This window comes from Bradyrhizobium sp., from assembly GCF_027307225.1.
GTDB lineage: Bacteria > Pseudomonadota > Alphaproteobacteria > Rhizobiales > Xanthobacteraceae > Bradyrhizobium.
Genome location: NZ_DAHUXJ010000053.1, coordinates 1 through 55,603 on the forward strand (window position 1 = coordinate 1; position 55,603 = coordinate 55,603).

Annotated in this window: 55 protein-coding genes (1 of these 55 cut by a window edge); 22 read left to right on the forward strand and 33 right to left on the reverse strand. The window is 62.3% G+C overall.

All coding sequences use genetic code 11. From position 1 onward, the window contains the following. Positions 1-99: 99 nt before the first annotated feature. Complete coding sequence (gene rsmD / locus M6D32_RS08990) at positions 100-687, reverse strand: 16S rRNA (guanine(966)-N(2))-methyltransferase RsmD (protein WP_298255452.1); 588 nt, start codon at positions 685-687, stop codon at positions 100-102. Positions 688-885: 198 nt separating this feature from the next. Further along, entirely contained in the window at positions 886-2,973 is a 2,088-nt protein-coding gene (locus tag M6D32_RS08995) for a pseudouridine synthase (protein ID WP_298255454.1), read from the reverse strand. A 129-nt stretch (positions 2,974-3,102) separates the two neighbouring features. On the opposite strand from M6D32_RS08995, the gene M6D32_RS09000 reads away from it, so the two are divergent. After that, positions 3,103-3,564, forward strand: a complete 462-nt coding sequence (locus M6D32_RS09000; RefSeq protein ID WP_298255456.1) for a nucleoside deaminase — start codon at positions 3,103-3,105, stop codon at positions 3,562-3,564. Positions 3,565-3,731: 167 nt separating this feature from the next. On the opposite strand, the gene M6D32_RS09005 is transcribed toward M6D32_RS09000, so the two are convergent. From M6D32_RS09005 to M6D32_RS09025, 5 genes are all read right to left on the reverse strand, one after another. Further along, complete coding sequence (locus tag M6D32_RS09005) at positions 3,732-4,637, reverse strand: alpha/beta hydrolase (RefSeq protein WP_298255458.1); 906 nt, start codon at positions 4,635-4,637, stop codon at positions 3,732-3,734. Positions 4,638-4,670: 33 nt separating this feature from the next. Then, positions 4,671-5,954: a phosphoribosylamine--glycine ligase gene (gene purD / locus M6D32_RS09010; RefSeq protein WP_298255460.1), complete on the reverse strand. Its 1,284-nt coding sequence runs from the start codon at positions 5,952-5,954 to the stop codon at positions 4,671-4,673. Between the two features lie 70 nt (positions 5,955-6,024). After that, entirely contained in the window at positions 6,025-6,330 is a 306-nt protein-coding gene (locus tag M6D32_RS09015; protein ID WP_298255462.1) for a transcriptional regulator, read from the reverse strand. A gap of 3 nt (positions 6,331-6,333) precedes the next feature. Next, complete coding sequence (locus tag M6D32_RS09020) at positions 6,334-6,894, reverse strand: hypothetical protein (RefSeq protein ID WP_298255464.1); 561 nt, start codon at positions 6,892-6,894, stop codon at positions 6,334-6,336. Further along, entirely contained in the window at positions 6,891-7,889 is a 999-nt protein-coding gene (locus M6D32_RS09025; RefSeq protein WP_298255466.1) for an alpha/beta fold hydrolase, read from the reverse strand. Before M6D32_RS09025 ends, M6D32_RS09020 begins: the two co-directional genes overlap by 4 nt. A 134-nt stretch (positions 7,890-8,023) precedes the next feature. Here M6D32_RS09025 and xseA point away from each other — a divergent pair, with 134 nt between their 5' ends. Continuing rightward, a complete protein-coding gene (gene xseA / locus M6D32_RS09030) occupies positions 8,024-9,637 on the forward strand; it encodes an exodeoxyribonuclease VII large subunit (protein ID WP_298255468.1) in 1,614 nt (537 codons plus the stop codon). A gap of 182 nt (positions 9,638-9,819) precedes the next feature. Here xseA and M6D32_RS09035 read toward each other — a convergent pair whose 3' ends face one another. Then, complete coding sequence (locus M6D32_RS09035) at positions 9,820-10,659, reverse strand: dienelactone hydrolase family protein (protein WP_298255470.1); 840 nt, start codon at positions 10,657-10,659, stop codon at positions 9,820-9,822. Between the two features lie 205 nt (positions 10,660-10,864). On the opposite strand from M6D32_RS09035, the gene M6D32_RS09040 reads away from it, so the two are divergent. Beyond that, entirely contained in the window at positions 10,865-11,086 is a 222-nt protein-coding gene (locus tag M6D32_RS09040) for a DUF2093 domain-containing protein (RefSeq protein WP_298255472.1), read from the forward strand. Positions 11,087-11,090: 4 nt separating this feature from the next. Here M6D32_RS09040 and lpxK read toward each other — a convergent pair whose 3' ends face one another. The 6 genes from lpxK to M6D32_RS09070 are packed head-to-tail and all read right to left on the reverse strand — an operon-like array spanning position 11,091 to position 16,632. Next, complete coding sequence (gene lpxK / locus M6D32_RS09045; protein WP_298255474.1) at positions 11,091-12,116, reverse strand: tetraacyldisaccharide 4'-kinase; 1,026 nt, start codon at positions 12,114-12,116, stop codon at positions 11,091-11,093. Further along, entirely contained in the window at positions 12,109-13,413 is a 1,305-nt protein-coding gene (locus tag M6D32_RS09050; RefSeq protein WP_298255476.1) for a 3-deoxy-D-manno-octulosonic acid transferase, read from the reverse strand. Before M6D32_RS09050 ends, lpxK begins: the two co-directional genes overlap by 8 nt. After that, entirely contained in the window at positions 13,406-14,122 is a 717-nt protein-coding gene (locus tag M6D32_RS09055; RefSeq protein ID WP_298255478.1) for a lysophospholipid acyltransferase family protein, read from the reverse strand. Before M6D32_RS09055 ends, M6D32_RS09050 begins: the two co-directional genes overlap by 8 nt. After that, entirely contained in the window at positions 14,119-14,367 is a 249-nt protein-coding gene (locus M6D32_RS09060; RefSeq protein ID WP_298255480.1) for a DUF4170 domain-containing protein, read from the reverse strand. Before M6D32_RS09060 ends, M6D32_RS09055 begins: the two co-directional genes overlap by 4 nt. A gap of 59 nt (positions 14,368-14,426) precedes the next feature. Continuing rightward, positions 14,427-15,248: a 3'(2'),5'-bisphosphate nucleotidase CysQ gene (locus M6D32_RS09065; protein ID WP_298255482.1), complete on the reverse strand. Its 822-nt coding sequence runs from the start codon at positions 15,246-15,248 to the stop codon at positions 14,427-14,429. Next, on the reverse strand, positions 15,235-16,632 hold the full coding sequence (locus tag M6D32_RS09070) for a TldD/PmbA family protein (protein WP_298255628.1): 1,398 nt from the start codon (positions 16,630-16,632) through the stop codon (positions 15,235-15,237). Before M6D32_RS09070 ends, M6D32_RS09065 begins: the two co-directional genes overlap by 14 nt. A 300-nt stretch (positions 16,633-16,932) precedes the next feature. On the opposite strand from M6D32_RS09070, the gene M6D32_RS09075 reads away from it, so the two are divergent. Next, positions 16,933-17,457: a DUF6101 family protein gene (locus tag M6D32_RS09075; RefSeq protein WP_298255484.1), complete on the forward strand. Its 525-nt coding sequence runs from the start codon at positions 16,933-16,935 to the stop codon at positions 17,455-17,457. Between the two features lie 16 nt (positions 17,458-17,473). Here the strand turns inward: M6D32_RS09075 and ubiA are convergent, their stop codons facing one another. Both ubiA and M6D32_RS09085 read right to left on the reverse strand, forming a co-directional pair. Beyond that, entirely contained in the window at positions 17,474-18,406 is a 933-nt protein-coding gene (ubiA, locus tag M6D32_RS09080) for a 4-hydroxybenzoate octaprenyltransferase (RefSeq protein WP_298255486.1), read from the reverse strand. Positions 18,407-18,458: 52 nt separating this feature from the next. Continuing rightward, entirely contained in the window at positions 18,459-19,361 is a 903-nt protein-coding gene (locus M6D32_RS09085) for a hypothetical protein (RefSeq protein ID WP_298255488.1), read from the reverse strand. A 199-nt stretch (positions 19,362-19,560) separates the two neighbouring features. On the opposite strand from M6D32_RS09085, the gene M6D32_RS09090 reads away from it, so the two are divergent. The 6 genes from M6D32_RS09090 to M6D32_RS09115 all read left to right on the forward strand — a co-directional run bounded on the left by M6D32_RS09090 (position 19,561) and on the right by M6D32_RS09115 (position 25,687). Next, positions 19,561-20,316, forward strand: a complete 756-nt coding sequence (locus M6D32_RS09090; RefSeq protein ID WP_298255490.1) for a 16S rRNA (uracil(1498)-N(3))-methyltransferase — start codon at positions 19,561-19,563, stop codon at positions 20,314-20,316. A 205-nt stretch (positions 20,317-20,521) separates the two neighbouring features. Further along, positions 20,522-21,685 carry an ATP phosphoribosyltransferase regulatory subunit gene (locus M6D32_RS09095; RefSeq protein WP_298255492.1) on the forward strand — a complete coding sequence of 388 codons (1,164 nt, stop codon included), beginning with the start codon at positions 20,522-20,524 and terminating at the stop codon, positions 21,683-21,685. Next, positions 21,682-22,659: an ATP phosphoribosyltransferase gene (gene hisG / locus M6D32_RS09100; RefSeq protein WP_298255494.1), complete on the forward strand. Its 978-nt coding sequence runs from the start codon at positions 21,682-21,684 to the stop codon at positions 22,657-22,659. Before M6D32_RS09095 ends, hisG begins: the two co-directional genes overlap by 4 nt. 111 nt (positions 22,660-22,770) lie before the next feature. Continuing rightward, positions 22,771-23,817, forward strand: coding sequence for a glycosyltransferase family 2 protein (locus tag M6D32_RS09105; RefSeq protein ID WP_298255496.1), 1,047 nt, complete (start codon positions 22,771-22,773; stop codon positions 23,815-23,817). Continuing rightward, positions 23,814-24,644 carry a ChbG/HpnK family deacetylase gene (locus M6D32_RS09110; RefSeq protein WP_298255498.1) on the forward strand — a complete coding sequence of 277 codons (831 nt, stop codon included), beginning with the start codon at positions 23,814-23,816 and terminating at the stop codon, positions 24,642-24,644. Before M6D32_RS09105 ends, M6D32_RS09110 begins: the two co-directional genes overlap by 4 nt. Positions 24,645-24,835: 191 nt before the next feature. Next, positions 24,836-25,687, forward strand: a complete 852-nt coding sequence (locus M6D32_RS09115; RefSeq protein ID WP_298255500.1) for a DUF2076 domain-containing protein — start codon at positions 24,836-24,838, stop codon at positions 25,685-25,687. Positions 25,688-25,758: 71 nt separating this feature from the next. Here the strand turns inward: M6D32_RS09115 and M6D32_RS09120 are convergent, their stop codons facing one another. Then, positions 25,759-26,589 (reverse strand): L,D-transpeptidase family protein, encoded by an 831-nt coding sequence (locus M6D32_RS09120; protein WP_366145827.1) that lies wholly within the window; start codon positions 26,587-26,589, stop codon positions 25,759-25,761. Between the two features lie 366 nt (positions 26,590-26,955). On the opposite strand from M6D32_RS09120, the gene M6D32_RS09125 reads away from it, so the two are divergent. Next, complete coding sequence (locus tag M6D32_RS09125) at positions 26,956-27,729, forward strand: protein phosphatase CheZ (protein WP_298255504.1); 774 nt, start codon at positions 26,956-26,958, stop codon at positions 27,727-27,729. Positions 27,730-28,459: 730 nt separating this feature from the next. Here M6D32_RS09125 and M6D32_RS09130 read toward each other — a convergent pair. Next, positions 28,460-28,975 (reverse strand): hypothetical protein, encoded by a 516-nt coding sequence (locus M6D32_RS09130; protein ID WP_298255506.1) that lies wholly within the window; start codon positions 28,973-28,975, stop codon positions 28,460-28,462. A 322-nt stretch (positions 28,976-29,297) separates the two neighbouring features. Between M6D32_RS09130 and M6D32_RS09135 the strand changes: the two genes are divergently transcribed. The 3 genes from M6D32_RS09135 to M6D32_RS09145 all read left to right on the forward strand — a co-directional run bounded on the left by M6D32_RS09135 (position 29,298) and on the right by M6D32_RS09145 (position 32,917). Next, entirely contained in the window at positions 29,298-29,594 is a 297-nt protein-coding gene (locus M6D32_RS09135) for a co-chaperone GroES (protein WP_298255508.1), read from the forward strand. Positions 29,595-29,769: 175 nt separating this feature from the next. Next, positions 29,770-31,401 carry a chaperonin GroEL gene (groL, locus tag M6D32_RS09140; RefSeq protein ID WP_298255510.1) on the forward strand — a complete coding sequence of 544 codons (1,632 nt, stop codon included), beginning with the start codon at positions 29,770-29,772 and terminating at the stop codon, positions 31,399-31,401. Between the two features lie 319 nt (positions 31,402-31,720). After that, positions 31,721-32,917, forward strand: a complete 1,197-nt coding sequence (locus M6D32_RS09145) for a hypothetical protein (RefSeq protein WP_298255512.1) — start codon at positions 31,721-31,723, stop codon at positions 32,915-32,917. 30 nt (positions 32,918-32,947) lie between these two features. Here M6D32_RS09145 and M6D32_RS09150 read toward each other — a convergent pair whose 3' ends face one another. The 3 genes from M6D32_RS09150 to M6D32_RS09160 form a co-directional block, all read right to left on the reverse strand. After that, on the reverse strand, positions 32,948-33,337 hold the full coding sequence (locus tag M6D32_RS09150; RefSeq protein ID WP_298255630.1) for an META domain-containing protein: 390 nt from the start codon (positions 33,335-33,337) through the stop codon (positions 32,948-32,950). 164 nt (positions 33,338-33,501) lie between these two features. Next, positions 33,502-35,166 (reverse strand): L-lactate permease, encoded by a 1,665-nt coding sequence (locus M6D32_RS09155; RefSeq protein WP_298255513.1) that lies wholly within the window; start codon positions 35,164-35,166, stop codon positions 33,502-33,504. 249 nt (positions 35,167-35,415) lie between these two features. After that, positions 35,416-37,020: an L-lactate permease gene (locus tag M6D32_RS09160; protein WP_298255514.1), complete on the reverse strand. Its 1,605-nt coding sequence runs from the start codon at positions 37,018-37,020 to the stop codon at positions 35,416-35,418. A gap of 376 nt (positions 37,021-37,396) precedes the next feature. On the opposite strand from M6D32_RS09160, the gene M6D32_RS09165 reads away from it, so the two are divergent. Further along, positions 37,397-39,145, forward strand: a complete 1,749-nt coding sequence (locus M6D32_RS09165; protein WP_298255515.1) for an ABC transporter ATP-binding protein/permease — start codon at positions 37,397-37,399, stop codon at positions 39,143-39,145. Positions 39,146-39,192: 47 nt separating this feature from the next. Here the strand turns inward: M6D32_RS09165 and M6D32_RS09170 are convergent, their stop codons facing one another. The 5 genes from M6D32_RS09170 to M6D32_RS09190 form a co-directional block, all read right to left on the reverse strand. Further along, on the reverse strand, positions 39,193-40,182 hold the full coding sequence (locus tag M6D32_RS09170) for a TorF family putative porin (protein WP_298255517.1): 990 nt from the start codon (positions 40,180-40,182) through the stop codon (positions 39,193-39,195). 305 nt (positions 40,183-40,487) lie between these two features. Then, complete coding sequence (locus M6D32_RS09175) at positions 40,488-40,886, reverse strand: histone (protein ID WP_298255519.1); 399 nt, start codon at positions 40,884-40,886, stop codon at positions 40,488-40,490. A gap of 29 nt (positions 40,887-40,915) precedes the next feature. Continuing rightward, positions 40,916-42,271, reverse strand: coding sequence for a glycolate oxidase subunit GlcF (gene glcF, locus M6D32_RS09180; protein ID WP_298255521.1), 1,356 nt, complete (start codon positions 42,269-42,271; stop codon positions 40,916-40,918). 47 nt (positions 42,272-42,318) lie between these two features. Then, a complete protein-coding gene (glcE, locus tag M6D32_RS09185) occupies positions 42,319-43,548 on the reverse strand; it encodes a glycolate oxidase subunit GlcE (protein ID WP_298255523.1) in 1,230 nt (409 codons plus the stop codon). A 9-nt stretch (positions 43,549-43,557) separates the two neighbouring features. Next, positions 43,558-45,051 (reverse strand): FAD-linked oxidase C-terminal domain-containing protein, encoded by a 1,494-nt coding sequence (locus tag M6D32_RS09190; protein WP_298255525.1) that lies wholly within the window; start codon positions 45,049-45,051, stop codon positions 43,558-43,560. A 219-nt stretch (positions 45,052-45,270) separates the two neighbouring features. Here M6D32_RS09190 and cycA point away from each other — a divergent pair, with 219 nt between their 5' ends. Beyond that, positions 45,271-45,669, forward strand: a complete 399-nt coding sequence (gene cycA / locus M6D32_RS09195; RefSeq protein WP_298255527.1) for a cytochrome c-550 CycA — start codon at positions 45,271-45,273, stop codon at positions 45,667-45,669. Positions 45,670-45,757: 88 nt separating this feature from the next. Here the strand turns inward: cycA and M6D32_RS09200 are convergent, their stop codons facing one another. Next, positions 45,758-46,720, reverse strand: coding sequence for an alpha/beta hydrolase (locus M6D32_RS09200; protein ID WP_298255529.1), 963 nt, complete (start codon positions 46,718-46,720; stop codon positions 45,758-45,760). Between the two features lie 428 nt (positions 46,721-47,148). Between M6D32_RS09200 and M6D32_RS09205 the strand changes: the two genes are divergently transcribed. After that, positions 47,149-47,331, forward strand: coding sequence for a hypothetical protein (locus tag M6D32_RS09205; RefSeq protein WP_298255531.1), 183 nt, complete (start codon positions 47,149-47,151; stop codon positions 47,329-47,331). A 46-nt stretch (positions 47,332-47,377) separates the two neighbouring features. On the opposite strand, the gene M6D32_RS09210 is transcribed toward M6D32_RS09205, so the two are convergent. After that, on the reverse strand, positions 47,378-48,019 hold the full coding sequence (locus M6D32_RS09210; RefSeq protein ID WP_298255533.1) for a tetratricopeptide repeat protein: 642 nt from the start codon (positions 48,017-48,019) through the stop codon (positions 47,378-47,380). Between the two features lie 137 nt (positions 48,020-48,156). Beyond that, positions 48,157-48,282, reverse strand: coding sequence for a type B 50S ribosomal protein L36 (gene ykgO / locus M6D32_RS09215; RefSeq protein ID WP_002718645.1), 126 nt, complete (start codon positions 48,280-48,282; stop codon positions 48,157-48,159). A gap of 301 nt (positions 48,283-48,583) precedes the next feature. Between ykgO and M6D32_RS09220 the strand changes: the two genes are divergently transcribed. The 3 genes from M6D32_RS09220 to M6D32_RS09230 are packed head-to-tail and all read left to right on the forward strand — an operon-like array spanning position 48,584 to position 50,717. Next, on the forward strand, positions 48,584-49,468 hold the full coding sequence (locus M6D32_RS09220; RefSeq protein WP_298255535.1) for an amidohydrolase family protein: 885 nt from the start codon (positions 48,584-48,586) through the stop codon (positions 49,466-49,468). A 56-nt stretch (positions 49,469-49,524) separates the two neighbouring features. Next, a complete protein-coding gene (locus M6D32_RS09225; protein WP_298255537.1) occupies positions 49,525-50,265 on the forward strand; it encodes a haloacid dehalogenase type II in 741 nt (246 codons plus the stop codon). Continuing rightward, positions 50,262-50,717, forward strand: a complete 456-nt coding sequence (locus tag M6D32_RS09230; protein WP_298255539.1) for a YbaK/EbsC family protein — start codon at positions 50,262-50,264, stop codon at positions 50,715-50,717. The genes M6D32_RS09225 and M6D32_RS09230 overlap by 4 nt, the downstream gene beginning before the upstream one ends. Before the next feature lie 47 nt (positions 50,718-50,764). Here the strand turns inward: M6D32_RS09230 and M6D32_RS09235 are convergent, their stop codons facing one another. The 3 genes from M6D32_RS09235 to M6D32_RS09245 all read right to left on the reverse strand — a co-directional run bounded on the left by M6D32_RS09235 (position 50,765) and on the right by M6D32_RS09245 (position 53,248). Then, positions 50,765-51,097 (reverse strand): hypothetical protein, encoded by a 333-nt coding sequence (locus M6D32_RS09235; protein WP_298255541.1) that lies wholly within the window; start codon positions 51,095-51,097, stop codon positions 50,765-50,767. Positions 51,098-51,225: 128 nt separating this feature from the next. After that, entirely contained in the window at positions 51,226-52,215 is a 990-nt protein-coding gene (locus M6D32_RS09240; RefSeq protein WP_298255543.1) for a tripartite tricarboxylate transporter substrate binding protein, read from the reverse strand. Between the two features lie 100 nt (positions 52,216-52,315). Continuing rightward, positions 52,316-53,248, reverse strand: a complete 933-nt coding sequence (locus M6D32_RS09245) for a LysR family transcriptional regulator (RefSeq protein WP_298255545.1) — start codon at positions 53,246-53,248, stop codon at positions 52,316-52,318. Positions 53,249-53,357: 109 nt separating this feature from the next. Here M6D32_RS09245 and M6D32_RS09250 point away from each other — a divergent pair, with 109 nt between their 5' ends. Together M6D32_RS09250 and wrbA are read left to right on the forward strand one after the other, a co-directional pair. Further along, a complete protein-coding gene (locus M6D32_RS09250) occupies positions 53,358-54,056 on the forward strand; it encodes a pirin family protein (protein ID WP_298255547.1) in 699 nt (232 codons plus the stop codon). A gap of 199 nt (positions 54,057-54,255) precedes the next feature. Continuing rightward, complete coding sequence (wrbA, locus tag M6D32_RS09255; protein WP_298255549.1) at positions 54,256-54,855, forward strand: NAD(P)H:quinone oxidoreductase; 600 nt, start codon at positions 54,256-54,258, stop codon at positions 54,853-54,855. A 63-nt stretch (positions 54,856-54,918) separates the two neighbouring features. Here wrbA and M6D32_RS09260 read toward each other — a convergent pair whose 3' ends face one another. Beyond that, positions 54,919-55,603: the 3' portion of an acyltransferase gene (locus M6D32_RS09260; RefSeq protein WP_298255551.1), read on the reverse strand. Its footprint extends 542 nt past the window's final position; the window shows 685 of its 1,227 coding nt (coding positions 543-1,227); its start codon lies off the right edge, out of view; its stop codon occupies positions 54,919-54,921.

The window sequence follows — 55,603 nt, forward strand, 5'->3', positions numbered from 1 at the left end:
CATATTGCGGCTCCACGTTTACGAACTTCGGAATCAAAGGAGCACTAGCCAATTATATGATTCTAGTGCGGTTTAGAATTTGAAGTTCCTATGACGAGGTTACCGCGAAACTGATAGGAACTTCAAATTCACCGCACTAGCCCGCAGAAACACGAACTCGGTGTCGTCGTAGACGCGCCGCTCCAGTTCCGAAAAACCATCCGGCCCGTTGAAGCCGGCCGCTGTCGCTTCCTCGACCACGAGCAGCGCCGCGGGCGTCAGCCAGCCACCGTCGTGCAAGGAGACGAGCGCCTTTTCGGCAAGACCCTTGCCGTAGGGCGGATCCAGAAACACCAGCGAGAACGGCTCGACGGGATGTGCGGGTCCAAGATTCGTCGCGTCGCGGCGATAGACCTTGGTCACGCCGCCGAGGCCGAGCGCCTCGACATTGTCACGCAGCAAGGCGCGCGCTTCGGCGCCGTTGTCGACGAAGAGCGTAAATTTCGCCCCGCGCGAGACCGCCTCGATGCCGAGCGCGCCGGTGCCGGCAAACAGGTCGAGCACGCGGGCATCCGAAACCGGATCATCATAAGCGTGGGCCAGGATGTTGAAGAGCGACTCCCGCAAGCGATCCGCGGTAGGACGAATCTCGCGGGAAGAAGGCGAAGCGAGATTGCGACCCTTTAGTCTGCCTCCGACGACGCGCACCTCACTCGCTCCATCCTCGTACGGACACTGTCGACGCGTCGGCAGCTCGCCCCCTCTCCCATGGGAAGAGGGTTGGGGTGAGGGGGGTACGGTCCCTCGATAGCCCGTAACCCCTCACCCGGATCGCGCAAGCGCGATCCGACCTCTCCCAAAGGGAGAGGTAAACTGCGGTCTGCGGCAGATTCCAGGTTCACAGCCCTACTCGTTCCGCGGCTTCAGATCGCGCTTGCCGTGATAGCCGCGCTTCGGGCGACGTGGCGGACCGTAGCCGTTGGCTTCGTCCTCGTTGCGCGCCCGCGCCTCGGCGCTGCCGGTACGGCGCACCAACACGCGGTGTCCCTTGCTATCGGCGATCAACGCGCTCTTGCCGGCCGGCTTGAACGGCTTCTTGCCGCGTGGCGGGTCAACCGCTTCGTCCTCTGATTTTACCGCTGCCTCACCGGGCATGGGCCGATTGAAATCGGCGCCGGCAAGGATCGCGATCTTTTCGCCAAGCTGCTCGCGCAGCACCCGCGTCTTGACCTCCTCGACCGCGCCCTCCGCCAATTCCGCGAGTTGGAACGGGCCATAGGAGACACGGATCAGCCGGTTCACCTCGAGACCGAGATGCGCCATCACGTTGCGCACCTCGCGGTTCTTGCCTTCACGGATTGCAAACACCAGCCAGACATTGGCGCCCTGGTCGCGCTCCAGCGTCGCTTCGATCGGTCCGTATTTGACGCCATCGACTTCGACGCCGCTTTTAAGCGCGTCGAGCTGGGCCTGCGTCACTTCGCCGTGGGCGCGGACGCGGTAGCGCCGCAGCCAGCCTGTATCGGGCAGTTCGAGCGCGCGCGCCAGGCCGCCGTCATTGGTCAGCAGCAACAGACCTTCGGTATTGAAGTCAAGCCGGCCGACGCTGATCAACCGCGGCAGACCTTCCGGCAGATTGTCGAACACCGTCGGCCTGCCTTCGGGATCGGCATGAGTTGTCATCAGTCCGCGTGGCTTGTGATAGAGGAACAACCGCGTGCGCTCGCGCGGCGGCAATGGCGCGCCGTCGACGGTGACGACATCGTTTTCAGTGACGTCGAGCGCGGGGGAATTGATCACACGGCCATTGACCGTGACGCGCCCCTGAACGATCCATTCCTCGGCGTCGCGGCGCGAGGCGAGCCCCGCACGCGACACGACCTTGGCGATGCGCTCGCCGGATTTCTTGACCTTCGGCGGACGTGCGGGCCGGCGATCGTCGCTGTCGCGCTCGCGATAGGCGCCGCGACCGCCGAATGCCGGACGCTTGGCAAAGACCTTGCTGTCGTCCTCATTGTCACGGCGAGGGCGGTCGTCGTCCCGGCGAAACGAGCGGCCCTCGCTGCGCGGATGCTCCTGCCAATCGGTACGCCCTTCGGGACGTCCGGGCTCGCTGTTGCGATCCCGACGCGGGCGATCGAATTTCGGACGCTCACGAAACGGACGGCCGCCTTCGGGGCGATCATCGCGTGGACGCGAAAACCGTGGGCGATCATCTTGGTCGCGTGGCGTGTCGTAACGTGGCTTGTCGAATTTCGGACGGTCGAAATTTCGCGCACCTTCACGGGTGGGGCCCGAGTTGCGCCCGCCACGATCCGGCGAGGCGTCATCCCGCTTCCGCCACGGTTTGACGTCGCCGCGGTCGCGGCCAAATTCCCTGTCGCGATCCGGACGACTACCAAAATCCTTGCGCGGACCGCGCGAAAACTTCGTGCCTTCGTCGAACTTTCTTTCGGGACGCCCGGCGAACGGCCGATCGCCGCGCGGCCGGTCGCCGTCCTTGCGGAAGCCCTCACCGCGCGGCGTGTAGGATCGCTTCGCGCCGTCACGGTCGTCACGCGGCCGGAACGAACGCTTTTCGCCTTCCTTGCCTCGCGATGGCCGATCCGCAAACGGGCGGTCGCTGCGTGCGCGTGGCGCATCGCGGTCCTCGCGGCGCGGCGGGCGATCTCCGCGCGGCGAGTAGGGCCGCTTCTCGCCGCCGCGGTCGTCACGCGGCCGGAACGAGCGCTTTTCGCCTTCCTTGCCTCGCGATGGCCGATCCGCAAACGGGCGGTCGCTGCGTGCGCGTGGCGCATCGCGGTCCTCGCGGCGCGGCGGGCGATCTTCACGGTTGCCGGCATAGGGCCGCCGTTCGCCTTCCGTCTTCGCCCCGAAGCTGCGCTTGGCAAACTTCTTCTCCGGTCCCCGAGGAACGCCCGAGCGGCCCTTGCCGGGCGGCTTGCGGTCGCGCCGGCCGCGGGAATCGTTGTCTTTATCGTTGTCGCGGGGCATGAAGGGGGCTCGTTTTCGGGGCTAAAGGGCAAATCGAATTCATGCGCTCTCTGAAGGACTGAGGCGCATTCTCACGCAAAACCGGTATCGGCATGTGCTGAAGGCGCTTCTCTTAGCAGGTTTATTCTGATGATACGAGGCAAGAAGGCGCCCTCCTTGATGGATTTGGCCCTGAAAGCTGCCGAAAATGCCGGAAAGTCGGGTGAAGTCCCGATCGGATGCGTGATCGTACGCGGCGACGAGGTGATCGCGACCGCCGGAAACCGCACCCTGACCGACCGCGATCCGACCGCGCATGCCGAACTCCTGGCGATCCGGCAGGCCGCCACCGTCACCGGCAGCGAACGCCTGACCGATTGCGACCTCTACGTTACCCTCGAACCGTGCACGATGTGCGCGGGAGCGATTTCATTCGCACGAATCCGGCGGCTTTATTTCGGTGCGGCTGATCCGAAAGGCGGCGCGGTGGAATCCGGCGTACGTTTTTTCGCACAGCCGACCTGCCATCACGCGCCGGAAATCTATTCGGCGGTCGGCGAGCAGGAAGCAGCTAACCTGTTGCGCGATTTTTTCAAGGCGAAGCGAAAATAACTCCCTCTCGCCGTCATCATCCGCGCAAGCGGATGATCCAGTATTCTCCGTGTCGTCATTCCGGGGCGCGAGTGAAACGAGCGAGCTACGATGTGCACTTGCACATCGGAGAATCTCGAGATTCCGGGTCTGGTCCTTTGGACCATCCCGGAATGACGGCGAAGCTGTCACCCCGCCAGGAAAAACTCCCGCAACAGCTTCGCCGTCACGTCCGGATTTTCTTCGGTGAGGAAGTGCCCGGAGTCGACCGGTGAGCCCGTGATGTCAGTCGCCCAGTTCTTCCAGGTATCGAGCGGGGTCGCCGCGGCCCGGGCAATGCCGACATCGCCCCACAGTGCCAGCATCGGGATCGTGATCTTCTTAGCCACGTCGCGATCGGCCTTGTCGATCTCATAGTCGGCATAGGCGCCGGCGCGATAATCCTCGCACATCGCATGCACGCGCGAGGGATCGCGGAAGGCCGCGAGATAATGTTCCAGCGCGCGCGGATCGATGGCGTCGAGATTTTTCGATTTGGTCTGGCTGGCCATCTTGTAGCGCAGGAAGAAATCCGGATTGCCGCCGATCAGGGTTTCCGGCAGCGGATAGGCCTGCGCCAGAAACGTCCAGTGGTAGATCTTCAAGGCGTAGGGCCGGTTGATCCGTTCCCAATAATCATAAGTCGGCAGGATATCGAGCACCGCGAGCCGCGACAGCCGGCCGGGATGATCGAGCGCGAGGCGATAGGCGACGCGGCCGCCGCGGTCATGACCGGCGAGCGCAAAGTGTACATGGCCGAGTTGCTCCATCGCCTCGATCATGGTCTGCGCCATCGCACGCTTGGTATAGGGCTCATGATCCTTGTCGCTCTCCGGCATATCCGACCAACCGTAGCCCGGCAGGTCGGCGATGATGAGCGAGAAACGGTCGGCCAGTTGCGGCGCGATGCGGTGCCACATCACGTGCGTTTCGGAAAAGCCGTGAAGCAGCAGGAGCGGCGGCCCCTTGCCGCCGACGCGGGCAAAGATGCGGCCGGATTTGGTGTTGATCCATTCGGAGCCAAAGCCGGGAAACAAATCGGCAAGATCTGGCATCGTCGATCACTCCATGCCTGGACAGTCCGCGGGCTATTTATCCGCCTGTTCCTGCTCGACCGCCTGCCAGCCGATGTCGCGCCGACAGAACCCATCCGGCCACTTGATCCGGTCGATCGCGGCATAGGCGCGCTGCCGCGCTTCCACCACGGTCCGGCCCGAGGCGCAGACGTTGAGCACGCGGCCGCCATTGGCGAGAATGGCGCCGTCCCTGGCCATCGTACCAGCCTGGAAAATCTCGACGCCTTCGATTTGCGCCGCCTCCTCCAATCCGTCGATGCGACCTCCCTTGGCGTAGTTGCTCGGATATCCCCTCGCAGCCATCACCACCGTCAGCGCGGGTTCAGGGTACCAGCGTAAGTCGAAATGCCTGAGTTCGCCGTCGCAGGATGCGAGCATCGCGGGCACGAGGTCCGACATCATTCGCAGCATCAGCACCTGGCATTCGGGATCGCCGAAGCGAACGTTATACTCAAACAGTTTGGGTCCAGCCGATGTCAGCATCACGCCGGCATAGAGCACCCCGCGAAACGGCGTGCCGCGCGCCTTCATGCCAGCGACCGTCGGCCCGATGATCCTTGCCATGATCTGATCGTGAATCGCGGGCGTGACAAAGGGGGTCGGCGAATAGGCACCCATGCCGCCGGTGTTCGGCCCCTGGTCGTGGTCGAACACGCGCTTGTGGTCCTGCGCGGAAGCAAGCGGGATCGCGGTCTCGCCGTCGCACAGCGCAAAGAAGCTGATCTCGCGCCCCTCGAGATATTCCTCGATCACGACCTCGGCGCCCGCCGCACCGAAGGCGCCATCGAACATCATGGCGATCGCGGCTTCCGCATCAGTGAGCGTCATCGCCACCACGACGCCCTTGCCTGCAGCGAGCCCGTCCGCTTTCACCACGATCGGCGCGCCTTGTTTGCGCACATAAGCGAGCGCGTCGGCGGCGGCGTTGAAACGACTATAGGCACCGGTCGGAATGTTGAATTCGGTGCAGAAATCCTTGGTGAACCCTTTGGATCCCTCGAGCTGCGCCGCCTGCTTGCTGGGTCCGAACGCCTTGATGCTGGCGCGCGAAAGATCGTCGACGATGCCGGCGGCAAGCGGCGTTTCCGGTCCGACCACGACCAGTTCGACCTCATTGCGCTGGCAGAACGCGATCACCGCCGCGTGGTCGGCGACGTCAAGCGCGACACATTCGGCTTCACGCGCAATGCCGGCATTGCCAGGCGCGCACCAAAGTTTTGTCACCAGCGGTGAGGCCGCGATCTTCCACGCGAGAGCGTGTTCACGGCCGCCGGAACCGAGCAGAAGGATTTTCATGAGAGCCCATCAGAACCCGCTTGATCCCGTTGTCGGTCGCACAAAACTCCTTATCCCCGCAAGAGGTGAACTAGCCGTTTCCCCCGGATGCCGCGATGATCTGCTGCAGCGATGCGACATGGCGGGCAAAGGCGCCGCGCCCGGTCCCGGTCGCTGTCACCGTCGTCTGCGGCTTCTTGCCGACAAAGGCCTTTTCGACCCCGACATAGCCCGCCTTGGCCAGCGTTTCGATGTGGGCGCCGAGATTGCCGTCGGTCGCACCGGTGAGTTTCTTCAGGCGGGAGAATTCAAGGCCCGTCCCTGAAGGCAACGCATTCAGCGCCGCCATGATTCGTAATCGAAGCGGCTGATGAATGATGTCGTCGAGCTCGGCCATCGATCAGATCCTGCGCATCCACAGGCCGGAGAGAATCAGCCCACCGCCATTGACGGCGGCCATCCACAACAGAAACGCGGCCCCCTCGACGAAGAAATAGCCGATCAGCGTCAGCGCAATGATCGCAAACCCCATCGCGATGAAAGCGCGGCCAAACCACAGCCCGGCGATGCAATAAAACAGCATGAAATAGATCGGCCAGAACACGCCGAGTTCACGCGGGCCGAAATGCCCAAGCACGTCGCAGCACAGCAGGCCGAACGCGTAGAACATCAGGAACGCGGCGAGCATGCGGAGGTCGAACGTCTGCGCGCCGGTCTTGTCGTTACCCATGGTCGAGAGCGCGGCAGCGGCCGCCACGTTCAGCACATTGACGGCGATCCAGATGAAAGCGCTGTAGCGCGGGACGAGGAAGTTCGCGACATTGCCCGCGAGCACCAGCGCGCCAGCCGCGATCATGATCTGGCTTGCAATGTCGTAAATGCGGGACTGACGAACGCGCTGAACGATATCCTTGATGTCGCTCAGCGCCTGCGCCGCTTCCCTGGGACCGAGGTCGGTCATGATCCTATCCGTGTGTTCGCGACGTAATCAGCGACAGCCGCAACTCCCTTGGCGCTACAGACAATGCCCATGTGATCGACGCCGTCAATCAGCTTGACCTCGACCGCGGGCGCAACCGCATGCACGGCATCGGCATATTTGTCGGCCAGCATCAGTTCATCGCTCGCACCCGCAATCAGCGCGAGCGGATGGCGCGCAGCGGCAAGATCGCGCCGATAGCCGCCGGTCGCGAAATTGCGCATCAGGCGATAGGAATAGGTCGGGTTGAGGATGCGCTCGGAGTTAGCCGGCACCGCGAAGGCGAGCGTCGGCAATTCTTCGCAGCAATCGATGCCGAGCTTGCCGAGCGCCACCAGCGCCAGGAAGCGCGGAATGTCCGCTCTCGCCCAACCGCCGGAATCCGGGCGATTGGTCGGCGCGTCATAGTCGAGATAAGGCGCGAGCAGCACAGTGCGCGCAAACAAGTCCTGGATCGGTGACGCCGCGATCCGCAGGACAAAGCCGCCGCCAGCGGAGTGGCCGAGCAGCGTCAGGGGCTCTGATGGCGACGTCTTGCGGACCCTGGCGACGAGATCCACCATGTCGTTTTCGAGCTGACCAATGAAGGCCACATCGCCCCGGCTGCCGGAACCGCCATGCCCTCGAATATCCGGCGCATAGGTTTCAATTCCACGTGCAGCCAGCGCATCCGCCAGCGTATGGACCGCAGCGCTCGATCCGGAGGAGCCGTGGACGAGAATGGCGATCTGGCCGTTCGGCACTCCACGCGCCGGGTAATGCCGGTAGGCGAGTTCGGTACCGTCGCGGGCGGAAAAGCGCTGCAGCGGCGGCATCGAGCTGCGGTCGACATGCGCGGATTGCGAGATCGAGGTCAGTTCAGGCAGCCGCCCAAGCGGCGTTGCGACCATCGCTGTCAGCGTCAGCGTGGCGAGACCGACGAGGCTCAAAGTCCAGCCCAGGACTCCGAGGGGAAACCGGACCATCCATTTCGACATGATCTTTGCTCCCTCCATAATACCAGATAACTCTATTTCACAGAGTTATCTGTTATGCAAGCGCTACATTGGCGGTTCGGCGCGAAACTCCTTACCTTCGGATAAACCCCAATTCCCCGAATCGATTGTCCGAGATGGCTGCGACCGAAGCCCTGATCAACGCACCTGAATTCACGGTGACCGAATTGTCGTCCGCACTGCGGCGGACGGTCGAGGACGCCTATGGCCATGTCCGGGTCCGTGGCGAGATCACCGGCTTCCGCGGCGCCCATGCCTCCGGCCACTGCTATTTCGCGCTGAAGGACGACGGCGCCAAGATCGAGGCGGTGATCTGGAAAGGCACGCATTACCGCATGCGCTTCAAGCCGCAGGAGGGGCTCGAGGTCATCGCCACCGGCAAGCTCACCACCTACCCCGGCTCGTCGAAATACCAGATCGTGATCGAAGCGCTCGAGCCTGCGGGCATCGGCGCGCTGATGGCGCTGATGGAAGAGCGCAAGAAGAAGCTCGCCGCCGAAGGCCTGTTCAGCGAAGCGCGCAAGCAACTCTTGCCGTGGCTGCCAGAAGTGATCGGCGTGGTCACCTCGCCGACCGGCGCTGTCATCCGCGATGTCCTGCATCGGCTGGAAGACCGTTTTCCCCGCCGCGTCCTGGTATGGCCGGTGCGCGTCCAGGGCGAAGGTTCGGCCGAGCAGGTCGCAAACGCGATCCGCGGCTTCAATTCCTTGCCCGAAGGCGGCCGGATTCCGCGGCCCGATCTTTTGATCGTGGCGCGCGGCGGCGGCTCGCTGGAAGATCTCTGGTCGTTCAACGAGGAGATCGTTGTCCGTGCTGCCGCAGACAGCATGATTCCGCTGATCTCGGCGGTCGGCCACGAGACCGACGTCACGCTGATTGATTTTGCCGCCGACAAACGTGCACCGACGCCAACCGCGGCCGCCGAGATGGCCGTTCCGGTGCGAAGCGAACTGTTGCTTGAGGTGGCTTCCCTCGCGCGGCGGTCGATGCTGTGCTGGCAGCGCGGCCAGGAAATGCGCCGCAACGAATTGCGCGCCGCGGCGCGCGCCTTGCCGAACTTGAGCGAACTGCTCGCCATTCCGCGGCAACGGCTGGATAGCGCCACCGCCGCGCTGCCCCGCGGCCTGAAGGCCAACACGCATGCGCACTTCCGGCACTTTGCGAGCCTCGGGGCGCGGCTGACCATGCGCGTGCTTCGGGCGCAACTCGCCCACGCCCGGCAGCGGCTCACCGGATCCGGCGAGCGGATCACGCTTTCGGCGAAAAGTCTGCTGCGGAACCGCAACGACCGCTTCACCGGGCTCGCGATCCGGCTGAAGGCTTCAAAGTTGTCCAATGCGCAAGCCCAACGCCAGGCGATCGCCCGCGACCGCGAGCGCGTGCTCCGGTTCACCGAGCGCGCCCGCCGCGCGCTCACGACCTCGACGCAGCGGCTCGCGGCGCGGGTCGCCCACAGCGGACAGTTACTGAATGCGCTCTCCTACCGCGGCGTGCTGGCGCGAGGCTTTGCGCTGGTGCGCGACGAGACCGGCCATCCGATGCATGCCGCCGCCGATGTCGGATCGGGCACGCACATGAGCATCGAGTTCGCCGACGGACACGTCGGCGTAACTGCGGATGGAGAGCGGAGGACGCCAGGGACGTCGCCGCCGAAGCCAGCGGCGCATGAGGCGAGGCCGGCAACGCCCAAACGCACCGCAAAGCCGGTCGACCAAGGAAGCCTGTTCTAGTACCGCCGATCTGAAGTCCCCGCACCACAAGCGGCGAATTCGATCGGGGACTTCAGATCGATAAAGCGGTACTGGAATCAATGATTTTGTGAGTAGCCCACGACTTTCCGAAGTTCGTGAAGGTGGGCGCTGCGATCGAGCACGAACTTCGGAAAGTGGGCACTAGATTTTCAGGAGCATGATTATCGCGCCAGCCATTCGGCGACGCGCCGTTGCGAATCGGCGCGCGCTTCCGCGTCGGTGGCGAGGTGGCCTTTTTCCCGATCGGCGCCGGCAGCGGCATTTTGATCGCTCGCGTGGGGCGGCAGGTTGGGGCGATCGAAATCGTGATAGGCGCTGGGATAGACCACGATTCGCGTCAGCGCGCTGCGGCCATGCGCACCCTCGACCATCTGGCGGCAGGCCGGCGGCGAACTGACGTCATCCTTGGCGCCGATCAGAACCAGCGTGGGAACGCGGGCGCTCCAGCCGAGTCCCGATGACAAACGGCAATCGGGATAGAAGGCGACGGCCGAGCGGAAGTCCGGCTCGGCATGGCGCAGCAATAATTGTGGGCGAACGGCCCACAACAATGCGCTGGCGCCATTGGCCCAGCCCAACAGGCTGATCCGGTTATGCGCGACCCAGTTTTGCTGCATCAGCCATTGCCGCGACGCCAGGATATCGGCTACGCGCTCGCGGCGGGCGGTGATCCTGCGAATCTTGACGTGACATTGCGGACCGAGTTCGCGTGAGCCGTAGCTGTCGGGAAACAAAACCGCCTTGCCTTCCTTGAGCAATTGCTCGGCCCAGTCGCGGTAGCGCACTAGGACGGGTTCCGAGCGGCTGCCCAATCCACCGCATCCATGCAGGGCGATCACAGCCGGAAACGGACCAGCGCCGCCCGGCTTGAAAAGCTCCGCATGCAGCACCGTTGCTCCGGACGGAATCTCGATCGCCTGCGGCACGGGCAACGGCGCCGCGCTCACAGGCGACGCCGCAGCCAGAAGTGCGAAAGCAATGAGGGTCGATGAGAAACGCATGGCTTTGCCGGATCGGGATGGATTAGCGGTCCGTTCTAACTTTTCGCTTCCCGTTTCAGCGACACTCCAAAAGGCTAACATGCGCCAAACATCGAATTCATCACAAATCGGTGGGTTTGACGGGCGGACACGGCAACCTATCTATGCTAGTAGACACAGCGCCGTTGACCGGCGAAACAGACGGAAACTTTCGGAGAACTTTCAGGTGCTCAACAAATCCGGGCCCCCGGGTCATGGCGAGGCGCAACTGCAATATCTGGACGGCGATTTTCGCGTGATCTCGCCGGGAACCTATGTGCGCTGCGCCGTGACCGACGTACGGATTCCGCTGGACGAACTGAAATACTGGAGCGTCGATTTGCAGGAGGCCTACGCACAGCCAACGGCCGTGCTGCAGCGGCACTTTCCGGGCGTACTGAAATCCTGAACGGTCAGTTTTTTCGAAATTGCTGATCCCGCGCGCGAAACAGCCGGTCGGACACGAACTTGCGCAGCGCTGAAGCGCTGTCGAATTCGAGCTTGACCGGAAACGGCAGGACGCCTTCGGCCCATGGCGGCAGCTTGCCGCCGACGCCAAGCCGCGCCAGATCCTTTTCGGTCGTCACCACGGTCCAGCCGTTGCGCTTTGCTTCCAGAACCAGCGGTTCGATTTCGCTCTGAGCGAAGGGATGGTGGTCCGCAAAAGCGCGCTCGCGCACCACCTCGACGCCGTAACCGCGTAGCGTCCGGAAGAAGCGATCAGGGTCGCCGATCCCGGCAAACGCCAGGACGCGCTGGCCGCGCAACGACGACAACGTGGCGTCATTGGCTCTGACATTCGCCTTCAATACCGGCTTGTCTTGTGCGGCCACGATCGCCGCAACGGGGTTGGCCGCACTTCCCTCCCCGACCACGATCAGCGCATCGGTGCGGTCGATCTGCGGCGGCAATGGCGCACGCAATGGACCTGCCGGGAAAACCTTTGCGTTGCCGAGCCCGCGATTGGCATCGATGACGATCAGCGAGACGTCCTTGGCGATCGCCGGATTCTGAAAGCCGTCATCCATCACGATCACGGTGGCGCCTTGCGACTTGGTCAGCGCCAGACCGTCGATGCGCTCGCGCGCGACCGAGACCGGAACGCTTCGCGCAAGCATCAGCGGCTCGTCGCCGACATCACTTGCAAGATGGCGTTCGGGATCGACCATCACCGGCCCGCGCAACCGTCCGCCATAGCCGCGGCTGAGCACTACCGGCGTCTCGCCGAGATCGCGCAGCAGGCTGACCAGGGCCAATACCGCAGGCGTTTTGCCGGCGCCCCCCAGATGATAGTTGCCTACGCAGAATACGGGAATGCCGGCGTCAAAGCCCTTGTTCTGCAAGCGGTGACCGGCGATCCCACCATAGACGGCCGCGAGCGGCGACAACAGCAGCGACATCAAGGATCGTGGCCGGTACCAAAAGGCCGGCTCACGCATCCGCCGCCCCCATTTCGAGGCGTAGCTGCAAGAGATAGGGCTCAAGCGCCGCAAGCGTCCGGTCAAGCGCGCCGCCCAATTGGGAAACAACCCGTTCGGCTGCGGCAACGACGGAATCGCGCGCCTTGGGATCGGCCAACAACTGGCCCAGTTGCTTCACCAGCGCTTCGCGCGTTTCGACGACCCTGGTGCCGCCGGCACCATCGAGCGCCGCGTACACGTCGGCAAAATTGAAAACGTGAGGCCCATGGACGAGTGCCGCGCCGAGCTTGATAGCCTCGATCGGATTCTGCCCGCCATGCTTGACCAGCGAGCCGCCGATGAAAACGACTGGCGAAAGCCGATAGAACAGCCCCAGTTCGCCCATGGTGTCTGCGACATAAATATCGGTGGCCGCGGTCGGCAATTCCTCGTGCGAGCGTATGCTCGCATGCTGGCCGGAAGCCTCGATCATCTCCGCAATCGCCTCGCCGCGACCGGGATGGCGCGGAACGATCACGGTCAACAGCGACGGGAAGAAACCCGCCAGCGTTCGATGCGCCTCAAGCAGAACTTCTTCTTCGCCCGGATGCGTCGATGCCGCGACGATGATGGGGCGGCCGCGCGTCACCGACATCAACCACTCAAGCTTGGTAAAATCGGCGGGAGGCGCCGGAACATCGAGCTTCAGATTGCCGGTGACGACGACGTTACGGCTGCCCAGCGAGCTAAAGCGCTCCGCATCGACGCGCGATTGCGCGAGGCAGACGTCGAAGCGGCCGAGCAGCGCCGAAATCGTGCCACTGACGCGCCGCCAGCGCGGAAACGAACGATGCGACATTCGCCCGTTGATCAGGACCATCGGCAGACGTCTGGCCGCGCTCGAAAGGATGAGATTTGGCCACAGGTCCGATTCGATGAACAGCGCCAGGCTCGGGCGCCAGTGGTCGAGAAAGCGCGCGACATAGCGCGGCGAATCGTAGGGAACGTATTGATGAATGATGTCGGGCGGAAAGCGCTTGGCGACGATTGCCGCCGAAGTGACGGTGCCCGAAGTCAACAGGATGCGGATATTGAGCGCACGCAGCTTCCCGATCAGCGCGGCCGCCGCCAGCACCTCGCCGACGCTCGCCCCGTGAATCCACACCAGCGGCCCGTGCGGTCTTGTGTCCGCACTCACGCCCCGCCGCTCGCCGATGCGCTCCGGGTCCTCCTTGCCCTGCTTGAGGCGCCGCTTGATCAACGCCGGTGCGAGCGGCACCGCGACCGACGACAGCCGCCGGTAAACGCGCAGCGTCATCGGCAAGGTATTAGCCATGCGGCGTCCCCTCGGGACGCCCCACTTGCGCGTAGGCTCGCGTCGTGGCGTCGTTGAGGGTTGCTTCCAGCCGCGCGCGCAGTTCTTCCATCTGCTCGGCGTCGGCATCGGGTGGAACCATAATGATCTCGCCTCCCACCAACGCCCCACGCCCGAACGGCAGATTGATCGTAGTCCGGTCCCAATTATTCAAGCGCCGATAGCGGCTGGTCACCATCGCAAACGGCATGATCGGCCGTCCCGATTGGCGCGCCAGCATGATGATGCCGAGCCCGGCGACGCGCGCGCGTTTCGGCACATCGGCGGTCAACGCAACATTATACCCCTGTTCGAGCGCGCGTGCCATCTCCTTGAAGGCGCCAACGCCACCCTTGCGGTGAAACGCCGAGCCGTGATCGCCGGAACCTCTGATGGTGCCGATCCCGAGCCGTTCGGCGGCGAGCGCGTTGTACTCACCGTCGCGATGCCGCGAGATCAGAACCTTGACCCGGTGGGTATCCTTGGTCTTGACGAAGGGGGTCATGAAATGCTGGCCATGCCAGAACGCAAAGATCGCCGGCATCTGTGGCTCGACGATCTCATAGACATCAATCGGATCGAAGCTGAAGCGGTTGGTGCGCCAGACCAGCAGCAGGAATCCGGCCGCAAGCGAACCCACAGCGCGCTGAAACCAGTTGCTGCGCAAGAGATCGCGAACCAGCTTTTTCAATGGCCGGTCTTCGTATCTTGCTCGGGATCGAGCAGGCGGTGAAGATGAACGATGAAAAATCTCATCTGGGCATTATCGACAGTCTGCTGCGCCCTCGCCTTCCAGGCGGTGTAGGCACTCGCGTAGTTGGGGTACAGACCGACGATCTCCACCTGCGAAAGGTCCTTGAACGTGTTGTGCGAAAGGTCGTTCAACTCACCGCCCAGGACCAGATGCAGCAATTGTTGTGGGGCACCATCCGACATGATTTCCGATCCTAAAGCTGTGCCCGGCACGCAATGTTTCCAAACGTGTCAGGCATCCCTCACGGCAAGGGATGGCTTCGAAACTGCTCGACAATGCTTGCATGACGATCGCGCCCCGCCGCCACCAGGATCCCGTGCGTCACCTCGCGGCGATTATACAGGATGGTGTCCCCCGACAGCGCAGTCATGCTACCATTCGCTTCCTGCACGATCAAATTTGCCGCCGCAAGGTCCCAATCGCGGCTTTGACCGCCTGCAAACGCGGCATCCAGCTTCCCGTCGGCGACCCGGCACAGGCGGAGCGCCAGCGATCCGATCCGCGGATGCAGCGAAATTTCACCGTCGGAACGATTAAGCCGCTCCACCAGCGGCTTCGGACCGGCCATGCGGGAAAAATCAAGTCCAGTGCCGGATGTCGCTTGGATGGCGGCGCCATTGAGCCGTGATCCGCGCCCGGCTTGCGCGAAAAAGAATTCATCGCTCGCGGGTGCGAACACCGCCGCAATCACCGGCTGCGCGTCTTCAACGAGCGCGACGCTGATGCACCAGTCCTCGCGGCCGGCAAGATAGGCACGGGTGCCGTCGATCGGATCGACAATCCAGACCAGGCGCTTGCCGACACGTGACTGGTCGTCGGCGCTTTCCTCGGACAACCAGCCGTAGTCCGGGGTCGCCGGCCTCAGTCTGCGGGCAATCAGCTCGTTGACCGCGATATCGGCTTCCGACACCGGCGACGATGTTCCCTTGATCCAGTTCTTCAGCTCGGTCCGGAACAGCGACAACGCCAGCGCGCCGGCTTCGCGCACCGTGTCGGTCAGAAGCGCAGCGTCGCGCGCAGGATTTGCCGGGCCGGCATTGGTCCCGGCGTCACCGTCCGCCAAGGGTCAATCCCTCGATCCGCAGCGTCGGCGCGTTGACGCCATAGCGAAACACCAGATCGTTCGCCGGCACCAGCGACTTGAAGATGTCGAGCAGGTGGCCAGCGATGGTGACCTCACTGACGGGGTAGGTGATTTTGCCGTTTTCGATCCAGAAGCCGGATGCGCCGCGGCTGTAGTCACCGGTCACGCCGTTGACGCCTGAACCAATCAGGTCGGTGACGTAAAAACCCTGACGAATGTCGGAGATCAGTTCCTCCGGCGTCACCGCGCCGGCTTCAAGGTGCAGATTGTACGATCCCGGCGACGGCGACGACGACACACCGCGATGGGCGTGGCCGGTCGTCGTGAGCTTCAGTTCGCGCGCGGTCGCACAGTCCAGAATCCATGAGGTCAGGACGCCTTGATCGACGAGCGCGAGCTTCTTGACGCGGACGCCCTCGGCATCGAACGGCTGCGAGCGCAAGCCGCGACGGCGCAGCGGATCGTCAATAATGCGGATGTTGCTGGCAAAGAGCTGCTCGCCGAGGCGATCCTTCAGGAAGCTTGTCTTGCGCGCAATCGAGGCGCCGTTAATCGCCCCCACCAGATGGCCGACCAGCGAGCCCGACACGCGCGGATCGAACACCACCGGCACCTTGCAGGTTTCGACCTTGCGCGGATTGGCGCGTGCGACCGTGCGCTCGCCGGCGAGGCGGCCGACGCTTTCGGGTGTGTCGAGATCTTCAGCATGCGGGGCGGAAGTGAAATCGTAGTCGCGCTCCATCGCGGTGCCCTCACCGGAGATGGCGGTCACAGAGATGCCCTGGCTCGAGCGCAAATAAGCGCCGTGAAAGCCGGTGCTGGTCACGAGTACCATGCCGCCGATCCCGGTCGACGCCGACGCGCCGCCTGATTTAGTGACGCCCTTGACCGCAAGCGCAGCCGCCTCCGCCTCACAGGCGCGGCGCTCGAGTTCGGCGGTTGTCGGAACGTGCGGATCGAGCAAATCGAGATCGGGGAACTCGCTTGTAAGCAACGAGGGATCGGCAAGGCCGACATATTCGTCATTCGGTGCCACGCGCGCCATCGCTACCGCCCGCTCGGCGAGGCGTGCTACGCCGTCGCCGCGGATATCGTTGGTCGAGACCACGGCCTGGCGCTTGCCGACCAGCACACGCAGACCGACGTCGTCGCCCTCCGAACGCTCGGACTCCTCGACGCGGCCGTCGCGCACTTCGACCCCGTGCGCGATGCCACGCACGGCAACCGCGTCGGCGGCGTCGGCGCCGGCTTGCCGGGCGGCTTCGACGAGGCGTTGGGCCAACGTCGTCAGCGCGGATTGATCGAAAAGCTTGGCGGTGGCGGCGTCAGCCGAAAGCGCAGATGCGCCCGATGGTGAAGAGATCACGAATAAAAATCCCGCAGATTTACGGAAGGGGCGAACGGCGGTCGAAACAGATCACTGACCGCATGAAATGTGCCTGATTCAGTTGGATTTCAAGCATTTTCACGCTGCCGAAACATAGGAATTTCGGCAGCATGGCAAGGTCCCGTCAATCATGCGGGCCAAGGTGTTGTCAATCATGCGGATCGATGGAGACCCGGTGACGGCGGATTAACCAGCCTTTTTAAGCGAATCCGGACGCCGCTCTGGCATGCTCTCACGTAACGACCGGGGACATAATCCCGGCGGGGAGACAAAGCCGTGAGGCGTCAAACAGCAACAAGCGGGATCAATCCCGCAGGGTCGAGCCGCGCATTGCGGCTCGACCCTCTCTCTTTGCCCGTGAGCTTCGATGCGCAGGACGTTCGCGCCGACAACGGCGTGCGTCGTGTCGAGCTTCACCGCGAGCGTGTCGTGCTGCGGCGTGCCGTCCAGGGCATGCGGATGGCCATCAACCTTCGTGTCAGCGATTTCCGCGGCATTGCGCTGCGTGGCGTCGACGACGTCCAGACGCTGGTGCTGCTGCACCGCGACCCATCTCTGACGATCCCGCTTTGCGTCAGTTCAGATCCCGACGAGCTTGCATCCGCCTGGCAGACATGGAGCGACATCTTCGCGCTGCCGCAACTCTTTGAGGAAGCGCCAGGCGAGCCGGCGCCACGGCGGCGGCGGCGCAACGCGATCCGCGCACGGCGTCCGAAATTCCTGGTGCGACGGCGCGGCGGCGGCGCGATCGACACTGCCAATGTCCATCGCCGCGAACGCGAGATCATCGCCCGCAACTGATCGTGGGCCGGCCGGTTTAGCCGGCCCTCATCAGCGCATCCACCAATAGCCCGGCGAACAGCAACAGCCCTGCGTCGCGGTTGGATTTGAAGACGCGCAGGCAAAGCGCGGGGTCGCTGATATCGAGCCGCGCGATCTGCCAGCCAAGATGGATCGCGAACGCTGCAAGGCCGATCCATCCAGCCGGACCGATGCCGGCGATCCTGATCGCTACACCGATCAGGATCGCGGCCAGACCGTAAAACACGATCAGCGCCCGATGCGTGCGGGCGCCGAACAACCGCGCGGTCGATTTGACGCCGATCAGCGCATCGTCCTCTGTGTCCTGATGCGCGTAGATGGTGTCATAGCCGATCACCCAGGCGATCGATCCGGCGTAAAGTACAAGCGCCGGCAGCCCGATGCTTCCGAGCAGGACCGCAAATCCCATCAAGGCGCCCCACGAGAAGGCAAGCCCCAGCACGACCTGCGGCCACCAGGTGATGCGCTTCATGAACGGATAGACCGCAACGATGGCCAGCGAAGCGATACCGGCTGCGATCGCGAAGCGGTTGAACTGAAGTAGTACAACAAGGCCTACCACGGCTTGCGCGACCAAAAACACGAGGGCCTGTCGCACGCTCACCTGGCCGGCCGGGATCGGGCGCGATCGCGTGCGCTCGACCTTGGCGTCGAGATCGCGATCGGTGATGTCATTCCAGGTGCAGCCGGCGCCACGCATGGCAAACGCGCCAACAAGAAACAAAGCGATCACGATCGGCAATCGCCTGACGTCGTGTGCCAGCGCTGACGCGATCGCGGCCGACCACCAGCACGGCAGCAACAACAGCCAGGAACCGATCGGACGGTCGAGGCGGGCAAGCCTCAGATAGGGCCGAGACCACAACGGCGCACGCGTATCGACCCAATTGCCGGTCGCGTCCGCAACGCGCGCCGCAGCCTCAATCATAACGCCCCGGCGCCTGCTGTGTCGGATATTCCGTTCAGGTCAACGACACGCGTCATCGCGTGAGCGCATTGCCGCTCAGCGTGTCGAACGTCGTGCCGCCGCTTTTCTTGGTGGCGTTCGCCTCCGGAATCGACGCAGCAGAACCCAGCACATCCGACAGGCTTGGACCGGCGGAACCCTGGCTTTTCATATTGGCAGCGGCGTTGCATATCTTCGTCAGCATATCCTCGCTACGCTTGTGGCCGGTCTTGAGCTGCTGGCTGATCTGTGGCGGGATCTCGCATCGTGCGGCGTTGGTCTCGACGAATTTCATCATTTTGACCTCGGCCTGGATGAAGCTGGTCATCAGCTTGCACGCCACATCAGGACCGGCGTGCTTGTCGCTGGCCGCCCTGAGAAGCTTACCGCGCCTTTCCGCTTCTTCGCGCATCGGCATGAATTGCTTCATGCAGTTATCGACTGCTCCCGATTGCGTCGGAGGTGCTGCAAAGGTTGACGCCCCGCCGGGTCCCGGAAAAAAAGCAGGCGCCGGTACGTTGCCGAAAGAGGAGGACGGCATCGGCGAATTGCCGAGAGAGTGTGCCCCGCCGCCGTTCACCGGCGGGAAGGCAGGATCATTGACCGTTCCTGCTTTTTTCCCGGCCCCATTCACGGGCGGGAACGCTGGATCGTTGAGGGTGCCCGCCTGGCCCGGCAGCGGCGCAGGAAACGCGCCCTGTGCCGAAGCCTGCCCTGCTTGAAACGTTACAACGGCCACCACGGCTAGCACCGCCGATCCGAGGTCCCTGCGCCACAGGCGGCGAGTTCTCTTCACGGATTTCAGATCGAGAAGCGGTGCTGGAATCGTCAACTTGTTAGTGCCCATGACTTTCCGAAGTTCGCAAAAAGGTCTTGCAGAGGGGACGTGCGAGCTTCGGAAAGTGGACACTAATGGCGCGATCAACTGGCGGATCATCAATGCTGTTCCCTCAGGCCCGAACACTTTCCCGACAGGAGAGCGACTCCATTGTCGGCATTTTACGATTGCTGCCAGTGGTTAACAACCCGTTGAATAGGGCAAGAGCGCGGCGCAACGCCGCCCCCAAACCGGGAATAATCACGCAATTTCTCATCCTTTTGGGCTAAAAAGCCCGCCGAAAGGACCCCGATCGGTAATGCCCTCGCATGATTTCCGCAAACCTCGGCTGTTCGTGGACGCGCCCCTCGAAAGCGGCGCCACCGTGACGCTCGCGAGGGACCAGAGCAACTATCTCGGCAACGTGCTGAGGCTTTCGGCCGGCGACGGCATTCTCGTCTTCAATGGGCGCGACGGCGAATGGCAAGCTTCGATCACCGGTCGCAAGCGGCCTGACGGCCTGCAAGTCGAAGGCAGAACCCGGCCGCAAGATCGCCTCGGCGAATTCGCTTACGTGTTCGCGCCGCTGAAGCACGCGCGCCTCGATTATATCGTGCAAAAGGCTGTCGAGATGGGCGTCTCGTCCCTGCAGCCGGTGATGACTCGTTTCACCCAGGTCTCCCGGGTCAACAGCGAACGGATGCGGGCCAATGTCATCGAGGCAGCCGAGCAATGCGGTATTCTCGCCATCGCCGAGGTTGCGGAACCGGTCACCTTTGACCGGTTTCTGGCGCGCCGAAAGGCAGAGCGGCTACTTGTCTTTTGCGACGAAGCGGCCGACGTCGCCAATCCATTGAGTGCGTTGGCGCGCGAAAGACCGCCCGGAGGCATCGATATCCTGATCGGACCGGAGGGCGGATTTGCCGAGGAGGAGCGCGCCGCCTTGCTGCGCCAGCCGAACACGTTGCGGCTGTCGCTGGGTCCGCGGATCTTGCGGGCCGATACCGCGGGCGTCGCGGCGCTGGCGCTGGTCCAGGCCGCACTCGGCGATTGGACCGCCGATGCTGCCCGATAGGACATCCGATCGTTAAGACACTTGGTCGTTAAGACACTTGGCCGATCATGGTCGAAACCTTGGTTGCGCCATGCTAAAGGCTGCGCCAGCGCCTTGGGGCCGGACATCGGGCCGAAAAGCGTCAAGTCAGTAAAATTACTTTGATTCAACGACTTAGGTGTATTTCGGTCTTGCGAACCCGCTTTCAAGAGATTTGGACTGCAAGATGATCGCGACCGCCGCCCCTCGTGCGACCGGGTCCGCCGCATGGGCGGAAGCACTGCTACGGTCATTTGCGGAAGCCGGCTACGCCCTGGCCGAACCTGCCGTCCTGCAGCCAGCCGAGCCTTTTCTTGACCTTTCCGGCGAAGATATCCGCAAGAGCCTTTACCTCACGACCGACGCCACCGGCGAAGAACAGTGCCTGCGCCCTGACCTGACAATCCCGGTGGCGCGCGAATACCTCTCCTCAGGCCGCGCCGGACAGCCTGCGGGATTTAGCTATCTCGGCCCGGTGTTTCGCTATCGCAGCGGAGCGCCCAGCGAGTTCCTGCAGGCCGGCATCGAATCGTTCGGACGGGCCGATCGCCCGGCAGCGGATGCCGAAATGCTGGCGCTGGCCTTGCAGGCAGCACAGGCTTTTGGCCTGAACGAGGTCGAGATCCGCGCCGGCGATGTCGCCCTCTTCACGTCCCTCATCGATGCGCTCGGTCTTTATCCGGTATGGCGCCGGCGGCTGATCAAGGATTTCAACCGCAAGATCAGCCTCGAACAGGACATCGAACGGCTCGCGCTCGCAAGCGCCGCACCCCCCAACGAGTATGAGGGCGTGCTCGCCGCGCTTGCCGGCTCCGATCGCAAGGCGGCGCTGGCGCTGGTGACCGACCTGATGTCGATCGCCGGCACCAGCAATGTTGGCGGCCGCACCGTTGCCGAAATCGCCGACCGCTTTCTCGAGCAGTCGACTTTGAAGGCGGGCGCGCTGCCGCGCGATGCGCTTGCCATCATCAAACGCTTTCTTGCCGTCGCCGGTGACCCGCGCGATGCGGTCGCCCAACTGCGCGCGCTGGCAAATGACTGCAAGCTAGATATCGATGCGGCCGTCGATGCACTCGACAGCCGCGTCGGCTTCATGGTCGGGCGTGGCATCGACGTCGCGAAAATGCGCTTCTCGACCGCATTCGGACGCGGGCTTGATTATTACACCGGCTTCGAATTCGAGCTTCACGCCAAGGGCGATGGCGTCGAACCGTTGGTCGCCGGCGGCAGATATGACGGGCTGTTGCAGCGACTCGGTTCGGCCGCCGCCATTCCGGCGGTTGGATTTTCGGTGTGGGTCGAGGCCTTCGCCAAACTCGGCACCCCCGCCGCCTCCGGGAGGCCGTCGTGACCACGCCCTTCGTTCTCGCCGTTCCCTCGAAGGGCCGGTTGCAGGAAAACGCCGAAGCCTTCTTCACCCGCGCCGGGCTGGCCTTGGCGAAGCCGCGCGGCGCCCGCGAATATCGCGGCACCATCATGGGCCTCGACAATGTCGAGATTGCCTATCTGTCGGCCGGCGAGATTGCCTCGCAACTGGCGCGCGGTGCGGTGCATCTCGGCATTACCGGCGAAGATCTCGTGCGCGAGAGCATTGTCGATGCCGACAAGCGCGTGCTTCTGATCGACAGCCTCGGCTTCGGCAGCGCCAACGTCGTAGTAGCGGTCCCGCAGGCATGGATCGACGTGCGGACCATGGCCGATCTAGACGACGTCACGTCGGGCTTTCGCGAACAGCATAACCGGCGGATGCGGGTCGCGACCAAATACATCAACCTGACCCGCGCATTCTTCGCTTCCCATGGCATCGTCGACTACCGCATCGTCGAGAGCGCCGGCGCGACCGAAGGCGCGCCCGCCGCGGGCACAGCGGAAATGATCGTCGATATCACCACGACCGGCGCGACGCTGGCTGCCAACGGTCTGAAGGTGCTCGACGACGGCGTGATCCTGAAGAGCCACGCCAATCTCGTCGCCTCGCGCGAGGCCGACTGGTCGAGCGAAGCACGGGAAACAGCGCGCGTCATACTCGACCACATTGCCGCCCGCGCGCGGGCGAGCCAATACCGCGAGGTCCGCACCCGCTTTACCGCCTGCAACGCGGCGTTGCTGGCCGAAGCCCAGGAGCGCTTCGGCGTGGCGTTGCCGTTCGGCGGACCAACGTCGTCCGGAATGGTGACCCTGCACTGTCCGCCGGCGCAGCTCTACGCACTTGGCAGCTTCCTGCGCAATCACGGGGCCGACACGGTTTCGGTGGCTTCCCTCGATTATGTGCTCGACCGCGAAAATCCCCTGTTCGCCCGGCTCGAGGCGTTCCTCAGACAATAAATCGCAGGTACCTTCCCGTGGCGACATTCCAGCGCGATTGCCATATGGTGCGCCAAGGCGGGTTGTCGGGCGAAATGGGTACTCGCCGGTGCTGAGACTGGAAACCGATCGATGACACTGGGCACAGACGTATCGAGCCTGTCGACGACCGCCGCGACGGCTGCGGCGCGCGGCCTGTCGATCGTCGTACCGGTGTACAACGAGGCGACCGGCCTCGCCTCGCTGCATCAGCGGCTTTGCGGTCTCGCAAAAGGCCTCGACCATCGCTATCGGCTGCGCTGCGAAGTCGTCTATGTCGATGACGGCAGTTCCGACGCGACACTCATCGTCGCACGCGGACTGAAGGCGGATTGCATCGACGTTCAGGTCGTCTCGCTGTCGCGCAATTTCGGCAAGGAAGCAGCGCTGATGGCGGGCCTCGACCATGCACGGCAGGGCGCGGTTCTGTTCATGGACGGCGACGGCCAGCACCCGCCGGACCTGGTCGAAAAGCTGGTCAGCCACTGGATCGATGACGGCTACGACGTCGTCTATACGGCGAAGGCGCACCGCGACAATGAATCCCTGCTGCGGCGATTGTCCGTGCGCGGCTTCTACGCCCTGATCAATTGGGGCGCCCGGCAGAAGATCCCGGAAGACGCCGGCGACTTCCGCCTGCTGTCGCCACGGGCCGCCGCCGCGCTACGGCAATTGCCGGAGCGCAACCGCTTCTTCAAAGGTCTGGCAAGCTGGATCGGCTTTCGCCAGATTCGCGTCGACTATGAACCGGCCGCACGCGCGCACGGCATCACGACATTCAGCGCCGGACGGCTGGTCGGGCTTTCGATCGAAGGGTTGACCTCGTTCTCGGTCGCACCGCTTCGCTTCGCGAGCCTGCTCGGCGTGCTGCTGGCGTCCGTGGCCTTCCTGTTCGGCCTGTCGATCCTCTGGGAAACGTGGGTGGATGGAAAGTCGGTTCCCGGCTATCCCTCGCTGATCGTAGGCCTGATGACGATCGGCGGTGTACAGTTGATCATGATCGGCATCGTCGGAGAATATATCGGCAAGATCCTTTCCGAACTGAAGGCGCGCCCGATCTATTTCGTTGCCGAACATTCCGAGAAGCGCACCGATGCGCGCACGGATAACGAAGCCGATCAAAGGACGGCGGCGGAATGAGCCGACGCATCTGGTTGTGCGCCGACGACTACGGCATCAGCCCCGGCGTCAATCGCGCCATTCGCGATCTGATCGAGAAGGGCCGTCTCAACGCCACGTCCGTCATGGTGGTGGGGTCGGCGATCGGCCGTGACGACGTGAACGCACTCGTCGCTTCCGCCAGATCCAATCGAGGCTGCGCCATCGGCCTGCATGTCACTCTCACCGCGCCGTTTCGCCCGTTGACGATGCATTTCAGGCCGCTCGAGGGCGGCTTGTTTTTGCCGCACCCTACGCTGTTTCGCCGAGGCATCACGGGAAGGCTCGATTTTGAGCTCGTCCATACCGAAGTGACCGTGCAGATCGAGGCCTTTGCCGACTTGTTTGGCCGCGCGCCGGACTATGTCGACAGCCATCAGCACGTCCATCTCTTTCCGGGCGTGCGTCAGGCTTTCCTGGCGGCGGCGAAGGCAGCAGCGCCAGGCGCGTGGGTTCGCCAATGCGGCCGCGACCGGCCATTGACCCGACGCCTCGGCTCGCCGAAGTCGCTGGTGCTCGACGCGCTCAGCGCACAATTCCGCAAGCGCGCGGCGCGCGCCGGACTCTCCTTCAATCCCGCCTTTGCCGGCGCCTACGATTTTTCGAAGCAGACGGAATTCGGCGCCTTGCTGGGACAATTCGTTCAGGGAATGCCGGAGGGAGGCGTTGTCATGTGTCATCCGGGCATCGTGGACGATGTACTGATCAGCCTCGATCCGTTCACCTTCCAGCGCGAGCGCGAATATGAATTCCTGGGCAGCGAACAGTTCATGCCTTTGCTGGCGGCGAACGAACTCACGCTTGGCTGAACGCCCGACCGCATATCGTTGGCGTCAACGCGGCAACCCTGCCGGCAAATTTTTCGGGGTCCGATCAAGGATTTACAGGCGAAATGACGACCGCCCACTGCCCTACGTAAATTTAATTTCCGCCCGCACTACCTGCGACATGAACCCCGCTTACATGCCAAGACAGGCTTTGAAAGCGAGGGAGAGGCCAGATGACGCCGCAAGAACGCCAATTGGTTGACGACCTTTTCGAACGGTTGTCGAAGATGGAGGGTGCGCCGCGCGATTCCGATGCGACCGCTGCGATCGCCCAGGGTTTGCGGAACGCACCGAACGCGATCTACCCGCTGGTGCAGACGGTATTGGTACAGGACGAGGCGCTCAAGCAGGCTCACCACCGCATCGAGGAGTTGGAAAATCAAAGCGCACCTCAGCAAACTCAAGGCGGCGGCTTTCTCGATACCATGCGCGGTGCGCTGTTCGGGCAGGGTCAATCACAGGGCGGTCAATCGCAAGGTTCCGTCCCGAACGTTCGACCGCCCGAAGCCGGCAGCCGTCCAGTCTGGAACAGCGGCCAGGTTTTGCAGCAGACAGGGCGCAACGATGAACGCAACTATGGCCAGCCCTATGGCGGACCACAGGCGCCGATGGGTGGCGGAACGATGGGCGGCGGAATGATGGGCGGTGGCGGTGGCTCATTTCTGGGAACCGCCGCGGCTGCCGCCGCGGGCATGGTCGGCGGATCGCTTCTGCTCAACAGCTTTCGCGGCATGATGGGCGGCAATCGCCAGGCTTTCGGCGAGACCGCGGCCACTAGCGATCGGAGCCCGTGGAGCGACCAATCCCGCAGTGACCTCGCACGCGACGCCGGCATCAACAATATCGGCTCGCAAGATCTCGCCGCACAGGATCGTGCCCAGGATCTCGCTCAGGATCGTGACGACGACAATTCGCGCGACGGGCTATACGATACAGCGTCAGACGACGACCGCGACGACATGGACGCCGACAACTTCGACAACGATAGCGATAACGACAGCGATAACGACAGCGACTTCGCTTGAAAGGTTCTCAGGCAAATGAAAAACGGCCGCTCTGTTAGCAGCGGCCGTTTTATTTCGCGCGACCGGGTTGATCAGATGACGACGACCTTGGTGCCGACGTTGACGCGGCCATAGAGGTCGATCACGTCCTCGTTGCGCATCCGGATGCAGCCCGAGGACACGTTGGTGCCGATCGTCCAGGGCTCGTTCGAGCCGTGGATGCGATAGAGCGTCGATCCGAGATACATGGCGCGCGCCCCGAGCGGATTTTGCGGTCCGCCTTCCATGTGCCGCGGCAAGTCCGGCCGGCGCTGCAACATTTCAGCGGGCGGCGTCCAGTCCGGCCATTCTTTCTTCGCGGAAATCGTCTTGATACCTGACCAGGCGAAACCGGGCCGGCCAACGCCGATGCCATAACGCAGCGCCTTGCCATTGCCCTCGACCAGATAAAGGAACTTGTTCGGCGTATCGATGACGATCGTGCCGGCGTGCTCCTTGCCGTCGTACTCGACGAGCTGCTTCTCGTATTTCGGGTCGAAGGCCGGCCGCGCCGGCTCTCCCATCATCGGCTGGCCCATCGCTTGCGGTGGCATCATCGGCGCCTGGTAAACCATCGGCTGCCGGTATGAAGGCTGCTGATATGAAGGCAGCGGCTGATAGGCCGGCTGCTGGCGATAGGGCTGGCCTTCCTGATAGTCCTGTCCTTGTCTGTCGCCGAACAGGAACTCGATGAAGCCGCCTCCCATATTGGGACGATCGGCGGATGCGAGGCGCACCGGCGCGGGAGCCGGCGGCGCTGCGGATTGATCGGGATGGAGCACCACCGGATCTGTGACGAACTCGGCTTCATTTGCGGCGGCATGCGGAAATCCGAGGCCGAGCCAGCAAGCACTGGCGAGCAGCGCAAGATACATTCTCTTCATCGACGTACTCATACTAGAGCTCTGATTCCGAAGTTCGCAAGCTATTGCGGCCCCTCCGATGCGAACTTCGGAATCAAAGGAGCTCTAGTTTCGTCGTGGGCGCCGGAGCGACGCGCTTTGCACGCGATCAGCTAAAAGCGAAAACCGCATCGGTTTGGTAAACAGAATCACCTTTTCGATTCACCACGTCGTCAGGTCGGCGCGGTTTTGTCGCTAGCGTTTATTTTCAGTGAACGGGCAGCGCGGATGGTTAATCGTCGGTGTGCGGACGTGCGCGCTGATTGCAGCGCCGGTTCCGGCGTGAACCTCGTGTTAAATTCGGTCTGCTTTAAAGCACAGCGGAGTGAAGGGGTCAGGGATATTCTCATGCCGGTTCATCGTAGACGTTTTCGTATCGAAGAAGCTTTCTCCGGAGACATTCAGATGCCGCCGGAGGTTGAAACCGAAGTTGGCCCCATGCACCATGAAATCATGAACGAACTGCGCGCCATCAAGGCTCAGATGGCTATCTCGCGCCCCATTGGCGCGACGACCGAGGCAATCGGCGAAGCTGCGGCGCGCGAAGTTGCGGACGCGCATGCGCTGCTCGAAACCTATCGCGCGCAGATCGAGCAATGCGAGAAGCTCAAGGTCGAGCTCGACCTGATCTATGACGCCATTACCCGCACCAAGCGCGAAATCGCCGTCCTGCACGGCAAGAGCTTCAACGGCGAGGAGATGGCCAAGGTCAATGGCGAACTCGGCGCCGTGGTCGGCGGGACCGAAGAAGCCACCCAGCAGATCCTGGAAGCCGCCGAATCGATCGACAATTCGGCAACCGCCTTGAGCAAGATCACCTCGCCCGACCAGCAGAAGCTGCTCAGCGAGGAAATCCAGGAACGCGTCGTTTCCATCTTCGAGGCGTGCAATTTCCAGGACCTGACCGGCCAGCGCATCAAGAAGGTGATGAACACGATGAAGTTCATCGAAAATCACATCACCGTCATGATGGACATCTGGGGCGGCGTCGACGCCATCAAGGCGCATGCGCCGGCGATCGTCGACACCCGCGAGGGCGACGCCAAGCTTTTGAACGGCCCGAGGCTTGAAGGCGATGTCGGCCACGCCTCACAGGACGATATCGACGCCCTGTTCGACTGACCGATATTTCCTCAGGATCGGGTAGGAGGACGCCTTGCGGCGTCCCCCTCCCACACCACCGAACGTACGGTCCCGTATACGGCGGTTCCTGTCGTGTCCGCTCTGCGGCCCGCAGTGCCTGTCACCCTCAAAGCGCTTTGATCGTATCTCGCGGATTCCGTCCGCTACCTCGGATCTAAGCCCGCTCGCGCGGCATCTGCTCAAGGCGATCAGAAAAGCGGTCCCAGCTTCTCCGACAAGTTCAGCCCTTCATCGGTTGGTCCGACTACTACGGCTTCTGCTGACTTCTGCCGCCCCGTCCCGACGCCTTGCGGCGCCGGTAGCACACCCGTTGCCGGGGGCAGGACGACAGAGCTCCCAGGGTAAGACGCGTGACCTTCGTGCCATACACTCGTCGCATCTACGGCCGCACCCTCCGGGTGATATCGGGCTTCGGGCATTTTGGCTCCCTCGCCCGGATGCGGACGCCTCTTATGCGCTGGCTGTTCGTCGAGCCGGCACTTTGCTTACAGCTTCCTTCAGACCCCGCCTCGCGACGACGCCCTTGCTGTTCGGCTAACGGTTCCCATCACCAGGGTCCGTAGAGGACTCTCACCTCCAAGTCACCGACCGGACACCACGCCGGTCAAATCGCGCCAGTCACGGCGCTCCGCGCCATGCCTGGCGCACCAAAAAGGAAAACGCCGGCTTCAAGCCGGCGTTTTTTTGCTTTCGGGGACGGAGATCGGGCTCAAGCCCGCGGCCCGCAGCGGACATAGACCATGTTGCCGTAACGGGTTGCCGCATCCTTGTCGATGAAGCGGGTGATCAGGACCCTGCCATCGAAGGACACGATCTCCCGGTCCAGATCGCCGCCCGGCGGGCCTGCCGGACCGATGTAGTTCTTGCCGCTCGGACTGCCTTTCAGCCGCAATTCCTGCGGCGTCGCCTGATCGGCCAGATGCATGATCACGCCGCCAGCGGCACCGGCGCCGATCACGTAAGGCTGCTTGCATTGCGCCTTTGCCGCCACTTCGGTGCGTGCGCGATCATTGGGGTTCTGATACGAGGCCAGTCCCCATTTGCCCACGAGTTCGTCGGCACGGATCGAAGCCGGCATTTCCGGTATCGGCGCCGGCTCCGCCGCGGGCGGCGGGGATGACGAGAAAGACGGCAGGCTCATGCTGCTGCACGCCCCGAGAAAGACCGCCAGCATCGCGGCCATACCCAGATTGGCAGACGTCCGCGCGCCACCTGAACCGATCATGTTCTCCCCCAAGCAAATCCGCGGCAGCATTCGTCCGGCAGCCAACCGCAAAAACCGTGACCTAGCAACGACGTCCTGCAAAGTACGCCGACGCGACCATGTGGTTTCCCAAAGCATCCTATATGAGCCTCACCAAGGCATTAACCTCGTTTGCTTGACAGGATGATTGCCAGGCCATATCCCAGCCGCACTATTGGCACTCTAAGTGCCCGATTGCCAAGAAGACGATAGGCTGTCCAGCGCCGTTTTCGAATACGCCCCGTATTCCCGGTAAATTTCGGCAGCAAATCGACCAGCGAACCAGGCTTCCAAAGGAACTGTCATGGCTAAAACCACATTTCGCCCACTGCACGACCGTGTCGTGGTCAAGCGCATCGATGCTGAACAGAAGTCCAAGGGCGGCATCATCATTCCCGACAGCGCCAAGGAAAAGCCCTCGCAGGGCGAAATCACGGCGGTGGGACCGGGCGGCCGGGATGAATCCGGCAAGTTGATCCCGATCGACCTGAAGGCCGGCGACCGCGTCCTGTTCGGCAAATGGTCGGGCACCGAGGTCAAGATCGACGGCGAAGAGCTGCTGATCATGAAGGAAAGCGACATCATGGGCGTGCTGGCCTAAGCACGGTTCCATTCGTAACCCCGCCTCGATGCGCAGTTGAAAGCGTCATGGTTCCGGATCCGGGTCCAGCCATTCACCCCCTGAACAATCAGGGATGGCCGGGGCCCCACCCCGGCGATGACGAAGTGAGCGGCGCTGCAAGCACAGAATCTTCCAGATTTGAGGAGTTAGGATAATGGCTGCCAAGGACGTCAAATTCTCCGGAGACGCGCGTGACCGCATGCTGCGCGGCGTCGATGTTCTCGCCAACGCCGTCAAGGTGACGCTCGGGCCCAAGGGCCGCAACGTGGTCATCGAAAAGAGTTTCGGCGCCCCGCGCATCACCAAGGACGGCGTGACCGTCGCCAAGGAGATCGAGCTCGAGGACAAGTTCGAGAACATGGGTGCGCAGATGCTGCGCGAAGTCGCTTCCAAGACCAACGATACCGCCGGCGACGGCACTACCACCGCAACCGTGCTGGCGCAGGCGATCGTGCGTGAAGGTGCCAAGGCTGTTGCCGCCGGCATGAATCCGATGGACCTCAGGCGAGGCATCGAGATCGCGGTGACAGCCGTGGTGAAGGACATCGAGAAGCGCGCCAAACCGGTCGCCTCCTCCTCCGAAGTCGCCCAGATCGGAACCATCTCCTCCAATGGCGATGCGGCGATCGGCAAGATGATCGCGCAGGCAATGCAGAAAGTCGGCAACGAGGGCGTCATCACGGTCGAGGAAAACAAGTCGCTCGAGACCGAGGTCGACATTGTCGAGGGCATGAAGTTCGACCGCGGCTATCTGTCGCCCTATTTCATCACCAACGCCGAAAAGATGACTGCGGAACTCGAGGACGTCTATGTGCTGCTGCACGAGAAGAAGCTGACCGGGCTGCAGGCGATGCTGCCGGTGCTCGAAGCCGTGGTGCAGTCGGGCAAGCCGCTTCTGATCATCGCCGAGGACGTTGAGGGCGAGGCGCTCGCGACGCTCGTCGTCAACCGCCTGCGCGGCGGCCTGAAGGTAGCCGCCGTCAAGGCGCCGGGCTTCGGCGACCGCCGCAAGGCCATGCTGGAAGATATTGCGATCCTCACCGGCGGTCAGCTGATTTCCGACGAACTCGGCATGAAGCTCGAGAGCGTCACGGTCAACATGCTCGGCCGTGCCGGCAAGGTGGTGATCGACAAGGAAAACACCACGATCGTCAAAGGTATCGGCAAGAAGAAGGACATCGAGGGCCGCGTCAACCAGATCAAGGCCCAGATCGAGGAAACCACCTCCGACTACGACCGCGAGAAGCTCCAGGAGCGCCTGGCCAAACTCGCCGGCGGCGTCGCGGTGATCCACGTCGGCGGCGCAACCGAGGTTGAGGTCAAGGAAAAGAAGGACCGCGTCGAAGACGCGCTGAACGCCACGCGAGCCGCAGTGCAGGAAGGCATCGTGCCGGGCGGCGGCGTCGCCCTGCTGCGCGCCAAGAAGGCGGTCGGACGCATCCACAACGACAATTCGGATGTGCAGGCCGGCATCAACATCGTGCTCAAGGCGCTGGAAGCTCCGATCCGCCAGATCTCGGAGAATGCCGGGGTCGAGGGCTCGATCGTTGTGGGCAGGATTCTCGAGGACAAGTCGGAGACGTTCGGCTTCGACGCCCAGACCGAAGAGTATGTCGATATGGTCGCCAAGGGCATCATCGACCCCGCCAAGGTGGTGCGGACCGCGTTGCAAGATGCTTCGTCCGTCGCCGGCCTATTGGTGACGACCGAAGCCATGGTTGCGGAGCTGCCGAAGGAACTGGCAGCGGCAGCACCGGGCGGTCACGGCGGCGGCATGGGCTTCTAGTACCGCCGATCTGAAGTCCCTGCACCACAAGCGGCGAATCCGATCAGGGACTTCAGATCGATAAAGCGGTACTAGAATCGATAAGTTTGCTAGCTAGTGCCCATGACTTTCCGAAGTTCGTGAAGGTGGGCGCGGCGATGGAGCACGAACTTCGGAAAGTGGGCACTAGGTCAAGCGAATTCGACTGCGACAACAATCGAGAAGGCTGTCATGGGCGGCCTTCTTTTTTGGCGATTTGTCTTCAGCTTTGCTAGGAAGAGCCAAATCCGGCTTGCTAAACATTCGACGATTGCAAGCCCGTCTCTTCAAGGAAGTGCAGATGCGCGCCGTCCTACTTCTCGTGACCGTTCTTGCCGCCGCCTCAATCGGCGCAGCCGATGGGCAAATGAAGCTCTCGACCAAGCCTCTGCCCGGCGCCAACGAGGTCAGGTATTTCACCGCCATCGACGGGCTGATGGACGGCAATGCCGACGTGATCCTGAAGGAAACGCGGCAAGGCAAGACGTTGACCGCCGCAACGCTCGATGTCTGCTATCCCGTCGCCAAGGGCTCTGACCGCAAGGACCGTTTCGTCGTCAAACTTTCGGTCAACGGCCAAACCTTGATCGGAACAACCCGGAGCATCGGCAACAAATTGCCGGTGACAGTCAAGCTGACGCGAAAGCCGACCGGCGAAAATTTCGAGTTCAAGGGCCAGATCGGCATCGGGGAGACCGTCACCGAAGTGAACTCGACCGACAATTCCGATCTCAGCGAACGCGAATTTCAGGAGAACCAGACCAGCGACGATGGCATCACGCCAGCGCCGAAGGACTTTACCGAAGTTTCCCCGGAAGCGATCGGCGTTCGTCTGAAGCTGGATGCGGCCGCTGATTTTCTCAAGAGCCTCAAGGAACAGAACGTCGAGGTTTCGCTGAGCAGCCTTGCCGTCAGCTGCGACGTGCTACGCGCCGGCGAACAGACCGTTACGCTCAGTGCCGATCCGGATCGCGCCGCAGCGCTGATTGCAAAATTCAAGTCCATGCCCGGTGTGGTCGCGGCCGGATGGACAACCGGCATCATTGAGATGGATCGCACCTTGCGCTTTTCGGCCGCGGGGTGGCGCGACGGCGATCACCTCAACAAGGACAAGCTGGCATCGACCATCGCCAATGTTCTGGGCGGCATGCTTTCGGCCAAGCCGACCGCCTCCGACTGGAACTCTTCCAACGGCAAGCTGAAACTGACGTTCAAGCGCGCCAGCGAGCTATATCCCTCGCTCGATCTCACCGACACCATCGAGGTGACGGCACTGGTCGCTTCCGAAAAGCCAATTGGATCGGATCGCCTGATCCTGTGGATCGGCAGTCCCGTCGTCACGACCGCCGATGAAACATCAGGTCCCACCCTCGTCCTCGCCAACGACGCGAGCGGCGACGAAGAAGGCACGCAGAAGGATGATAACGGCCTCGTCGATGCGCTTGCCAAGGAGTTCAAGGCACAGCGCTGGGACGCTGACAAATCAGCCTGGAAGTAACCGACTGACCTGCGTGCTGGAGCCGATAGGTCAGTTCGTGTTGATGTGGAACCGCAAGAGCTTGCTCCCTACGAAGGAAACCTGATCGCCGCGCCGCCGCCAGGTGGTGGCCTCGCTGAGTGCGGCGATCAGATCGTCGTCGGCTTGCGCCCGCGCCGGTGGACAGCCGGGATCTTGCAACTGACCGGGAACGAAAATCACCGTATTGCCCGCGACCGAGAACTGGCCCACGCCGGTCTTGCACCACAGATCGAGTTTCGTCTCGCCATGGTCGCCGATCTCAAGCGTCGGAATCCGCTTCGATCCGGGCTGGGGCGGCGCGTCGAGCGACATTTCGAATCCGAACGGAAACTCCTCATCGGCAGCCACGGGGCTCGTCAGCCACCCTGCCGCCGCGAAAACGGCGAACGCCGCGGTCATTCTTAGAAAGCCCTGTACTGAAAACATTGGTTCCTCTGGGGAAGCAGGACGTGCGGGTTTTAATCGGCCAATACGAGGTTGGCCAGATTGACCGGCGCAAAATAAAGCCCCCGCGTCGAGCCGGACGCGGGGGAACTTGATTGGCTCTCGAAGGCAACCGTCCTCTACTTCAAGACCATGCTCGTGAACGGATGGACATAGGCCTGCAACATCACAAACACGCCGACCAGACAGGCAAGCGCGATCGAGTGTTTGAACACGAAGCGCAAGATCGAGCCTTCATGCCCGTACCAGTTGGTTGCGGTCGAAGCGACCACGATCGACTGCGCATCAATCATCTTGCCCATGACGCCGCCGGACGAGTTTGCCGCTGCCATTAGAACCGAGGGCAGACCCAGTTGCTCCGAAGTGATCCGCTGCAAGTTTCCGAACAGGATGTTCGATGCAGTATCCGATCCGGTCAGCGCAACGCCCAGCCAACCGAGCAGTGTGCCGAAGAATGGATAGAGGACGCCGGTTGCAGCGAAGGCAAGACCTAGCGTCGCATCGATGCCGGACAAACGCGTCAGAGTACCGATGGCGAGCATCGCCGAAATCGTGATCAGCGAAATCGCGCAAAGCCTTATCGTGCGGCCATACTCGGCGATCATCCTGACCGGCGAAAAGCCTGCCAGGAATCCGGCGATGATGGCCGCAAACAACATGCCTGTGCCGGTAAACGACAGGTAAGTGAATCCGAACACCGCGCCTTCCGGCGTTGGTTTGGCAGCTACCGGCGGCACCTTGTTGATCATTCGGTGCAACTCGGGCACCGGATAGTTCCAGGTGAAGATCGAGTTCGCCCAGGACTTGAAAGCTCCATTGCCCCAGATCAGCATCACGATGCAGACGATGATCCACGGCAGCAGCGCACTCCAGAGCTGCGCTCTCGTCAGCGGCCTCATATCGAGCGGCTTTGCCTGCGTCATTGTCGCCATCGACTCATCATTGCCGCGCAGTGCCGGCGACAACCAGAGTTGCTTGGGCTGCCAGACCTTCAGGAACAGAATAAGCGCTCCCATCGAAATCAGCGAGGCGCCGATGTCGACGATCCAGGGATTGACGTAGTTCGAGATCACGAACTGCGGGACCGCAAACGAGATACCGGTGACCAGAATGGCCGGCCAAACGCCCTTCATGCCTTTCCAGCCGGCGAAGGCCCACACGACCCAGAACGGCACGATCAGCGAGAATACCGGCAATTGCCGCCCCACCATGGCGCCGAGAGTATAGGGGTCCAATCCGGTCACCGAAGCGAGGCCCTGGATCGGCGTACCGAGCGCACCGTAGGCGACGGGAGCGGTATTGGCGATCAGCGACAGGCCCGAGGCCGCCAGCGGCGAGAAGCCGAGGCCGATCAGAACGGAACCGGTGACGGCGACCGGCGTGCCGAAGCCCGAAGCGCCTTCGAAGAAAGCCCCAAAGGAAAAGGCGATCAGCAGCAATTGCAGTCGGCGATCCTCGGTGACGCCGCCCACGGCCCGCTTCAGCAGCTCGAATTGGCCGGTTGCGACCGTAATTTGGTAGAGATAGATGACGTTCAGCACGATCCAGCCGATCGGGAAGAACCCTGCCACCACGCCAAGTATCGAGGCGCGGATCGACATGTTGGCCGGCATCGTGAAGACGAAGATCGCAATCAAGTTGGTCAGGATCACCGCGATGATGGCTGCGATATGCGCCTTGACCTTGCCGCTGGCGATCAAAACCAGCAGCGTGACGACCGGCACCGCAGCCGCGATTGTCGACAGCACGGTATTGTTGAATGGATTGTAGACTTGATTCCACATTACGATTTCTCTCCCCATAACTCTTTTTCTGGCGCAGCAATGCGCACGCTCGTTTAGCGCGAAAATCCAAGAAGCCCGTGCCAAGGCGTGAAATCAATGGCGGATTTGGCTTTTGCCAAATTTGCGCACAGCGATGAGCGACGTTCGGAAAGCCCGTCAGGTCGGCGAGACCGCGGCAGCGGTCGGATCAACCGGCGAAAAAATCCCCGCGCTCGAGAGGGCGCGGGGATTTCTATTGCGGCGTTCGCCTCAGAGCTTGGCAATCCCCGGGAAGAACCAGTAGCAGGCAACGCTGATCACGATCAGATAAGCCAGCATGAACAGCGTCCAGAGGAAGTTGTGCCTGATGACCTCCCCTTCGTTGCGCACGAAGCGCGTGGTCGAAACACCGACGCTCGCGGTTTGTGGCGCGATCGGCTTGCCAATCTCGGCACCGACCGAGTTGACGGTCGGCATCAAGAGCGGCGGGAAGCCGAGGATCTGCCCGACCAGCGCCTGGAATTTGCCGAACATCGCGTTGGTCGATGTGTTGCTTCCCGATAGAGCGACGCCGATGAATCCGAGAATCGGCGCAACGACGATGAAGGCGGAGCCAATGGAGGAGAAAGCCTTCGCGAGCGAAGCGGCCATGCCCGAATAATTATAGACATAGGCGAGGCCGAAGATGAAAACGCCAACCAGACAGGCGCCCCACATCTGCGTCCAGGTCTTGTTCCATATCTCGGCGAGCTGCCTGCCGTTCACGCGCAGCAGCAAGGCGATAATGATCCAGGAAGCCAGGATCGCCGAACCACCGACAAACGGAGTCCATTTGAAGGCCGCCGTGATCGTTGCTCCCTCGCTGATCGAGGATGCTGCAGCGACCTGCAAGGTCAACAGCGAGATCTTGGGCAACCCGGACCACGGCCCCGTCCAGGCGACGACGACGATGACGAGAACCGCGATCGGCATCCATGCCTGCAAGATATCTCCGGCGGTTAGCCCGTGAGCCTCGGTTGCGGCCACACCGGTTATCGGCGCACCGCCATAGCCGCGCACCTGTTTCGGTTGCCAGACCTTGAGCAGGAGCAAAAGGGCCACAAAGCACACGATCGAACCGGCGACATCAGGCAGATACGGACCGAGATAGACACCGACCGGGAACTGACCCGCAATGTAGGCGAGAGATCCAACGACGGCGAGCGGCCATGCCTCCCACATCCCCTTCTTGCCCGAGACGAGATAGAGCAGGATCCACGGAGGCAGCAGCGCCAGGATTGCAACGATCTTGCTGATCGAACCCGACAGTGCAAGCAATGGATAACCCGTGACCGCCGCCAGCGCTATGATTGGCGCACCCAGCGCGCCGTAGGAAACCGGCGCGTTGTTGGCAATGGCCGCCACGCGTATCGCATCCAGATCGGGAATGCCGATGGCAATCAGGATGGGCGCAACGAATGCCCATGGGTAACCGAAGCCGACGAGGCCTTCCAACAGCGCACCGAAGGCCCAGGCAAAGAGGATGGTCTGAACGCGGACATCCTGTGTCGCCTGCGCGATCAACCAGCGCCGCAACTTGTCGAAGGTGCCGGTGACGACCAGCGTGTTGAACAGCATCACGCCCCAGAACGTGATCCAGTCAACGTTCCAAACACCCGTCGCAGAACCGTAGAGATAGGCCCGGATGCCATCATCGAACGGCATATGCCAAACCCAGAGACCAAGCACGAGCGTAACCAGCGAGCCGACAAGCGTTGCGACCCAGGCCGACCATCGAAGCACCGCAAGCATGAAAAGCAGTGCAGCGACCGGCACCAGGGCAACAAGCCAGGTGATAAACATATTGTTAGCGGGATCGAGAATTTGCTTGAACATGACGTGTCCTCCCCACGCACTTATTCGGCGAGCCGACCGGCGTGAACGGCCGGCGCGCTGGCGCGAATTCCGCGGGGCTTTGGCAAATTGCGATGTCGAATGCGATTTTGGCGTCTGCCAAATCCGCTCACAAACGCGCGAAAATGTGAGTGCCCCCGCCACCCGCCATTACCTGCATGCTAGGGTTGACTCGGCGGCGGCGACAAGCGAACCCATGCGGTGGAATTTTACGACTTTAGTCTAGTTCCGCATACCGACATTGGCTTATGACTTTGCGGACCTTGAAACGAGACCGCGACCGAACCGTCACGAATCCCGCTCCGCCTTCCGAGCCGACACCGCATTCGTGCAGCTATTCCCCGGGAGATCACAACCAGTGAACAACATGCGCTCGACGCTCGCTGCCGTGTGGCGGATCGCGGCTCCCTATTTCCGTTCGGAGGACAAGTTTGCAGGCGGCGTGCTGCTCGCCGCGGTGATTGCGATCGAACTCACGGTAGTCGGAATCAACGTGCTTCTGAACGAGTGGAATAATCGCTTCTACACCGCGCTTCAGGACAAGGACTGGAACGCGTTCGTTCGCGAGATGGGCATCTTTTGCATCCTTGCCGCCGCCTACATCGCGCTCGCCGTTTATCAACTCTATCTCAATCAGTGGCTCCAGATCCGCTGGCGAAACTGGCTGACCCATCACTATCTCGGCGAATGGCTGGATGACGCCAATCACTATCGCATGCAACTTCAGGGCGATGCTGCCGACAATCCGGACCAGCGCATTTCCGACGACATCAAAATGTTTGTCGAACAGACGCTCAGTCTCGGCGTCGGTTTCCTGAACGCGGTGGTGACGCTCGCCTCCTTTGTCGTCATCCTGTGGGGCCTGTCGGAGGAGTCGCCGCTGACATTGTCGGGCCACGAATTCCACATTCCGGGCTATCTGGTGTGGGGCGCGCTGATTTACGCCATTTTCGGCACCGCGCTGACGCACTGGATCGGCTCGCCTCTGGTCATGCTCGAATTTCAACAACAGCGCTTCGAAGCCGATTTTCGTTTCAACCTGGTGCGGGTGCGTGAGAATTCGGAGCAGATAGCGCTGTTGCGCGGCGACGGCACGGAACGGACGCGGCTCTTGGACCGCTTCAGCCACATCGTCCATAACTGGTACGCGATCATGACCCGCACCAAGCGGCTGACCGCGTTCACTTCGAGCTACGCACAGGCGGCCGTGGTCTTTCCCTATATCCTGGTGGCACCGGCCTATTTCGCCAACAATATCCGGCTTGGCGGCATGACGCAAACGGCGTCCGCCTTTTCCAGCGTGCAGCAATCGCTGTCCTTCTTCGTATCGATCTATCGCTCGCTGGCCGAATGGCGCGCTGTCGTCGCCCGTCTTGATGGATTCGAGCAGAACATCGCAAACGCCAACCGGCTTGCAGAACGCATCCCCTCGATCAATGTCGTGCGCTCCCACGACAACAAGGCGATCGAACTCAAGCAGTTTCTGGTCGAACTGCCCGATGGCACGCCGCTGGTCACGGCCGACCGTCTGCGTATCCAGAGCAACGAGCACGTTCTTGTCACCGGGCCATCGGGAGCCGGCAAGTCGACCCTGTTTCGCGCGATTGCCGACATCTGGCCGTACGGCAACGGCACGATTACGATTCCCGCCAAGGCCACGCTGATGATGTTGCCGCAGCGGCCGTATTTTCCGGTCGGCACGCTGAAGGCGGCGATCGTCTACCCGGCAAACGCCGATGCGTTCAGTTCAGCGCGCGTTGAAGCGGTGCTCACCGCGGTCGGCCTGCCGCAGCTCGCCTCAAAGCTCGGGGAAGAATCCCACTGGAATCGAATGCTGTCGCTCGGCGAACAGCAGCGGCTTGGTCTTGCCCGCGCGCTGCTGCACGAGCCGCAATTTCTTTTCCTCGACGAAGCGACGGCTTCGCTGGACGAGCCTTCCGAAGCTGCGCTCTATCGCCTGCTCGCCGAAAAGCTCACGGCCACGACAATTGTCTCGATCGGACACCGCAACACGCTTGAGGCGTTCCATGAACGGCATATCGTGCTGGACCCGGAGGGCGGTCATTTTGCCGTGCATGAGCGGCAAAAGCTGGCAAGCCCTCCATAGTGGCCGAAGCGGAGAACACCGCGCAGAAATTTATTTCGGATGGCCCGTCACTTCAGATTGCTCATGGCCGTCAAGTCGACCGAGAGCCTGGCGATGCCGGCCGCGCCGCACCAGTTGGAGCCTGCGCCGCCCGGATTGATCGCCGTGACACTGGTGTTTCCGGACGCATTGAAGGCGCTGGTGAAAGCGTTGCAGTTGCCCTTCGACAGATCGGTGTCGGAGTAACGGATATCCAGCGTGAAAACCTTGTACGTGAAGCCGATGCCGATGTTCCAGGTGTCGTAGCTCGCGTAGGGAATCCCGTTGGGGAAGTTCGGCAGAACGCCGTAGAACGAATCCGAGGTGCCGAGCCACTGCCGGCCGACCTCTCCGGACACGTACATCCCGACGCCGCTGTTGCCGAAGGTAGTCGCAGGCGCGGTGTATTTGCCGGTGATCGAGGCATAGTTGCCCCATGCGCCGGAGTTCAGGAAATTCGGCGTATAGTATTCGTTGATACCGAACTGCCAGTTGTCGTTGACGGTGTAATTGCCCTTGCCATACACCTCGAAGAAGCTGACGTCCTTCTTCATGACGTTGCCATTGGCAAGGAAAACGGTGTCAGTCGAGACCGGACAGACGTTGCCGCCGGGAATACCGCCCGTCAATGTGTTGTCGGCGCAACGGCCGCCGGGATACAGGTAACCCCAGATGCCGAAGTCGAGCGCAAAAGCGCCGAAGGTCGGGCGGATGCCGCCGTAGATGTCGACCTCGGCCGCCGCATGGTTGGCAAAGGAAATGCTCTCGCTCGACGTGCCCACATAAAGCTGCAGGTCCTTGTTCACGTTGTAGCGCGGCTCGAAATAGGCGGTGACCGACGGCTGGTGATTGGACTGGGTGATACCGCGAAAGACGTAGTCGTTCATCACGGCGCCGCCGAAGGCAATGTCCCAGGGATCGAACGGCGCCGGTGCTTTCGCGGCCTTCAGCGGCAAATCCGCAGCCAAGGCAGGCGTCGCCATTGCGAGTAACGCGGCAGCTAAGAGATAGATTTTCATCGAAAGGCCCATCCAGCGGTATGCGGTATTGACGTCGTAACGACGGGCGGAGGCTCCGCCCTGCACACCACAACCTGATATAGAGCCGCCACAACGTGAAGATTAAAGCGTGATCATCTGCATATTTCTTACTCATTGTTCGGTGCAAACGAGAAGTAATAAGAAGCTGTTGTAATCTGACAACAAATTCCACGCTTGCGAACGGGAAGGTCCGGCGATCTCACCCTGCGACCGGGCTTGGCAAAAGAAAAAGGCCGCAGCGATTCGGTGCTGCGGCCTCTCAATCAAATCGGCGGTCGGTCGGACTAGCCGTTTCCTTCTTCGCTGCCCGACGAGTGGTGATGATCGGACGTGTGCTCCCACGACGGCGCAGCCGGAGCTGGCTCCTCGTGGTGGGTCGGCGTAGCCCAGCTATGGTTCGGCGGGGAGGCCGCGGGTTCTGGCTCATGCGCCATGGCGGGCGCGGCGGCCTTCCTGGCGGCTCGCTTTTTCGGCGCCGCCTTCTTGGCAGCCTTCTTTGCAGCTTTCTTGGCGGTCTTCTTCGCAGCCTTCTTGGCCGACTTCTTCGCGGCCTTCTTGGCCGATTTCTTCGCCGACTTCTTTGCGGATTTTTTCGCCGCCTTCTTGGCGGATCTCTTCTTCGTGGCGAGAAGCTTTTTAGCCTTCTTCGCCTTCTTGCCCTTCTTCTTTTTCGCCTTAGCCATGTCGTCCTCCTTGTTGCGCTGAGCCGTGTCTATCGGGTGTTCAAGCCCTCGCTCTGCGCGAGCCTGTCGGGTCCGCTCGATACCGGCTGCGGGCCGCCCGTCGCCCAATCGAGAAGCTCAATCGTGTGCACCACAGGAACTGACGTACCGCTGGCAATCTGCACCATGCAGCCAATATTGCCCGCAGCAATCATGTCCGGCTTGACCATTGCAATATTGGCGACCTTCCGATCGCGCAATTTGTTCGCAATGTCAGGCTGGAGAATGTTGTAGGTCCCAGCCGAACCGCAACACAAATGGCTCTCGGCCACATCTTTCACCACGAATCCATTCTTGGAAAGCAATTCTTTCGGCAGCTGCGTGATTTTCTGCCCATGCTGGAGCGAACAAGCGGCGTGATAGGCGACGACGATGTCGTCATGGCGCGCTGCCGGCGCGAGGTTGAGGCCGTTGATATACTCGCTGATGTCCTTCGCCAGCGCCGAAACCTTCGCTGCTGGAGCCGCGAAATCGCGGTCCTGGCGCAGCAGAAAGCCGTAGTCCTTGATGACCGTGCCGCAGCCCGATGTCGTCACCAGAATGGCGTCGAGCCCGCCACGATCGGCCTCCGCAAGCCAGGCGGTGATGTTGGTGCGGGCAAAGGCCAAGGCCTCGGTCTCCCGGCCCATGTGGTGGGTCAGCGCGCCGCAGCATTGCTCATCCTCGACCAGGACGACCTCGATGCCGTGCCGGGTCAAAAGCCGTATGGCGGCCTGATTGATCCGCGGCGCCAGCACCCTTTGGGCGCAGCCTTGCAGCAGCGCGACCCGCCCACGCCGTTCGCCCTCTGCCGGAAAAACGCTGCCGGGAAGCGGTCCAGAAGGCGGCAGGCCGCCCGGCGACAGAGCAAGCATCGCCTTGATTCGCTTGAATAAACCCGGCGTCGCCGAGGGCGCGTCCGATGGCAGGAGGCTGGCGAAAGGACGCGCGAGCCGCGCCAGCGTCATGCTCGCGCGAAACAGTTTGGGCCGTGGCAAAACGAGCGCAAGCACCGTGCGCAGCAGGCGTTCGAGCAGAGGCCTCTTGTAGTCCCGCTCGATCCTCACCCGCGCCTGATCGACCAGATGCATGTAGTTCACGCCCGATGGGCAGGTGGTCATGCAGGCAAGGCAGGAGAGGCAACGGTCGATGTGCTTGACGACCTCCGCCGTCGGCGGACGGTCCTTCTCCAGCATCTCCTTGATCAGATAGATGCGGCCGCGCGGGCTGTCGAGTTCGTCGCCGAGCAGAACGTAGGTCGGACAGGTCGCCGTGCAAAAGCCGCAATGCACGCACTTGCGCAGGATCGTATCGGCCTCGGCGATATCGGGATTGGCCAGTTGGGCGGGGCTGAATTCGGTCTTCATGCCGTTACTGTTCCGATTCTGCTAAAGCGAATGTCAAATCCACCGTACTATCCCCGTGTCATCCGGCCGCGATTGAGAATGGCCTTGGGGTCGAAGCCTTGCCGGACGCGTTCGCTTAAAGCGCGTACGCCTGGGCTTGCGGGCTGAAATACATCGACCTGCCGCCTTACCTCTTCCGGCGCACGCAGCAGCGTAGCGTGGCCGCCGGCAGCGGCTGCGCGCTGGCGCACCAGCGCGGCCTGCGCATCGGGCTTCGGCGGGGTCGCGGTCCAGATCAGGCCGCCGCCCCAATCGTAGAGCACATCGCCCCCGGTTTCGCGGACAAGGCACTCGCCGAGAGCGCTCCCTGCGGCCGGCGGACAGACGATGCGCCACACCGGCCAGGCGCCGAGCGCGCCTTTGGCCGCAAAGGGTTCCACGTCGCGCACGCACTCCCAGATCGCCACCGAGCGCTCATCTTCGATTGTCTCGGCGGTGCCAAACCGCGACAGCAGATTCGCGAGCGAGGCCGCACGATCCACGGCCGACGCGGTGATGCCCTCCAGGCGCACCAGCGTCAGCGCCGTGCGGGGCGATCCGAGGCCGCCGAGCGCACCGACGGCATCGCGCAAGACCGACCTCGGCACATGCGCCGCGCCCGAGACGTCGTAGGGCGAACCGAGCGCGGCGGTCATCGCCCGGTTGGCCGTGGCATCGTCGAGACCGCGCAGCACCAGCGTGCGCTCGCTTTCCGGCCTTGGCATCACCTTGAGCGTCACCTCGGTCATGACAGCCAGCGTTCCCCAGGAGCCGGCGAGCAGCTTGCAGAGGTCGTATCCAGTGACGTTCTTTACGACGCGGCCGCCCGCCTTGAAACTGTCGCCAAAGCCGGAGACCGCCTGCGCGCCGAGCAGGTGATCGCGGGCAGCGCCAGCCTGGATCCGGCGCGGCCCTGCCAACCCAGCAGCGATCATGCCGCCGATTGTCCCCGCCGCAGGCGCCCCCAACAGCGGCGCGGCCTCCATCGGCTCGAACGCAAAGCGCTGATTTTTGGAATCGATCAGCGACTTGACGTCGGCAAGGGGAGCGCCCGCCTCCACCGTGATGATCAGTTCGTTCGGCTCGTAGGATTTCACCGAATTGAGCGCCGACAGATCGAGTAACGCATTGGTCGCCATCGGCTGGCCGATCATGCGCTTGCTGCCATGGCCGATGATCTCGAGCGGCTGTTCGTTGGCGATTGCCGCGCGCACCGCCTGCTCGACATCCTTGGCGTCACGTACTTTCAGGGTGTCCACCTGTCGCACTCAAAATCGCGGAAGATCGGGGAAAGCGAGCTTGCCGGCATGCACATGCATGCGGCCAAGCTCGGCGCAGCGGTGCAGGGTCGGAAACACCTTGCCGGGATTGAGAAGCCCCTGCGCGTCGAAGGCGCATTTGACCCGCTGCTGCTGGTTGAGGTCGATATCGGAAAACATCTCCGGCATCAGATCGCGTTTCTCGATGCCGACGCCGTGCTCGCCGGTCAGGACGCCGCCAAGCTCGACGCAACAGCGCAGGATGTCGGCGCCGAAAGCTTCGGCGCGCTCGATCTCGCCGGGCTGGTTGGCATCGTAGAGAATGAGCGGATGCAGATTGCCGTCGCCGGCATGAAACACGTTGGCGCATTGCAGGCCGTATTTCACGGAGAGCTCTCGAATCCGGGCGAGCGCCTTGGGCAGCGCGCCGCGCGGAATGGTGCCATCCATGCAGAGATAGTCGGGCGATATCCGCCCCACCGCGGGAAAGGCCGCCTTGCGCCCGGCCCAGAACAGGTTGCGCTCGGCCTCCGAGTTGGAGATCAGGCAGACCGTCGAGCCGCAGCCTTGCGCGATCTTCTCGACCCGCTTGATCAACTCGTCGACCTCGACAGTCGGCCCGTCGAGTTCGATGATCAACAGCGCTTCGACATCGAGCGGATAGCCGGCGTGGACGAAGGCCTCGGCCGCATGGATCGCCGGCTTGTCCATCATCTCCATACCGCCCGGGATGATGCCGTTGCCGATGATCTGCGCCACGCATTCGCCGGCGGCCTCGACCTCGGCAAAGCCGACCATCAGCGCGCGCGCCGTCTCCGGCTTTTGCAGGATCCGGACCGTGATCTCGGCGATGACGCCGAGCAGCCCTTCCGATCCCGTGATGACTCCCATCAGATCGTAGCCTGCGCTTTCGGCCGTCTTGCCGCCGATGGACAGGATCTCGCCGGTCATCAGCACGATCTCGCAGCCCAGCACGTTGTTGGTGGTCATGCCGTATTTCAGGCAATGCACGCCGCCGGAATTTTCCGCGACATTGCCGCCGATCGAGCACGCGATCTGCGACGACGGATCGGGTGCATAGTAAAACCCGGCATGCGCTACCGCCTGGCTGATCGCGAGATTGGTGACGCCGGGTTCGGTGACGACCACACGGTTGTCGAAATCGACCTCGCGGATCCGCTTGAATTTACCCAAACCCAGCAGCACCGCATCCGCCAGCGGCAGCGAGCCGCCCGACAGCGACGTGCCGGAGCCGCGCGGCACCACTTTGATACCCTGCTCGAAGCAATATTTGAGAACCTTTGAAACCTGCTCCGTGGTATCCGGCAGCACCACCACCATCGGCGGCTGGCGATAGGCCATCAGCCCATCGGACTCGTACGGGAGCATCTCGGCCGCGCTATCGATCACGCCCTCACCGGGCACGATGGCGCGCAGTGCCGCGACGATAGTACTACGACGATCCAGAACCGCCTGATCCGGCGCGGGCATTTTGATGCTCATGTCGATTTCTCCGCTGCGGGTAGCGCCTTTCCTGCGACATTGCCGATTTCACGTGAAGAATCAAGCAGGTCCAAGCTTCGGAACGATGCCGCAGATCGGCGAGTTAGGCTTTTTCACAAGACGCAACTTGCCTCACCGCCTTTAGCAGCCCTTGTCCATCGACCGCCCCTTATGCGAAAAATGGGTGCCCTCCTCGTCCAAAACAACAAAGAGCTGAAAATGAAAAGATCGACCCTGAGCGCGCTGATCATCCTTGCCTCGTCGGCCGTTGTGCCGGCCGCGATGGCGCAAGACGTCGAGGCCGGGAAGGCCTCCTTCAACAAGTGCATGGCCTGCCACTCGATCGGCGAAGGCGCCAAGAACAAGGTCGGGCCGGAGCTCAACGGGATCGACGGCCGCAAGTCAGGCACCGCGCCGGACTACAACTACTCCGAAGCGAACAAGAATTCCGGCATTACCTGGGATGAAGCCAATTTCAAGAAATATATCCACGACCCGAAGGCGATGGTGCCCGGCACCAAGATGTTCTTTGCCGGCATCAAGAACGATACCGAGGTCAACAATCTCTGGTCCTACGTCTCGCAGTTCGACAAGGACGGCAACATCAAGAAAAAGTAGGCGCTGTCATCACGCTTCAGGTTTCCTTGGCAATGGCCGGGCTTCGTCCCGGCCATTTTCTTTGAGCAGCCCGGTGACGGGACGCGTCTCAATTAGCTGCAGCGGCCTTACCGGGAACGGCCGAGCCAATAAGGGACTCGATCTCGCTGATCACGAGATCCGTCGCGACGTTCTGTACCATGTGCCCGACGCCGGAGAGCACGATCAGCCTGGCGTTCGCCACCGCGGCAGCGAATGGGCGGGAATGAATGTCGGTCGACACCGTCTTGTCGACGTCGCCCGAAATCACGACCGTCGGCACCGAAATTTCCGGATAGCGCGGCGCCTGTTCGGTCACCGCCTGCTTCAGCCGAACGAGATCGCGGGCATTGGCCAGAAATTCGCGCGGCCGCAACAGCAGCGGCGTTGCGCTTTTGGCGACAAAGTCGTCCGGCATCGCCTGCGGCAGGAAGACTCCGCGCGCGTTGCGCTCGGCGAGGAAATAACCGAGCGGAAGGGTAACGGTGTAGGCGAGCAGCGGACCGATGACCGGCTTGGTCACCAGTTCGTTGTACCAGCCGACGCCGCCGGACCAGGGATAGGCGACTGGCGCCAACATCACGAGACCGGCGAGGCGCGCCGGATCATCGATGGCCATCCGCGCGCCCAGCGCTCCAGCCCATGAATGCACCACCAGGATAACAGGGCCGAGGTTGAGCTTCGTGAGCGCCTCTTCGATCATCCGCCCCTGGGCGGCCGGCGTCGCCGTCTCCCAGCTCGAGCCGGAGCTCCAGCCATGGCCCGGCCGATCGATCAGGATCACGCGGTGGCTGGTGGCGAGCCTGTCGCCGAGCGGATGGCGCATCGCTTCAAGATTTGAGCTTGCGCCATGGATGAGAACGATCGGCGGACCGGCGGCGTCCCTTGGCCCGATATCGAGCACGTTGAGAACAGCGCCGGTGACCTCGATCGGTTTTCCCTGTGCGGGGAAACGATGCTGAAAAACGAGGATACCAGCCTGCGTCGCCAGCGCCAGGATCACGAGCGCGGCGCCAATAAGCACGGGAAACATATACAAAATCCGGTTCAGTGCTGGCACACGGAAGCTACGTGCCGGTCGGCCGCTAGTTTCGAGTGTTTTCCACTGCTCTCCACGGGCGAGCTGCCGCTCTTCATACAGCCGTCATCGGCCGTTTCCTATAAGCAAGCGCGGCACTTTTGCGTCCGGCCAGTCGCCAGTGCCCACTTTCCGAAGTTCGTGCTCTATCGCAGCACCGACCTTCACGAACTTCGGAAAGTCATGGGCACTGCAAACCTATCGATTCTAGTACCGCTTTATCGATCTGAAGTCCCTGATCGAATTCGCCGCTTGTGGTGCAGGGACTTCAGATCGGCGGTACCAGTCATTGAGTAACTCGCGAGTCCGATCTTTCCACATAATCCACAGCAACCCGTGGAAACCAATGCCGTTGTCATGCGGGGATTACCTGGAGGCTTTCGATGATTTCCGGATTTCACGAGAACGCCATCGACGAAATCGTCGCCCGGTGCAATGGCGACATTCGCGGTGCCTTGAAGGCGCTTTTGCTGGTGAACGAACAGCTCGAGGCCGAGCTTGCCGAACTCCACGCCGTGGTGGCCCATGGCGGATCGCGCGGGCCCAAGCGCGGCGTTCTGCATTAGGTGGCTGCGGTCGGCGGACCAGAGCCTTCTCCAGACCAAGCATTGTCTAGATATCGCGGCCTTCCACTTTCTCGCTCAGCGTTCTGACCAGCTCCGGAACCTTGTCGAGATGCGGGTCGACGGCGAGTGCCTTGCGGAAGGCTTCCAGCGCGTGCTTGTCGTCGCCAAGGTCCTGCATGATCATGCCGAGCCCGGCGAGCGCGCCGAAATGGCGTGGCTCGCGCGCCAATACCTGCTCGATATCGGCCAGCGAGTGGGCATAGTCGTTCCGCAAATAATAAAGCGTCGCGCGCCGATTCCAGCCTTCGACATAGTCGGGACGCAGCTTGATGACGGCATCGAGCAGCTGCAGCGCGACATCGGAATTCTGCGCTTCCATCGCCATTTTGGCGCGTGTCATCAGGAGAGCAACCGTATCGCTCGGCGTATGCAGCCAGATCGCCCAGATCCGCGCCTCGACGTGCTTGGCGCTGGCCTCGTCAGGCGCCGCCTTCAGCGCGCCGAACAGGAAATCCAGCCCACGCGTGCGGTCGGCCGGGACCTTCGGCAGCTTCGCCGGCGCATCCGGCATCTTCGTTTTGGAACCCGGGTCCTGCGCCAGCGAGGCAATCGGCGTGGCGGCGACAATCGCCCCGGCAAGGATAATGGCGAGCCGGCGACGACGCGCGGCGTGGAATCTGATGGCCATGCGAAAAGTTTAGACGCAGCAAAAGCCGCTTGCAAAGCCGCTCGCGTCAAAGACCTGTGATGGGGAAAATGCGGGGAACCGGCCGGATTGTCGGCGTCGATACCGAGCAATCGGTCAGCAGATCAGCGTTGGCGAGATCAGCCCTGGCGCGCTTTGAAGCGGCGCTGGACCTTGTTGATCACGTAGACGCGGCCCTTGCGGCGGACCAGGCGGTTGTTGCGATGGCGACCGCGCAGCGATTTCAGCGAGTTACGGACCTTCATGGGACAATCCTGATGCGTTGAAAGGCCGTATTCGGCACGATCATCCGGGCGACCTGAGAATGCTCAAGCGACCCCAAACGGAAAAAAATGGCTTACCCCGCCGGCGGCTTGCCGCCCGGGACGCGCGGTTTCTAAGGCAAACCACGGTCAGATGTCAATCCGGGGCCGGTTTACCCCCGAAACGGGCGATCAGGGAACCGAAAAGCACATTTTGGCGCCCGATGGCGGCCCCGCGGAATCGTTATATGATATAACAATCAAGCAACCGGGCCCGTAACGGCCGGCTGACGGGAAGGACGCAATGCCCAGCTTGAAACTGCCCAATCTCGACGACGTCGTGGCGATCGACATTCACACCCATGCCGAGGAGCCCTGCGGGTTGCACGGCGATGACGGCTATGACGATTTCCAGGCGCAGATGGCGGCGTATTTCAAATCGCCGAACGAGCATCCGCCGACGGTCGCGGAAACCGCAGCGTATTATCGCGCGAAGAAAATCGCCGCCGTGATCTTTCCTGTCGACGCCGAACGTGAGACCGGCTTTCGCCGCTACAGCAATGACGAGATGATCGAGGCCGTCTCGGCAAATCTCGATGTTCTGATCCCGTTTGCCAGCATCGATCCGCACAAGGGCAAGCTTGGGATGCGCGAAGCGCAGCGCCTGATCGCGGACTTCGGCATCAGGGGCTTCAAATTCCATCCGACCATGCAGGGCTTCTATCCCAACGACCGCCTGGCCTATCCGCTCTATGAGGCGATCGCTGACGGCGGCGCGATCGCGCTGTTTCATACCGGCCAGACTGGCGTGGGCAGCGGCATGCCGGGCGGCATGGGCATGCGGCTGAAATATTCCAACCCGATGCACATGGACGACGTCGCGGCGGATTTCCCGGATCTGAGGATCATCCTCGCGCATCCGTCCTTCCCCTGGCAGGAGGAGGCCCTGTCGGTCGCGACCCACAAACCGAACGTCTATATCGACCTCTCCGGCTGGTCGCCGAAATACTTTCCGCCGATTCTGGTGCGCTACATCAATTCGATTTTGCAGGACAAGATGCTGTTCGGCTCGGACTGGCCGGTGATCACGCCGGACCGCTGGCTTGCCGATTTCGCCAAGCTCGACATTCGCGACGACATCAGGCCAAAAGTGCTAAAGGAAAACGCGCGAAAACTGTTGAATATCTAGCCGGCCGCGCGCTATCGGGACTTCTCCGATAACAAGGATAAAAGGGAGAACATCCCATGACGATCAAAGCCGTCGTCTTCGACGCCTATGGCACGCTCTATGACATCCAATCGGTGGCCGCGGTCACCGAAGACGCTTTTCCCGGATATGGCGACATCATCACGCAAATCTGGCGCGTCAAGCAGCTGGAGTATTCCTGGATGCGCTCGCTGATGCGGCGCTATGAGGATTTTTCCGTCATCACGAAGGAATCCCTCGCCTATTCGATCCGCGTGCTCGGGCTGAAACACGATGCGGGCGCCTTCGACCGCATCATGGACAAATATCTGCACCTCGATCTTTATTCCGATGCGCTGACGACGCTCGCCGCGTTGAAGGGCAGGAAACTCGCCATTCTCTCCAACGGCTCGAGCGACATGCTCAACGCGCTGGTGAAAAACACCGGGCTCGATCGCGTTCTCGATGCGACCATCAGTGTCGATCAGAAGCGCATCTTCAAGCCGGCGCCGGAAGCCTACACGCTGATCGAAACAGAATTGGCTGTGCGGCCAAACGAGGTTCTGTTCGTCTCCTCCAATCCGTGGGACGCTTGTGGCGCCAAATCCTTTGGACTAAACGTTGCATGGATCGAGCGGGTGACGCCGGAAGCGATGGCGCTCGCCTGCGTCAACAGCGACGTCGTCGCTCCGCTCACCATGTTCAAGGCGTTGCGAACCCAGATGGACGAACTTGGCGTCGCGCCCGATCACCGCGTCCACGCTCTGTCCGAATTGCCCAAGCTTGCCTCTGATCCATGAGCCTTGAATCCGTCCGCGCTTTCTTCGTCGAGAACGCTCCAGAAATCGCCGTGATCGAATCGCCGACGAGTTCGGCCACGGTGGCGCTCGCCGCCGAAGCCTACGGCGTCGAGCCGGCGCGAATCGCCAAGACGCTGAGCTTGAGGGTCGGCGACCAGGTGATCCTGATCGTCGCCAGCGGCACCTCGCGAATGGACAACAAGAAAGTAAAGGCGCGCTTCGGCGGCAAGCCGAAGATGCTTGGTCTCGAAGAGGTCGCCCACATCACCGGGCACGAAGTCGGCGGCGTTTGCCCGTTCGGACTGAAGACGCCGTTGCCCGTGTATTGCGACATTTCGCTAAAAGCATTTGATGAAGTGGTGCCGGCGGCCGGCTCGATTCACAGCGCGGTTCGCATCGCCCCGCTACGCATGGCCGAGCTTGTCGCCGCCGAGTGGATTGACGTGTGCTGACGCCGCCGTCCGGCATGTTCCGGGCGATCAGGCAAGCAAATGCGACGCTATTGATACTGATATTGATATTGATAGCGCCGCAGCGGAGGCGCCGGCTGCGGCAGACTTTGCGGCGGCGGGTTGGCGGCAGGCGGCGTATTGGCGCTGTCGCTCGATTCAAACACGGCACGACATGGCGCGCTAAGCTGTACGGTGTTCGCCTGCAAACAGGCCACGATCCGATTCTCGTCAGGTATAGCGGCGCCGCACAGCCGGAGCACATCCGGCGTGCAGGCCATCTGCTCCTGCATGGTTCCGCGATGCTGCGCGACGGCAGTTCCGCTCATCATCGCGGCCGCCAAACCCACGGCAAAAATCCGGAGAATTTGCTGCTTTTGCATGGCGCCCCTTCCTCCTCAGCAAATAAGCATTTGCCCGGCCGAACCGGTTCACTCAGCGAAGCAAATCAATGAGGCCGGGACTGGTTCGTTTCAAACAACAAAATGTGAGCGAGCAAACAAGCGCTGTCTTATTCCACTCGGCCGATGCGCTTGACCGCCGCAACCAGACGCGCGCTATCGGCCTCGACGAATTTCGAGAATTCCGGCGCGTCCATGTAAGCGACCGGACTGCCGGCGGTCTCGAACGTCTTGATCACTTCAGGACGCTTGACCGCTTCAGCCATCGCCACACGTAACCTGATCATGATCGGATCCGGCAGAGCCTTCTGCGCAAACAGCCCGGCCCAGATGTAGAACTCGACATCCTTGTAGCCACGCTCCTTGAAGGTCGGGAGATCGGGAAAGCTGGCGATGCGTTCCGCGCCCCAGTTGGCGAGCACACGCATCTTGCCGCCATCGACCAGCTGTTTGAGCGTTCCAGGCGCCGAGGCCAGCGCGTCAACCGTTCCCGACATGAGCGCATTGAGCGCGGGAGCCGCGCCACGAAACGGAATGTGCTGGAGCTTGATGCCGGCAGAGGCTGCAAACATCTCCATGGCAACATGCAGCGTGCCGTAGGGACCGGACGAGCCGTAGCGGATTTCACCCGGACGCTTTTTTGCATCCTCGACGAAGTCCTCCAGCGTCTTCCATGGCGCCGAGGCTTGTATCGCGAGCAAGGTGGGATCGGCGAGCACGCGCGCAATCGGGGTCAACTGTGAGACTTCATAGACAGGCCGCCGGTCGAACAGACGATCGGCCTCGGGCAGCACTGCCAGCGACGACAACGTCATCAGGAGCGTGTAGCCGTCGGGCTCGGCGCGTGCGGCGGCCGCATTGCCGATGGCGCCGCCCGCCCCGCCCGCGCGGTTGTCGACGATGACGGACTTGCCGAGAATGTTTTCCAGCGCCAGCGCCACCGGGCGCGCCGCCAGATCGGCCTGCCCACCGGCGGGAAACGGCACGATCATGGAGATCGTATGCGCCGGCCATCCCATCGCCACCATCGCGGACGCCGGCCGTGCGGCGGACAGAAGCGGCAACGCCGCGGTGGCTTTCAGCAATTCACGCCTGTTCATCGGCTATTTCCCCCGGATGTTGTTTTTCTGGTCGATTGATAGCACCAACCGCGGCGCCGTGAGAACAACGTCCTCTCCGTTCGGCCGAAATCGAGCCGGCCTACCGCGAGGCGCGCCGCGCGGTCTTCAAGCGATTTGCGCTGCCGAAATGCGCGGCCAGGAAATCTCCCAGCGCCTCGACGCGCGCGGGGCGCGGACCGCCCGGCGGGGTTATTAGATGCACGGCGCCTTCGGGCTGTGACCAGCCGTCCAGAATGGCTTCGACCTCGCCGGAGCGGATCGTCTCGCCCGCGATGAAATCCGGCAGATCGGCGATGCCGAGGCCCGCGATGATCGCCGGCAGCAAGGCTTCGCCGTTGTTGACGCGAAGCGGGCCCGCAGGGCGCACGCTCACCTGCTCGTCCTTCGCGTTGCTGTAGTGCCAGACGTCAGCGGTCGACAGATACGCGTAGCCGAAGCATTTGTGTTGCGCGAGATGCATCGGATGCGTCGGCCGGCCATACCGCTTCAGATAGGACGGCGCCGCAACCGTATGACGCGGCACCGCGCACAGCCTGCGCGCTATCAGCGATGAATCCGGCAGCCGCGCAATGCGCAAGGCGGCGTCAAAGCCCTCGCCGATCAGATCCACCATGGCGTCGCTGAGGTGCAGGTCGATTGAGACGTCGGGATAGGCCTTGAGAAATTGCGGGAGGATCGGCGCCACCGCTTTCACCCCGAACGTCATCGGCACCGCGAGGCGAACGAGCCCACGCGGCGAAACCGACTGGGCGAGCGCCTCGTTCTCCACCGCTTCGCCATCCGCCAGCAGGCGCTGCGCGCGCGCCGACAATTTCTGGCCGGCGTCGGTCAGCGCCAGCCGACGCGAGGTACGGTTGAAGAGCCGCGCGCCGAGCCGCTCTTCAAGCCGGCTGACCGCCTTGGAGACGGTGGCCTTGGACAGCGCCAGTTCGCCGGCAGCCGCCGCGAATGAACGTAGCTCGACGACCTTCGCGAAAATCGCCAGCGCCTCGAAGTCGGGAAGTTTCGCCATCTTTCCCTCAAGTTCACAAATGGAAACGATATGTTTCAATTGTTTCTATTTATGCATGGATGGGGCAGGCTTATCCAGAGCCTCATGTGAACTTCAAAGGGAGACCCCCATGCTTGAACTTCGACCCTTCAACCGGCTTGGCGCCGCCGACCACGGCTGGCTCAAGGCCAAGCACCACTTCTCGTTCGGATCGCACTACGATCCGGAAAATATGGGCTTTGGTGCGCTACGCGTGTGGAACGACGACGAGATTGCGCCCAACACCGGCTTTCCCGCCCATCCGCACGCCAACATGGAAATCATCACCTATGTGCGGGAAGGCGCGATCACCCATCAGGACAGCCTCGGCAACAAGGGCCGCACCGAGGCCGGTGATGTCCAGGTGATGAGCGCCGGAAACGGCATTCGCCATTCCGAATATAATCTCGAGGCCAAGCCGACCCGGCTCTTCCAGATCTGGATCGAGCCGACCCGAGAAGGCGGCGCACCGACCTGGGGCTCCAAGCCATTTCCGAAGGCGGATCGCTCCGGCCAGTTCGTGGCGATCGCGAGCGGACAGGAGGGCGACGACGACGCGCTGCCGATCCGGGCCGATGCACGCGTATTGGCCGCCACGTTGAAGGCCGGCGAGAGCGCGCACTACACGCCGAGCAAGGCGCGGCACCTTTATCTCGTGCCCGCCGCCGGCAAGCTCGACGTCAACGGCGTCAGCGTCAATGCACGCGATGGCATCGCCATTCGCGACGAGGCGAAGCTGACCATCACCGCGCTCGAGGATTCCGAACTCGTACTGGTCGACGCCGCATAAACGCCAGTCGAGATGCGCGGGTCAAGGCGCGAAGCACGTCTTCGTCCAAATGGCCCGCGCATCCATCTTCCGTGAAGAACCGTTTTGCAGATCGACGGACTGCCAGGATTTCGGATTAGCAACGGCTTCGGTCCCGACACCCGTTCCGCCGGGCAATGACGCCTTCGACCCCCTACCCTCATCCCGCAAGGAGACCACCATGACCAAAGTTCTCGTGCTTTATTATTCCGCCTACGGCCACATCGAGAAAATGGCCGAAGCGGTAGCCGAAGGCGCCCGCGAGGCCGGCGCTACCGTCGACATCAAGCGCGTTCCCGAACTGGTGCCCGCCGACGTCGCCAAGGCTTCGTACTACAAGGTCGACCAGGCTGCGCCGGTTGCCAAAATCGACGACCTCACCAATTACGATGCGATCATCGTCGGCACCGGAACGCGCTTCGGCCGCATGTCCTCGCAGATGGCGAATTTCCTCGACCAGGCCGGCGGCCTGTGGGCCAAGGGCGCACTGCACGGCAAGGTCGGCGGCGCCTTCAGCTCCACGGCGACCCAGCATGGCGGCCAGGAAACCACGCTGTTTTCGATTATCACCAACCTGCTGCATTTTGGCATGGTCGTCGTCGGCCTGAACTATGGCTTTGGCGGCCAGATGAGGCTCGACGAGGTGACGGGCGGCGCGCCCTATGGCGCCACCACGATCACTGGCGGCGACGGCAGCCGGCAGCCGTCCGAAAACGAACTCGCAGGCGCCCGCTACCAGGGCCGCGCGATCGCAGAGACCGCAAAGAAGCTGCACGGCTGAAGCGAGGGGGCGGCAATCCGTTGTCAGGAAGGCCGCCCCGTCAAATGGAATTGCGCGACGCTTCTACGGGGTGACGCCGACGGCGCGAACCGGAGCAGCCAAACGGCGCGCTCGCGATTGCCGGAAGCGCGCGAACAATTTCTGTCCCGGCCGCTCAATCAGATAGTAGCTGACACTGGCGACCGCGACGAGCATGACAAGAAAAAGGATGGTGACCAATATCGGCAAGACATGACCGCCCAGCACGATCAACTTGCCGGCCTCACCTCCCAGCGCGGAGCTGACGCCTTCCGTGGTAGTCAGAACCCACCCGGTCTTCTTCTCCACGATCGACACGGCCCGATCGACAAAGTTGAAGATGATGAACGCCTGCCACATGTAGATCGAATACGAAACCTTGCCGAGCCAGTCGTTGAGCTTGTTCGACATCAGGCGCGAAACCGGTCCGGCCTCGAAAGCGAACACGAAAACTGCGGTCGCAAACACCAGCGGCGCAAAGAACGAATATCCGCTGCGCCCCGCCGATGACACGTACTCCACGATAACGATCAGCATCGCCAGTTCGGGGAACCTGGAATCAAGCATGGTTTTGGGCGTGATCCGAAAAAGCCGATATGTCAGATGTCCGACCAGGAAGCCGTAGAGGCACCTGGCAAATCCGAAATCATAGCTCGCGTCCATTCCATGCTTGGCGAACAGAACGAGGATCGAAACGCTGGCGGCCAGCACGGCCACGACCACAACCATG

Bases quoted from the DNA above. Each gene is read 5' to 3' on its own strand.
- M6D32_RS08995 (WP_298255454.1), bottom strand. From the start codon at position 2,973: ATGCCCCGCGACAACGATAAAGACAACGATTCCCGCGGCCGGCGCGAC.
- M6D32_RS09000 (WP_298255456.1), top strand. From the start codon at position 3,103: ATGATACGAGGCAAGAAGGCGCCCTCCTTGATGGATTTGGCCCTGAAA.
- M6D32_RS09005 (WP_298255458.1), bottom strand. From the start codon at position 4,637: ATGCCAGATCTTGCCGATTTGTTTCCCGGCTTTGGCTCCGAATGGATC.
- purD (WP_298255460.1), bottom strand. From the start codon at position 5,954: ATGAAAATCCTTCTGCTCGGTTCCGGCGGCCGTGAACACGCTCTCGCG.
- M6D32_RS09015 (WP_298255462.1), bottom strand. From the start codon at position 6,330: ATGGCCGAGCTCGACGACATCATTCATCAGCCGCTTCGATTACGAATC.
- M6D32_RS09020 (WP_298255464.1), bottom strand. From the start codon at position 6,894: ATGACCGACCTCGGTCCCAGGGAAGCGGCGCAGGCGCTGAGCGACATC.
- M6D32_RS09025 (WP_298255466.1), bottom strand. From the start codon at position 7,889: ATGTCGAAATGGATGGTCCGGTTTCCCCTCGGAGTCCTGGGCTGGACT.
- xseA (WP_298255468.1), top strand. From the start codon at position 8,024: ATGGCTGCGACCGAAGCCCTGATCAACGCACCTGAATTCACGGTGACC.
- M6D32_RS09035 (WP_298255470.1), bottom strand. From the start codon at position 10,659: ATGCGTTTCTCATCGACCCTCATTGCTTTCGCACTTCTGGCTGCGGCG.
- lpxK (WP_298255474.1), bottom strand. From the start codon at position 12,116: ATGCGTGAGCCGGCCTTTTGGTACCGGCCACGATCCTTGATGTCGCTG.
- M6D32_RS09050 (WP_298255476.1), bottom strand. From the start codon at position 13,413: ATGGCTAATACCTTGCCGATGACGCTGCGCGTTTACCGGCGGCTGTCG.
- M6D32_RS09060 (WP_298255480.1), bottom strand. From the start codon at position 14,367: ATGTCGGATGGTGCCCCACAACAATTGCTGCATCTGGTCCTGGGCGGT.
- ubiA (WP_298255486.1), bottom strand. From the start codon at position 18,406: ATGATTGAGGCTGCGGCGCGCGTTGCGGACGCGACCGGCAATTGGGTC.
- M6D32_RS09085 (WP_298255488.1), bottom strand. From the start codon at position 19,361: ATGATCCGCCAGTTGATCGCGCCATTAGTGTCCACTTTCCGAAGCTCG.
- M6D32_RS09090 (WP_298255490.1), top strand. From the start codon at position 19,561: ATGCCCTCGCATGATTTCCGCAAACCTCGGCTGTTCGTGGACGCGCCC.
- M6D32_RS09095 (WP_298255492.1), top strand. From the start codon at position 20,522: ATGATCGCGACCGCCGCCCCTCGTGCGACCGGGTCCGCCGCATGGGCG.
- M6D32_RS09105 (WP_298255496.1), top strand. From the start codon at position 22,771: ATGACACTGGGCACAGACGTATCGAGCCTGTCGACGACCGCCGCGACG.
- M6D32_RS09110 (WP_298255498.1), top strand. From the start codon at position 23,814: ATGAGCCGACGCATCTGGTTGTGCGCCGACGACTACGGCATCAGCCCC.
- M6D32_RS09115 (WP_298255500.1), top strand. From the start codon at position 24,836: ATGACGCCGCAAGAACGCCAATTGGTTGACGACCTTTTCGAACGGTTG.
- M6D32_RS09120 (WP_366145827.1), bottom strand. From the start codon at position 26,589: ATGAAGAGAATGTATCTTGCGCTGCTCGCCAGTGCTTGCTGGCTCGGC.
- M6D32_RS09125 (WP_298255504.1), top strand. From the start codon at position 26,956: ATGCCGGTTCATCGTAGACGTTTTCGTATCGAAGAAGCTTTCTCCGGA.
- M6D32_RS09130 (WP_298255506.1), bottom strand. From the start codon at position 28,975: ATGATCGGTTCAGGTGGCGCGCGGACGTCTGCCAATCTGGGTATGGCC.
- M6D32_RS09135 (WP_298255508.1), top strand. From the start codon at position 29,298: ATGGCTAAAACCACATTTCGCCCACTGCACGACCGTGTCGTGGTCAAG.
- groL (WP_298255510.1), top strand. From the start codon at position 29,770: ATGGCTGCCAAGGACGTCAAATTCTCCGGAGACGCGCGTGACCGCATG.
- M6D32_RS09145 (WP_298255512.1), top strand. From the start codon at position 31,721: ATGCGCGCCGTCCTACTTCTCGTGACCGTTCTTGCCGCCGCCTCAATC.
- M6D32_RS09150 (WP_298255630.1), bottom strand. From the start codon at position 33,337: ATGACCGCGGCGTTCGCCGTTTTCGCGGCGGCAGGGTGGCTGACGAGC.
- M6D32_RS09155 (WP_298255513.1), bottom strand. From the start codon at position 35,166: ATGTGGAATCAAGTCTACAATCCATTCAACAATACCGTGCTGTCGACA.
- M6D32_RS09160 (WP_298255514.1), bottom strand. From the start codon at position 37,020: ATGTTCAAGCAAATTCTCGATCCCGCTAACAATATGTTTATCACCTGG.
- M6D32_RS09170 (WP_298255517.1), bottom strand. From the start codon at position 40,182: ATGAAAATCTATCTCTTAGCTGCCGCGTTACTCGCAATGGCGACGCCT.
- M6D32_RS09175 (WP_298255519.1), bottom strand. From the start codon at position 40,886: ATGGCTAAGGCGAAAAAGAAGAAGGGCAAGAAGGCGAAGAAGGCTAAA.
- glcF (WP_298255521.1), bottom strand. From the start codon at position 42,271: ATGAAGACCGAATTCAGCCCCGCCCAACTGGCCAATCCCGATATCGCC.
- M6D32_RS09190 (WP_298255525.1), bottom strand. From the start codon at position 45,051: ATGAGCATCAAAATGCCCGCGCCGGATCAGGCGGTTCTGGATCGTCGT.
- cycA (WP_298255527.1), top strand. From the start codon at position 45,271: ATGAAAAGATCGACCCTGAGCGCGCTGATCATCCTTGCCTCGTCGGCC.
- M6D32_RS09200 (WP_298255529.1), bottom strand. From the start codon at position 46,720: ATGTTTCCCGTGCTTATTGGCGCCGCGCTCGTGATCCTGGCGCTGGCG.
- M6D32_RS09205 (WP_298255531.1), top strand. From the start codon at position 47,149: ATGATTTCCGGATTTCACGAGAACGCCATCGACGAAATCGTCGCCCGG.
- M6D32_RS09210 (WP_298255533.1), bottom strand. From the start codon at position 48,019: ATGGCCATCAGATTCCACGCCGCGCGTCGTCGCCGGCTCGCCATTATC.
- ykgO (WP_002718645.1), bottom strand. From the start codon at position 48,282: ATGAAGGTCCGTAACTCGCTGAAATCGCTGCGCGGTCGCCATCGCAAC.
- M6D32_RS09220 (WP_298255535.1), top strand. From the start codon at position 48,584: ATGCCCAGCTTGAAACTGCCCAATCTCGACGACGTCGTGGCGATCGAC.
- M6D32_RS09225 (WP_298255537.1), top strand. From the start codon at position 49,525: ATGACGATCAAAGCCGTCGTCTTCGACGCCTATGGCACGCTCTATGAC.
- M6D32_RS09230 (WP_298255539.1), top strand. From the start codon at position 50,262: ATGAGCCTTGAATCCGTCCGCGCTTTCTTCGTCGAGAACGCTCCAGAA.
- M6D32_RS09235 (WP_298255541.1), bottom strand. From the start codon at position 51,097: ATGCAAAAGCAGCAAATTCTCCGGATTTTTGCCGTGGGTTTGGCGGCC.
- M6D32_RS09240 (WP_298255543.1), bottom strand. From the start codon at position 52,215: ATGAACAGGCGTGAATTGCTGAAAGCCACCGCGGCGTTGCCGCTTCTG.
- M6D32_RS09245 (WP_298255545.1), bottom strand. From the start codon at position 53,248: ATGGCGAAACTTCCCGACTTCGAGGCGCTGGCGATTTTCGCGAAGGTC.
- M6D32_RS09250 (WP_298255547.1), top strand. From the start codon at position 53,358: ATGCTTGAACTTCGACCCTTCAACCGGCTTGGCGCCGCCGACCACGGC.
- wrbA (WP_298255549.1), top strand. From the start codon at position 54,256: ATGACCAAAGTTCTCGTGCTTTATTATTCCGCCTACGGCCACATCGAG.